This is a genomic window from Candidatus Magnetaquiglobus sp. (genome assembly GCF_058402785.1).
In genome coordinates, this window is sequence record NZ_JBZVFG010000010.1 from 18232 (window position 1) to 75902 (window position 57671).

Genomic DNA, 57671 nt, shown 5'->3' on the forward strand with positions numbered 1-57671 from the left:
AGAGAGGATTGCAGCTGGGCGAACAGAGAGGATTGCAGCTGGGCGAACAGAGAGGCGAACAGAGAGGACGCCTGAAAGGCGAGGCCAACATCCTGACCCGCCTTCTGGAACGCCGCTTCGGTTCGCTCCCAACCTGGGTGCGCGACGAGATCGATCGAGCCGATTCAAACGCCCTGGAGACCTGGAGCCTCCGATTGATGGATGCCGGCTCCCTGGAGGAGATCTTCGCGGCGTGACTCCGAAGGCTCGGTGACCGGTGCGGTCCAGTGCCTTCCAGGAAACGGGGAATCGGGTCCCCTCTCCCAAACCGGCGGGAAGCGGACCGGCCAGACTAAAAGGGATCACCCCTCGCCGTCCCGCATGGCGGTGAGCTTCTCCGCGACCGCGGTCAGCGCCTCGGCGCACAACCCCTCGAGCTTCACCAACGACTCAGCCGCCTCCTCCCAGCGGTTCTGCTCCACGCCACCCCGCAGCCGCATCCCCTGGATCGGCACCTTCCAGGCGCCGACCTCCCGCGCCGCATCCCCCAACCACTGCAACGGACGCACGATGCCGGCCCCGTTGCGCCCTCGAACCGCGCGCCGCAACTCCTCCAGGTAAGGCGGAACCTGCGCAACGAAAAAACTCCCCTTGGCCAGAAACTCCGCATCCGTCATCTCCGTGTGTCGCAACACCGCGCCGGCGTTTTTCGGCTCCGGGCGACACTTGAAGATCTTGCGCCGCTTGATCACCCGTTCGATCACCCCCAAAAGCTCGGATTCGCGATACGGCTTGGCCAGATAGCCATCCATGCCGACCTCCAGACAGCGTTTCTCCTCCTCGACGCTGGCATGGGCGGTCACCGCGATGATCGGCACCCGACCATCCATCCCCTCCTCCGCGACGCCCGGGGCACGGATCCGTCTGGCTGCCTCCAGGCCATCCATCTCCGGCAACTCCAGATCCATCAGCAACAGATCGAACTTCTCCATGCGCAGCCGTTCCAACGCCTCGGCGGCCCGATGGGCGCGACTCACCGCGTGACCGGCCTGTTCCAGGAGCAATTCGGCCACCTTGCCGCTCGCCTCCTGATCCTCGACCAGCAGGATCTCTAAGGTGATGCCGGACTTCTCCTCCCGCCCCCGGGTGTTGGTCTGTTCGGCGACGGGTTGACTCTCCCGACCGAGCGCGGTACGCACCGCCTTGAGCAGACGAAACTTCCAGACCGGCTTGCGCAGGGTCGTGACGCCTTGCAACCAGTCAAGAAAGGAGAGATCCTGCTGGTGCAACGTCGCGGGCACGAGCAGCACCACCTTGCCCCCCTCCGAGGCATAGCGATCCAACTCATCCAAATCCACCGAATCCCCCTGCAACACCCCGTGGTCGAGCACCACCAGATCGATGGCCGGATCTTCTGCGGTGCGTTCCGCCAACCGGACCCGCAGGGCACTGCTCGATTCGACCACCTCGACCGTGGCCCCGGCGGCGCGCAACAACTCGCCGACGATCGACCGTCCGGTCTCGCGTCGATCCGCCAGGATCACCCGCATGGCGGCGAGCAGCGTGCCCAGGCTTTCCGAAGGGCGCCGTTCATCGGCCTCCGCATCCTCCCCGCCGGGACGATACCGTTGCGTGACCCCGAACCGGGCGGTGAAATGAAAGACACTCCCCACGCCTGGGACGCTCTCCAGGCCGATTTCGCCATCCATCAGGGAGATCAACGGTTTGCAGATCGCCAGTCCCAGGCCGGTACCGCCATGCCGGCGGGTCGTGGATCCATCCAGCTGGGTGAACCGTTCAAAGATCACCGCCTGTTTATCCAGGGGAATCCCTTCGCCGGTATCCCGCACCGAAAAACGCAGCATCACCGCGTCGGAGCGGCGCTCCTCGAACCCGTGCGCCAGGGCGACCCTCAGCACCACCTCGCCGCACTCGGTGAACTTGATGGCGTTGCTCAACAGGTGCAGCACCACCTGGCGCAAGCGCAGAGGATCGCCGACCAGGGTTGGCGGCACGTCGTCGTCGATGGCGCAGTAGAGTTCCAGCTCCTTGCGATGGGCGCGGACGGCCAAGGTCTCGACCGCCTTCTCCAGCTGGCCGGAGAGATCGAAGGAGATCCTTTCCAGGGCGATCATGCCGGCATCGATCTTGGAGAGGTCCAGAATACCGTTGATCAACTCCAACAGCGACTCCGAGGATTGCTGGATGGTCTCCAGATGGCGACGCTGCTCCTCCGCTTCGGCACGGGTGTTGAGCAACAGATCGGTCATGCCGATGATGGCATTCATGGGAGTACGGATTTCATGGCTCATGTTGGCCAGGAATTCGCTTTTCATGCGATGCACCGATTCGGCCACGTCCAGGGTCTCGCGCAGGGAGCGCAACAGCTGTTTGCGTTCGGTGATGTCGTGCATGATCGCCGTGACGTGGCGCTGCCCCTTGAGATAGATGGCGCTCATGCCCAACTCCAGGTCGAGCAGACGACCATCGGCGCGCAATCCCAGCAATTCGACCTTCTTCCGGACCCGGAACTCCTCGTCCGAGACTCTTTCCAACCGTTGCAACGCGGCGCGATGCGGGGCGCGCAGATCCGGAGGAATGATCAGTTCCGCGATATCGTGGCCGAGGAACTGCACGCGGGTAAAGCCGAACATCGCCTCCGCCGCCGGATTGACATCCACCACGATCCCCTTGGCATCGATGGTGACGATCCCTTCCAGGGCATGTTCGAAGATCATGCGCAGGCTGGTCTCATGATCGAGCAACTCGGCGTTGGCCACCAGGAGATCCTTCTGGAAGCGCATCCGTTCCGCTTCGAGCCTCTTGCGCGCGGAGATCTCCTGGATCATCGCCACGCCCAGGTCGTTGGTGCCGATCGCAAAGCGTTGCAGATGCATGTCCACCGGGAATTTTTCGCCTGTTCGGCCACGGAGATGCAATTCGAGGCCGGTCTGCTCCGCGCGCCCTTCGCGGAGCGGTGCGAGGCGCCCGGCCAGAAATTCCTGGTCGTCATCGTCCACCAACTCGGTGATCCGCATCCCATGGAGCGTCTCGCTATCATATCCCAAAGAGTCGATGGCGCCCTGATTGGCCTGTCGGATGGTCAGATCCGGCCATGCGAACAACAGAATCGAATGGACCGAACCATCCAGCATGTGACCGAGCAACTCCTCGCGTTGTCCGGCCACGCGCAGTTTCGCTTCCAGTCGGGCCACCAGTCTCCCGAACATCCGCAGCAACAGGAGCGCGCCCAGCACCCCTGCCAGAATCCCGGCAAAGATCAACCTTTGGGTACGATGCATGGCGTCGGTGATCTCCCACGCCACCAACAGAAAGGCGATCTCCTCGCCATCGATGTTGCGCAACGGCAGGCGGGCAAGGTTGAAATGGTCGTCGTTGGGGGAGATCTCAAACCAAACGCGCTTGCCGGGGGTGAGGAACTGCGCTTCCAGCCGGAGCAGCCACTCCGCGGGGGGTGGGGAGTGGTGATGGAGAAACAGCTTTTCGGAGTAGTTCCGCCACTCCTTCAAGAAGAGTCCGGCGTTCCAATCGGCATCGGCGTTGCGCGGCGGATCCATTTTGACCATGAACAGATGCAAGGTCACCGGAAAGGCGCCGCGCACCACCTCCAGCGGCGGATCGATATCCATGCCCAGCTCCAGATAACCAATCACCCCCCCCTCATCCCGCCAGGGGGAGATCAGCCGCATGGCCAGGGTACCCATCGGACCGGCCTCGAGACCCGAGGCGGCTTGTCCGCTCTCGACCACCCGCTTGAACAGGGCGCGGTCGATGCGGTCCCCGTGGTGATCGGGTGTATGGACCCGCAGGAAGCTGATGCGATCCGGGGTATGGAAATAGAAATGGGTGATGCCGGAACCGACGCGCAACTCGGCGAAGATCGGCGCGCTCAGGCGCAGGAGATCGTCGCGATCCCGGGCCAGATAAGCGCTTTTGATCGAGTCGATCCGTTGAATGCCGAGCGTGGCGGCACGCAGGATCTCGGTCTGTCGCTCCATGGAGCTGGCGAGCGACCCTTCGATGGCCGCGATGATCTCTGCCGTGCGTTGTTCGTTCTGACTCGTCTGCTGCCAGCGGATGCCGGACACGCCGATCAGGGTCAAGACGGTCACCAGAAGCACGAGCCGGAACGACATCCGATTTTTTGGATCTCGGGTCACCCCGCCTCTCCGCGAGCCGATGGAACGAGCCACCGTTCGGCCCTCTCCAACGCCACCGGGTCGTTGAGATTGAGGAACGGATCGGGTTGGGTGTTCGGATCCGCAGGGGAGAAATCCACCTGATGGTGGGCATGGGTGGCGAACCAGTCGAGAAGACGGCGTTCATCGGCGTCGAGGGCGGCGCGTATGGCAGGCAGGGCGGTGCGTGGCCAGAGGCAGACCACCGGATGGACCCGTCCCAGGGAGGTGGCCATGACCGGTCTGGCACCGCCGATCGAAGCGGCCTCGCTCAGGCGTTGGACCAGATCAAGGGGCAGGAACGGGAGATCCACCGGCACCGAGAGCACCCAGGAGGCGTCGCTGGCCAGAAACACCGACTCGATGCCGGCCATGGGACCGGGATGATTCGGGCGGGAGTCGCCGATCACCGACAGACCCAGGGCGGCGAAACGGGCCGGATCGCCATTGGCGCTGATGCACAGGGTATCGACCTGCGGTTCCAGACGTACCAGCGTGCGTTGCAGCAACGTCTGTCCACCAAACGGCAAGAAAGCTTTCTCCTGCCCGCCCATGCGTTTGGACAGTCCGCCGGCCAGCACCACGCCCAAGATCCCTTCCATGCGAGTTCCTCCCCTTTGGACACGCGTCCGGACTTCGATAAAAGAGTGTTGAAACCAAGTAACTTGCATGCCCGACCGTGGACCTCCCTTCGGGTGTTCCACGGTAACATGGGGAACGCTTGCGCCCTGCGTGCCCCAAGGCGGGGCCATGACAAAAAACGCCACGAAGCGGATCCACCTGGCCCTTGCCTTGATATGGAATGCAATTTTCATTCCAGACTCCACGACCCAGGGAGTCCGGTCCATTCACCCCGCACCGAAGAAACAGGCGATGAAAAAACAGGCTTTGGCTCTGGAACTGGCCGCGTTGCCCGGAGCGACGGAGGTTACGCCTGTTCCACCCTGATCAACTCAACCTCGAAGATCAGCGTCGAGCCACCGGCGATCAACAGACCGGCGCCGGTGCCGCCATAGGCCTGTTCCGGCGGGATCACGAAGCGGTAGATGCTCCCTTCGGTCATCAACTGCAACCCCTCGCGCCAGCCGGAGATCACATCGAGCAGACCGGTGGTGAACGGTTGTCCACGTCCGTAAGAGCTGTCGAACTCCACGCCGTTGACCAGCGAACCGCGATAATGGACCGTGACACGGCTGGAGAAGCCCGGCCTGGCGCCACTCCCCTCGCGGAGCACCTCCCATTGCAGCCCCCCCTTGGTGGTGGTGACCCCCGGTCGTTTGCCGTTTTCGAGCCGATAGCGCTCTCCGGCCTGCATGTGATGGGCCACGCGCTTGCGCCCGAGCAGCATGTTCTTCAACATGGTTCCGATCTTACCCAGCGCATTGGCCATGATCCGTTCTCCTTGCGGCCCGTTGAGGCCGTCCTGACTGGCGGTGGAACAGCACGAAAGGTTCGACGGGCGCCGTCGCGGTCAACCCGACTGATCCTGCTTGCATTGTGTTGATAATCATAAATGACGGATCGGTCCGAGACCAGTGGGAACACGCACGATTTTGCTTGCCGACCAGAAGGGTCATGACGGAAGATACCCCACGTCCCCTTTTCCACCCCCTGACGAAACCGTCGCCCCCGTGACCAGCCACGCCATCGACATCCACGCGGTCCGCAAGCGGTTCTCGGCCACTCCGGTGCTGGATGGTCTCACCCTGGCCGTGCCGGAAGGGAAAATCTTCGCCCTGATCGGCGGCAATGGCGCGGGCAAGAGCACCCTGATCAAGGCGATCCTCGATCTGGCCCCCCCGGACGCCGGAGAGATCCGCCTTCGCGGGGTATCGAGCCGTCTGCCAGCGGCGCGCCGGAGCGTCGCCTATCTGCCGGAACGGTTCTCGCCACCCGACGCCTTGCGGGTCGGGGAGTTCTTGAGCTGGTTCATGCGGCTGCACGGCGCCCCGGACGACCCTGCCTCGACGCGCGCGACCCTGGAGGGGCTCGACCTGGACCCGGCCATTCTCGGCACGCCCATCCGCGCCCTGTCCAAGGGGATGACCCAGAAGCTGGGCCTGGCGACCATTCTGCTGAGCCACAAACCGCTCTGGATTCTCGACGAACCCTTCTCCGGGATCGATCCCAAGGCACGCGCCTTGCTTGAATCCCACTGGCGCGCCGCCCGCGTGCAAGGCGTGACCCTGTTCTTCACCACCCATCAACTGGCCGATGTCGAAAAACTGTGCGACGCCCTGGCCATTCTGCACGGCGGAACCACCCTCTTCACCGGCACGCCGCGCGCCTGTCTGGAACGGTTCGGCGGTCTCGATCTGGAAACGGCCTATTTGAACGCCCTTGACCATGCCCAAGCTTCACCCGCACCCCCTTGACGCGCTCTGGCTGACCGGACTGCCTGGCGTGGTCGCGCTGTTCGTCTTTCTGCGCGGTTGGCCGGAGTCGGAACGGATCGACTGGCTGATACGCTGGAACGGCTCTTTCCTCGCCGCCACGGCGCTGCTGCTGGCCATCGGATCGATTCTGATCGTCCGATCCCTCGTCGGTCCCATCCAGACCCGTCTACCGGGCCGGACTCCGCTGCTGCTCCCGCTGCTGTTCATCGGCGGCACCCTGGCCACCGCCACCATCGCCCCGCAGACCCATCGGATCTTCTACGACGAGACCATCTATCTGAACATCGGCCAGAATCTGGCCCTGCTCGACCGGGCGCAACTCTGCAACGCCGGCGGCACGGAGCATGGCCAGTTCCGCTGCGACCATCCGGAGTACAACAAGCAACCCAACGGCTACCCGTTTCTGACCAGCCTGCTCTTCCGGCTGGTCGGGGTGTCGGAGCGGGCCGCCTTTCATCTCAACAACACGCTCCTCGGCGGCATGGCCGCAGGTGCGCTGCTGCTGATCCTGGCCCTGGGCGGAAACTGGCGCGCCGGTCTGGCCGCCGGCCTGGTAGTGATCCTCAATCCCCAGAATCTCCACTGGTTCAACACCACCGCCGCAGAACCCGCCGCCGCCCTGTTCGTGGCGCTGGCCGCGGGCGCCGCCCTGATCACCCGCGCCAGACCAGCCCCCACCACCTGGCTCCTGGTCACCGCCGCGACCGCCCTGGCCGTCACCTTCCGACCCGAATCCCTGCTGCTCGCCCCCCTGCTCCTGATTCCCCTCGGACGCCCCATCGCCCGACAACCGCGCGCCTTCCTGCTCGCCCTTCTCCTGCTCGCGCTCCTCACCCTGCCCCACGCCCTCCATCTCGATCTGTTCCGCAACCACCCGTGGGGCAGCTCCGGACAGACGCTTGGCTTCCAGAACTTCCTGTCCAACCTGGCCGGCAACGGCCTCCACTACCTGGACAACCGACTCTTCCCCCTGCCGGTCACGCTCCTGGCCCTGACCGGCCTGTTCGCAACGCGGATCCCCGCCTGGCACCGCCTGCTGCTCCTCGTCTGGTTTCTGTTGTTCTGGGGGGTGTTCCTCTTTTTTTACGCCGGCAGCTACGGCTACGGCGCCGACATCCGCTTCTCCCTGCTCTCCGCCCTGCCGCTGGCGCTGCTGGCCGGCTTCGGGGCCGAATGGTGCCTTGAACAACTCCGTCAACGGTTCGCCATCGACCCAACCACCGCCACCACCCTGCTCGTCACCCTGCTCGTCACCGCCCATCTCCCCTTTCTGCCCCACGCCCGCGCCACCACCTTCGAGGCGAGCGCCGCCCGCGCCGACGTGACCTTCGCCCGCCAGATGGCCAACCGACTCCCGGACGACGCCTTCGTCCTCACCCACAACCCCAACCTGTTCCAGATCTGGGGCAAACAGGCCGGACAGCTCTTCCTGATCGATCACCAGCCCGATTACGTCAACCGGATCCTCTTTGCCCGACATCGGGGTGGGATCTATTTCCACGACAATTTCTGGTGCCAGGTTCCGGAACCCACCCAGAACCGCTACTGCCACCTGGTGCGCCAACGGTACGATCTGGAGCGGATCGTTGACTTCGAGGCCGAAAATCAGCACTTCGGACTGTATCGACTTTATATTAAGAAACAATGAATTACTATGAATTCCCCCCATTTCCGCCCCAATCCGGTCGGCACGTTGCATTGACAAGGACCTTAACTGCTGGTTAACCTCTTCCACACGGTGCCAGTCGTTGTTCTCTCCAACTCAATGGAACACCCATGAAAAAATCCCCGGCCATGGTGGCACCATGCGCCTCCATTCCCCGAATGGACAGCCGTGCCGCTTCGCCCCAACGCTCCACCTCGATCATCTCCCCCGATCTGGCCATTCCGGATTATCTGCAGCAAACCTACTGGTGGGCCTACATCCACCCCTCCGGGGTACGCTTCTTCGAACGGCAATGGCTGGTCAACGCCATTCTGTGGGGCAATTTTTCCCGTCTGCGCGACGCCGCCCTGGCGGAAATGGGCATCCCGATCTCCGGCGAAATCCTGCAGGTTGCCTGCGTCTACGGCAATCTCACCCCCAGGCTTGCCGACCGACTGGCCCCCGGAGCCCGACTGCACGTCATCGACATCGCCCCGGTGCAACTGAAAAATCTCCAATCCAAACTGGGACGACGCCCCAACGTCTGTCTGCACCATCAGGACTCCACCCGACTCTCCTTCGAGGATGGGCAGTTCGATCAGGTTCTGCTCTTTTTTCTGCTCCACGAACAGCCCGCCGGCATCCGCGAACAGACCATCGCCGAGGCCCTGCGGGTGGTCAAACCAGGTGGACGGGTGATTTTTGTCGATTATCATCGTCCGGCCTGGACCAATCCGTTCCGGTACATCATGATTCCCATCCTAAAGACCCTGGAACCGTTCGCCCTGGATACCTGGAACCAGGAGATCACCGCCTGGCTGCCCGAAGGTCTGACGCCCGCGTCGCTCCACAAAGAAACCTTTTTCGGCGGACTCTACCAGAAGGTCGTGATCACCCGTTGAGTCAACCGGATCGACCCATTGCATCAATCCCGAAGGGATGTTCCGCCATGTCCGACTACGCGCCCCGCCAGATCGTCCGCGTCACCATCGGTCCCGAGATCGCCGCGTACGGTTTTCCGGATGAACACCCCTTCGGCACCCATCGAATGCAGGCATTCTGGGACGAAGCCCAAATTCAGGGCTTGGATCGTCAGGTGGAGGTGGCCCACCCCTTCCCGGCCACGGTCGAGGAACTGACCCGTTTTCACACCCCGGAGTATGTCGAACGGGTGCAACGTCAGTCCGAAACCGGCGAGGGGTATCTGGATTACGGCGACACCCCAGCCTTTCCAGGGGTCTATGAAGCCTCCTCGTATGTGGTAGGTTCCGTCCTCGACGCCATGCGTCAGATCATGGCCGGCGCGTGCAGTCGGGCCTTCGTGCCGATTGCCGGACTCCACCATGCCCGCCGCGAACGGGCGGGAGGGTTCTGCGTCTTCAACGACATCGGCGTGGTGATCCACGCCCTGCGCGAGGAGTACGACATCCAGCGCATCGCCTACGTCGATATCGACGCCCATCATGGTGACGGGGTGTTCTACGCCTTCGAATCCGATCCGCATGTCCGTTTTCTGGATTTCCACGAAGATGGCCGCTACCTCTATCCCGGCACCGGCGAAGCCTCCGAGATCGGCAAGGGCGAGGCGGAAAACACCAAGCTCAACATCCCCATGCCTCCCGGCTCCGGCGATGTCCACTTCATGCAGCGCTGGACCCAGGCGCTCCGTTTCCTGGAAGAGGGGCGTCCGGAGTTCGTGATCCTCCAGTGCGGCGCGGACTCCATCGCCGGGGATCCCCTGGCCCATCTGCGTCTCTCCCCCAACCTGCACGGACAGGTCGCCTCCCGCCTGGTGCGTCTGGCCGAGGATCTCGGCCATGGCCGGGTGCTGGCGGTGGGCGGTGGCGGATACAATCCGATCAACATCGGCAAGGGCTGGTGCGCGGTGGTACGCGCCCTGGTGCACACCCCCTACGGCCACATCTTCTAGCTCAAAGATCTCGCCATGAAGGTCATCGTTCTCGGCAGCGGTACCGGTGTCCCTTCGCTGCGACGCGGCTCTCCGGCCTATTGGCTCGGCGTGGACGACCGCCAATACCTGATCGATTGCGGCAGCGGCACCCTGTTGCAACTCGAACGGATCGGCGCGAGTTTCCGCGATCTGGACGGGGTTTTCATCACCCATGTGCATGCCGACCACATCGGCGATCTGACCCCGATGGTCCACGCCATGCGCCTGCCCGGCCTGACGCGGGAGAAACCCTTCACCCTGCACGGTCCGCCGGGTTTCACCGATTTTTTCAACCGCATCATCGCGCCGGTGGCCGCGCCCCCGACCCGATTCCCGTTTCTGGTCCAGGATGCCCCCCTGGCCTGGAACATGAGCGGTCTGACCATCCTGAGCCACCCCACTCCGCACTCCGACCGTTTCGCGAGCCGCGCCTACCGTTTCGAGCATCAGGGCCGCGCCATCGTCTTTTCCGGGGATACCGATTGGGATGACGGGCTGGCGGAATTTCTGACCGGAGCCGATCTGGCGCTCCTGGAGTGCTCCACCCTGGACGACGACAAGGTGGAGGGTCATCTCACCCCCGGACTGTGCGGCAAGCTGGCGGCCATGGCCAGAGTCCGACGGCTGCTGTTGACCCATTTCTATCCCATCGACGGACCGGACTCCCTGTTTCTGGATCAGTGTCGCGCCCAGTTCTCGGGGGAGTTGGGACTGGCCGAGGATCGCCTGAGCCTGGAGATCGCCCCATGAAAGCAACCAACCGCACCCTTTCGACCCTTGTGTGGGCCGGCGCGCTGTTGTTCTGGCCGGTCGCGGCCCTCTGTGAGGATCCGGACACCTTGCGGGAGCGCTATCTCCAGGCCGCCACCAGGGGGGACACCGAGGCGCAGAACAATCTGGGCCTGATGTACTACGAGGGCCAGGGGGTGCCCAGGGATGTGCGCGAGGCGGCCCAATGGTTTCGCAAGGCCGCCGAACAGGGCAATCTGATCGCCCGCCAGAACCTGGGACTGATGTACGAACAGGGGCAGGCCCTCGCCTCGGAGCCGCGTCTGGCCGAGCAGTGGTTGCGCGATGCCGCCGAACACGGGATGGTCAAGTCCCAGCATGCGCTGGCGTTGATCTACAAAAAGGGACAGGGGGTACCCCAGGATTTCGCCGAGGCGGCCAGGTGGTATCGCAAGGCGGCGGAACAGGGGGATATCGACGCACAGAACAATCTGGGCGTGCTTTACGAGAGCGGACAGGGGGTATCCCGTTCGGTCGAGGAGGCGATGCGCTGGTATCAACGGGCCGCCGAGGCCGGCAGTGCCGTGGGCAAGAACAATCTCGGCGTGTTGCACAAAAACGGCAACGGTGTGCGGCAGGACTATCTGGAAGCGGAGAAGTGGTTCCGCCAGGCTGCGGAACAAGGGTTCGTGGCCGCCCAGTTCCATCTCGGCATGCTGTTCCGCTACGGGCACGGGGTGGGCCAGGACAGCGTGGAAGCGCACAAATGGTTGAACCTGGCCGCAGCCCAGGGGGACGAGCAGGCCACGCGGGAACGGGAGTCGCTCGCCAGAATCATGTCACCCCAGGAACTGACCCGCGCCCAGGAGTTGGCGCGGAACTGGCGGCCCAAGGGGAGTTCGGAGTTCTGAACCGCGACCCATCCAGGGATCGCTTGGACTGTTAAAAAAAAGAAAGCGTCCGGGAGAGTCTTCTCCCAGGGTTTTGTTTTGATTTTTTTCTTTATTCTTTGGAATCTTCTCTTCTTTTATCTTTGGCTTTTAGCGCGCTCTTCTCAAAGAAGCCTTTTTCGCGTTTTTTGCGAAAAAGGCGCCGCGCGCAGCCTTCGCGAGCGTCGTTTCCCAAGTTTACCGTGGAACTCCCGTAAGGGAGGTCCACGGTTGGGGGGTGAGGGGGCTCCCCCCATCATGCTAAGTTTGGAAACGACGCTCGCATCTTGCACAACAGGCCCCGCCAAACAGGACGTTTTGCAAGATAACGGACACTACGGCGTCTGCGTGATGCCGTGGATGCGGTAGCTCTTGTCCGACTGCTGTTTGAGGGTGAACTTGACCGGCTTGCCGGTTTTGAGCGTCTTGAGATCCACGTTCGGCAGCACCTGGAAGTCCATGGTCATGGCTGGCCATTTCAGGGCCTCGATCGGACCGTGATCGATGTTCACCACCCGTTTGGCGGCATCGACCTTGTTCAGGCGACCCTCGCCGCCCACCTCACCCGCCGGTTGCGCCGCCCACGCCGCGCCGAATCCCGACAGGCTCACCCCGAACAACAGGGCCATCCAGCCCCGCGCGACTCTCTTCATCGTCAATCTCCTTGCAGTGGATCGAAGTGGGAATGGTTCAGCGCCGGATGATACCCGATCCTGCTCTCTCTGGCAAACCATGCGATCACCCCATCCAGCACTCGGGATCGGCCACTCTCCAGCGCAGGAATCGATTAAAGAAAACATCAGGGGGTATAAAATCGCTTTGTCTGGCCTGAAGCGTTTGTCGTCGATTGCATGGATTGCGGATATCCTCTATGGTTCCGTGTTAAGGGATTCTTGTCCTCGATGGAGCCACATCCGCAACAGACGAGGTTCATGCAAACATGTCGCGCGCACACGGGTTGACCCGCACCATACTGGCCCTGTTTCTCCTGACCATCGCCGCGCCCGGGTGGACGGCGGTCGATCACGGCGAACATCAGGCCAATCAAAAAAACGAGGCCGGCGTCTCGCTCAACAACGGCAAGCCCTGGCCGACCGACGCGCCGTTGCGCAAGGGCATGGAGGCGATTCAGCGCGAAATGCGCGATGCCTTGCCACGCATCCACGCGGGCACCTACACGGCCAAGAACTACACCACCCTGGCCAAGAAGATGCGCGCCCATCTGAATCATATCACCCGCAACTGCAAGCTCAAGCCCGAGGCGGATCTGCAACTGCATCGGATCCTCGTGGAGGTTCTGCACGGCAGCGAGGTTCTCGAGGCCAAGCAGGGTCAATCCTCGGGAGCGGCGATCATCGTGCGCGCCCTGGATCTCTATGGTCGTCATTTCGACCATCCAGGCTGGAAACCCATGCCCCATTGACTGCCGACGCGCCGGGGAGCGCGCGCGGAATCCCATCTCCCGCGCACCCGATGCCATCCATTTTCCAGGTTCATACCGACAAATGGTATGTTTATTGCTTTAATGCTCCACATTCGTCTGAGCCGGGCCATCGATTGACGATGCGCCCCTTTCTCCACGAATGGAGCGTACCCAACATGACCATGCCCATCCAACGAATCTTGAAACCCACCCACGCCCTCCCGCTGCTGCTCGCCCTCGCCCTGGGCCTCTCCGGGTGCGTCAATCTCAGCCAGCCCAAGCGGAGCGGGGGCCAATATTACGACGTCACCTTCGAGCGCGACGAAAATCTGCCCGTGGAGACCCGCAACGCCCGGCGCGCCATGAACCGGGAGCTGGCCCTGGACAGGAATCCCCCCAAGGTGCAACAGGTGGTGGAGCGCTACGACGAATCGGTGCGCACGCGGTTGATGCGGGATTTCAAGCTGGCCGGACTCCCCTACCCCTCCTCGCGCCTGGCCCTGCTGGGTTTCAAGAAAGAGCGGCGTCTGGAACTGTGGGGCGCGGACGGGGATGGACCGATGAAGCTCATCAAACACTACCCCTTCACCGCCTTCAGCGGGGATCTGGGCCCCAAGCGACGCCAGGGGGACAAACAGATCCCGGAAGGGGTCTATCGGATCACCTTCCTGAATCCCAACAGCGCCTATCATCTGTCGATGAAACTCGACTATCCGAACGCCTTCGATCGCGCCATGGCCGATCTGGAGCGCCGCGGACAGCTCGGCGGAGATATCTTCATTCACGGGGACAGCGAATCGGTGGGCTGCATCGCCCTCGGGGACCGGGCCATCGAGGAGTTGTTCGTGCTCACCGCCTGGGCCGGCATGGAGAACGTCCAGGTGATCGTCGCCCCGTATGATCTGCGTCGCGACAAGGAGATCCGCGCCCAGGATCACATCCCCTGGACCCGCGAACTCTACGCCCGACTCCAGGACTCCCTCGCCGCCTTCCGGGAGTGATCCCGGCATGGCCTCACCACGACACGGACCGGACCCGGGGCCCCGCTCGCCCCCGACCGGATCCATGAGCCGAACCGCACCCCAGGCACCAGCGCACACCCTCCTTTGACGGCCTCACCCCGCCGGCAGACGGATCTCGAGGATGGTTTCGCCCGCGCGGGAGGTGTCCAGAAACATCGAGCCTCCCAGGGTGGTGGCGATCAGTCGGGCCGAATAGGTTCCCAGACCCACCCCCTGACGCTTGCCGGAGGTGACGAACTTCTCGAAGAAACGCTCGCGGATCTCCTCGGGCACGGCACCGGCATTGCACACCCGAACCACCGCCTCCCCGCCCTCCCGCTCCAGCCCCACCTCCAGAACCGCATCCCTGGGCGAGGCCTCCAGACCGTTCTTGATCAGATTGGCGAGCATGGAGTGGCACAACAACTCCTCGCCGGCCACCAGAAACGAATCCCCGCCCGCCAGCGCCCGCCCCTGGGAGACGATCCGCACCCCCAACCCCTTGGCGAGCATCAATCGATGCATCTCCGACAGGATCCGCCGCAGCACCTTCACCAGATCCACCGGCTGCGCCTTGAGTTCGTAACAGCCACGCTCCATCTTGTAGAGATCCAGCGACCGGTTGATCATCTCGAGCATGCGAAAACCGGCATCCTCGATCACCTGCAAGGCCGCCGCCCGCTCCCCGGTCAAACCCCAGTCGGCGATCAACGCGCCGGGCATGCCGATGATCGCGTTCAACGGGGCCTTCAGGTCGTGACGAACGATGTGATCCACATCATCCCGCAACCGGGCCGCGGTGCGCAACTCCTCGTTCTGCCGTTCGATGATCCGCCGGGCCTCGCGCAACTGAAGATGGATCCGCACCCGCGCCCGCACGATCCCGCCCTGGATCGGCTTGGTCAGATAATCGACCGCGCCCACCTCCAGGCCGCGCACTTCATCCTCGATCTCGCCGCGGGCGGTCACGAAAATCACCGGGATCTCCCGTGTCGCCGGATTGTCCTTCAAACGGGCACAGGCGGTATAGCCATCCATGTCCGGCATCATGATGTCCAGCAGGATCAGATCCGGACCGTCCTCGACAAAGCGCAACATCTCGGCGGCGTTACGCGCGAAGATCAGATCATGCTCGTGACGCAACACCTCGCGCAACAGCTTGAGATTGGTCGGCTCGTCATCCACGACCAAAATCTTGAAGCGACTCTTCTCAGTCTCCATGCTCTCCGATTCCCAAATCGTGCATCAGGCCCAGCAGGATCTCCCGAGCCCGAACGCAATCAATCTCCTCCACCTGAACGGCCACCGCGCGTGCCACCTCCTCGAAACGGCTCCCCCCCAGCCAGGCCATCAGAACAGGCATGAACCCCTCGGCCCGCAACGCGTCGCCACGATCCAACGCCGCATCGATGCGACGCAACATCTCCACCCGTCCGGCATCTGCGGGACCGGGTTCCAGCGTGGTTCCCACCTCCTCTTCCGCCCTCTGGCCCGATTCGGTCAGGGCACGACACCCGACCACCACCCTGGCCAACGTCCCCTCGACACCGGACACCAGGGCATCCAGATGGCGGGCGCCGGTACGCAACCCCCCATCGAGGGCCAGGGTCGCCTCCTCGAGTTCGGTGGCGGCCAACGAGCCCGCCGCCCCCTTCAAGGCATGGGTCAGCACCTCGGCCAACCGGTGATCGCCCCGTTCCACCGCTTGACGGATGCGCGCCCCATCCCCGGCATGCCGCCCGACGAAACCGAGCAGGGCGCGCCGGTACTTGGTCGCATCCCGCCAGATGCCCAAACCGGCCATCAGATCCACCCCGATCAACTCCGGCAGGCCGGAGGCCTTGAGCATGGTTTCGCGGTCCGAAACCGACAAATCCGCGACCAGGGTGGGGCTGGCGGGAAAAATGCGCGCCATCACCTCGAACAGCCGGGAGAAATCGATGGGCTTGGAGACGTATTCGTCCATGCCCACGGCCAGGCAGGCGTCGCGATCCTCGGCCATCGAATGGGCGGTCAGGGCGATGATCGGCAGATGTTCGGCCATTCCGGCCTCCTCCTCCCGCGCCCGGATGGCGCGGGTGGCGGTCAAACCGTCCATGCGCGGCATCTGCAGATCCATCAGGATCAGATCGAAGCGGTGACCGGCATGGGCCTCCAAGGCCTCCACGCCGTCATGGGCCACGGTGACCCGATGACCGCGCTGTTCGAGTCGGGTGATGGCCAGGATGCGGTTGGCCTCCACATCCTCGACCAGCAGCACGTTCAACGGCACCCGCATCGGCACCTTGTGGGGTCCACGACGCCGCCCCGAACGGCGCTCCCGACACCACGGCACGCCAGGAGCGCGCTCGATCGGCAACACGAAATAAAAACAGCTCCCCTCTCCGGGCGTGCTCTCCACCCAGATCCGCCCACCCATCCGATCGACGATCTCCTTGGCGATGGTGGTGCCGAGTCCGGTTCCCCCGTACTTGCGCGTCGCCGAGGGATCACCCTGGGTGAAACGGTCGAAGATGCGTGCCTGCCGCTCCTCCGGGATGCCGATGCCCGAATCCCGCACCGCGAATCGTACCCCGTCCGACACCCCATCGACCTGGATCCCGATCCGGCCCAGGTCGGTGAACTTCACGGAGTTGCCCAATAAATTCATCAATACCTGGCGCAACCGGGTGGGGTCGCCGATGTGACAGTTCGGCAGGGTCGGATCCACCTGCCAGGTCAACTCCAAGGACTTGGCCCGCGCCAGGATGGCGATGGACTCCAGCGACTCCTCGACCACCTGGCGCAGATCGAACACCACGGACTCCAGGTGCAACTGACCACTCTCCACCTTGGAGAGATCCAGAATGTTGTTGATCAGCCGCAACAGACCACGGGCCGAGGTCAAGGCCGTGCTCAGATATTTGCGCCGGGTGGGATCCTCCTCGGTTTCCAGCACCAATTCGGTCATGCCGATGATGGAGTTCATCGGGGTACGGATCTCATGGCTCATGTTGGCCAGAAAGTCGCTCTTGGCGCGATTGGCCGCCTCGGCGGCATCCCTGGCCCGTTGCAGATCGGCCATCATGCCGAGCATCGAATCCTGATGCCGTTTGAGATCGAGCTGACTGCGCACCCGCGCCAGGACCACGCTTTTGCTGAACGGCTTGACGATGTAATCCACCGCGCCCAGGGAGAAACCCCGCGCTTCGTCGGCGGCATCCATCTTGGCGGAAACGAAGATCACCGGAATGTCGCGGGTGGCGGGCTGGGACTTGAGGCGCACGCACACCTCGTAGCCATCCATCTCCGGCATCATCACATCCAGAAGGATCAACTCCGGACGCGGCTCCTGACCGGCCAACTCCAGCGCACGCCGTCCCGTGCTGGCCACCGACACCGTGTATTCGCCACGCAAGGTCTCGGCGAGCACCTTGACGTTGGTGAGCACGTCATCGACGATCAGCAGACGGGGTTTTTCCATGGATTATCGATGACCAGCGAGTTTTTCGGACACGGAAGGCCCCGGAGAGCAAGACGTCCCCCGATCCGGGAACGGCAACGCGCGGTTTCCGCGCCCGGAACGCCCCTCCGACCGTGGACACCGCCCTTCAGGCGCTCCCGGGCGAGGATCATTCGGCGATCAGGTTGTACTGGCGCATTTTTTCAAGCACCTTGTCGCGAGTCACCGGCTTGCCCAGATAGTCGGTGCAGCCGCCACGGAAAAAGGCCTGCACCACCTGCTCCTCGGTGTTCAGGGCGCTCACCATGAAGATGACCATCTCCTCGCCATCCACGGAATTCTGTTCCCGCTCCAGCTCGCGGATGCGCCGCAGCGCCTCCTGACCATCCATCTCCGGCATCATGATGTCCAGACAGACCAGATCGTAAGGATCGCCATCGAACAGGGCCATCTCGCAGGCCTCGAGGGCCTCCTTGCCGTTGACCACCAGATCGCACTGTCCGTGCGGGGAGAGGATCTTTTCCATCAACAGGCGGTTGTGCGCCTCGTCGTCGGCAATCAGGATCTTCATGTCGTCTCTCATCCGCTGGAGGTTCAATCGTCGGAGCGCGTGGAAGAGTGGGATGAACCGGTATCATACGGTTGACGCCAACCATAGCTCAAGATCTCTTGAACGGCATCGACGCGCAGCAGTTCGTGGAGCACCTTGCCCAACACCACCGGTTTCTTGCCATCCATCTCCATGCTGATCACATAGATGTCGGCGGTCCGCCCCTTGCCCTGGATGGTCTGACCGTTGATGCCCATCTTGGCCAGGAGTTCCAGCACCTCCAGCAGGGCGCCGGCGCGGTGTCGCACGGTGAAGGTGATGACCAGAGCCTCGGAGCCGGGCTGAACGGCCCACTGCCCCTTTTCCCACTGGGTGCCCTGGATCTTGATGCAGTCGGCGGAATGGACGATCCAGCGACCATCCTCGGAGAGCCGGCCCACGATCGGCATGCCGGGCACGGCCAGACAGCAGGTGGACCAAAGGATATCCTTGCCGGTCAGGGAGGTGAGCTGGAAGGTGCCGCTGGCCGAATTGCGGTTGATGCCGCGCACCGTGGCCTCCTGATTCTTCAGGGCCTGTTTGATGAGGGTGCGGGCGCGGGCGGTCTTGACGTATTCGAGCCAGGCGCGTTGCGGCTTGGCGTTCTTGGCGGTGAGGATGCGCACCACATCGCCATCGGACATGGGGTATTCCGGTGGCCGGGGGATGCCGTTGATCTTGGCGCCGATGCACCGTTCGCCGAGTTCGGTATGCACCATGTAGGCGAAATCCACCACCACCGAATCGACCGGAAACGTGAAGCGATCCCCCTTGGGGGTATAGACATCGAGCATGTCCGGCAAGACGTGGGCATGCACCTCGGACATGCGCAGATCGCTATCCCCGAGGGTGGCCAGCAGACGCATGTAGCGGGACGGATCCGGTCCGCTGCTGCCCCACTTGGCGAGCACGCCGAGACGATTGGGTTTTTCGTCGCACTTGCGCACGACGTGGATGTTGAGCGGATGGCCATCCCAGATGATGCGCGTGGTCAGGGCTTTGAAGCCGTTGACGCGGGGGGCGTTGAGATAGTCGCGCACATGACGCGGGAGTGGACCGAAAAGCGAATGCATCTTGCCCAGCACGCGCCAGGCGGTATCGTCGTCCTCGACCAGCATCCGGACCCGGAAGACCGGCCAGCCGATCAGGAGCAGGCGTCCGGTGCCGGGTTTTTCGGTGAGATAAAAGAAATCGGAGATCCGTTTCGGCTCGATCACGAACCCCTCGGCCAGACCGGTCCCCACCACCACGTCGAGGTTCTGGGCGAGCTTCTGCATGCTTGCCGCGCCGCGGGCGCGCAGATCCTCCAGAGTTTTTTCGGCGCGGCGGTACTGGACCGGCATCAGATGCGGCAGGGTCAGCTCGATCAGGGAGTCGGCCAGCTCCATGATCCCCAGACGGCGGGTCACGCCGACGTAGATCAGGGCCAGGCTGGCCTTGTTCTTGGCCTTGGTGACCCCGTGCACCTCTAAGGAGGAGGAGTTGTGGAGCACGTCGAAGGTCTTGACCAGCAGGACGCGCAGATCCTGGGAGGCGGCGATGAGAATGCGCCGGTAGGTGGCCGGGAGATCACCGCTGCCGGTCTGGAGGTTGCGAATCTTGGAGAGCGCCTCGACCAGGTTGAGAATCACCGGGTCGAAGGCGCGGATGTGTCGTTCGGCCTCCAGGGCCGGCGGGGCATCCTCGAGGGCGTCGTGCAGCAACGCGGCGCACACCCCCTGGGGATCGGTCAGTCCCCACTCCAGACAGCTCTTGGCCACCTGGATGCAATGGGTGACATACGGGGCGCGATCGAGCTTGCGCACCTGTCCCTGATGAAACCGACAGGCCATGTCCACGGCCTCGGAGACCTTGGCGGTCGCATCCATCCCGAGATGCAGTCGCGAAAGATCGAGCAGTTCCTGAATCTGATTGGCGAGATCCATGGGGCAAATGGTTCCCTGTGCGCTTGTCCAGCGTGAGTCTCCCGGATCGGGTCAGTCTACAATATTTCTTTCTCGCACCGCGGCAAAGGGAGTTTGATATATTTTTTTTAGCTTGCATATCATTGAAGCATCCGGATGGATCCGTTATGCTGTGTCCAAAGGGATACCCATCATCGGCCCGCCATTCGAGGAGAAGAACATTGTTCAGATTTATCAAATGGATCTTCCGCACATTCACGCCGTTTGTCCTGGGTATAGGATTCGGTATCGGTTTCTTCTTCCTGTTCAACCACTTTTCGCCCATGCTGCCTGACGGCAAAGCGCGCCTTGCCGCGCTCCAGAACCGTCTCCAGGCCACCCTCGCGGAAAAGCCCGTGTCCGATGGCTTGGCCAAACCGCCAGCCCAGACACCGGCGCCCGCCAAACCCTCGCCCACGCCGGCTCCGACCTCCCCGGCTCCTGCCGTCGCGGCTCCGACCTCCCCGGCTCCTGCCGTCGCGGCTCCGACCTCCCCGGCTCCTGCCGTCGCGGCTCCGACCTCCCCGGCTCCCGTGCAGACTCCCTCCCTCACCGTGGCACCGGTCGAGGAACCGAGCGGACAGGAGGTGACGGCCATGAGCCAAAAACAAGAAATCACCCCCAGCGCGGCTCCGGCGGCAACGACCCCGATTCCCGTGACGGCTCCGGCTCCCGTGGCGGCTCCGGCGGCAACGACCCCGATTCCCGTGGCGGCTCCGGCGGCAACGACCCCGATTCCCGTGGCGGCTCCGGCTCCCGTGGCGGCTCCGGCGGCAACGACCCCGATTCCCGTGGCGGCTCCGACTCCCGTGGCGGCTCCGGCGGCAACGACCCCGATTCCCGTGGCGGCACCAGCTCCCAGCGCGGTTCCAGCCCCTTCCACCCAGGCCAAATCCACCACCCCTCCAGACAATTCACCCGCCGGACAGTGGCGTCGCGCCTGTCTGGAACGACTCGCCTGGGGCAAACGCATGGTGGAGGACGGGTTGAACCAGTGTCCGAAATCGGGTTACATGCGCCAAAATTGCCTGGATTACTATCGCGGCCTGGAACGACACTATCAGGGCGTGACCTGTGACCCGAAGGCGGGCGGCATGCCGATGCCCGGCTGGTGATCCCGGCTCCGGGGGCTCGTCCCCTGCCCGTGTCCCCGCCCAGGCGTGGCGCACGGGCAACGAACAAACCAGGTGTCCGCGTTCAGGCGCGACTACAGCGCGCAGTGTCCGTCCCGGCCTGAATCCCGGCCTTGGCGCGTTCAGGCGCGTGGATCACGACATGATCAGACAAACCGCAAAGTCTCCATCCAGCCAGGAGCGCATGACACCGGCAACCGATCGGAGGCGGCTGGCATCAATCCAGCAACGCCTCGCAGATCTCCTCCTCCCCGTTGAACAACAGGTCCATCATCCCTGGGGACCAGGTGTGATTGACGATGGCGGGAGGACCGAACAGCACGATGGTGCGATCGATGACGCGCCACTGCTCTTCCCGGATCGGGAGGGAATTCCGGTTGGCCGGTTCTCCCAGTTGGAACTGCAATGTGAACAGACGAGCAAAACGGTCCATTGAGCACTCGATTCCAAGGGACCGGCATCCAGGGAGACACCCCTTTTGACGGTCTTTACAGAGTGGATGATACGACGGTGCCAGGATACGCATGCATCATGCCATGCCAAGCCGGCTGTTTGCCTCCTCACCCCGTCACCACGAACGCATGAGATTTTCGAACCCATCCGCATGCATGGCCTGTCATCCAGGCCGGTTCTCCCAGTTCTGGGGATCCTGGTCTGCTTGCTGACGACCCTGACCCAACCCGTCCTGGCCGCCTCGTTGACCATCGGTACCATCAGCAATACACCGGTCAAGGAGATTCGTCAATACACCCCGGTTGCCCAATACCTGGCAGCCCGCATCGGCTACCCCCGTCTCGACGAAGGACGGGTGATCGTGGCCCGCGACATCCGGCACATGGCGGAGATGATCAGGCTGGGCGAGGTGGACATCTACATCGACAGCCCCCTCTCCTCGCTGGGGGTGAACCGCCTGAGCGGCGCGGAGATGGTCCTGCGACGCTGGAAGCACGACATTCCGGAATACGAATCCCTGATCTTCGTGCGCCACGAGAGCAAAATCCACTCCTTGACCGATCTGGAGGGGGAGATCATCGGCTTCAAGGATCCCAACTCAACCAGCGGTTATCTGCTGCCGCGCATCGCCCTGACCGAATCCGGACTCGACCTGGTGCCCGTCTCCCGACTCAAGGCCCAGACCAAACCCGGACAGATCGGCTATCAGTTCACCAACGCCAACGAAAACACCATCGTCTGGGTGCTCTTCGGCAAGATCGCCGCCGGCGCCATTGCCTGGGATGAACTCCTCTCCCGTCCCCCTTCCGAACAGGAACGGCTGCGGGTGATCCATCAAACCCCCTCGCTGCCACGCCATGTGGTCAATTTCCGGCCCGGACTCGCTTCGGAAACCCGCGACGCCCTGATCGACGCCCTGATCGACATGGATCAGACTCCGGCGGGAGCGGCTCTTCTGAAAGCCTTCGAGAACACCACCCGCTTCGATCCCCTGCCGGCGGACACCCTGCATCAGTTGGAGCAGATCCGTCCCGCGGTCCTCTCGATCCTCGGTATCCCCTGATGTCCGGGATCCGCTTCAAACTGCTCGGATTCACCGCCCTGATCATCCTGCTGGTCTCGGCGGCCCTGACCTCCCTGTCGATCCTCGAACACCGCGACCAGATGCTCGAGCGCCATCGCATCGAGGCCCGGCAACTGTTCGCCACCCTCTCCGAATCCCTTCTCGATCCGCTCTACCGCCTCGACCTCCAGACCTTGCGTCACCATCTGTCCGCCATGCGCAAACACCGCGACGTGGCGCAAACCATGCTCCTGGACCCTTCCGGATCGATCCTGGTCGATGGCACGCCAGAGAACCGCTCCTTCGGCCTGCCCCCCAAGGATCCGTTCCTGAAAAACCTGCTGCTCTCGGATCGACTCGCGATCCACATCGATGCCGATACCCTGTGGATCGGCGGCGTGCTCGCCCTGGAGTCGAACAAACCCTTGGGATGGCTGGCTCTGGGGCTCTCCCTGGAGGAACTGCGCCAGCGACTCGCGGCCCATTTGCGCTCGCAACTCCTGGTGGCGAGCCTCTGCGTGATGATCGGCCTGCTGCTCGCCTACATACTCTCCGCCCGGTTCACCCGCCCGATCACCACCCTAACCCAGGCCGCCAACCGCATCTGCTCGGGTGACGAGAGACTCGAAATCCCCATCATCGGCCAGGATGAGCTTCTCACCCTCTCCCACGCCCTGGAGCGCATGGTGGCGCAAATCCGCGCCTCGCGGAACGAACTCAAGGATCTGAACGCCTCGCTGGACAAAAAGGTCGAAAAACGGACCGCCGAACTCGAACAGGCCAGAAAGGTGGCCATCGAGGCCAGCCAGGCCAAAAGCAACTTTCTGGCGAGCATGAGCCATGAGATCCGCACCCCGATGAATGCCATCATCGGTCTGACCGAGCTGGTTCTGGAAGGGGAGCGGCTCCCGGATACGGCGCGGATGCATCTGCGCATCGCCTTGCAGGCGGCCCGTTCGCTGTTGCGGATCATCAACGACATTCTCGACTATTCCAAAATCGAGGCCGGACGTCTGGACCTGTCGCGGGAGACGTTCCGGATTCAACCGATGCTCGACCATCTCCATGAACTGTTCCGCTCCCGCCTGTCGGAAAAAAAACTCACCTTGCGCGTGCAGATCGCCCCGGAGTGCCAGACCACGCTGCTCGGCGATCCGCTGCGGCTCGAACAGATCCTGATGAACCTGATCGGCAATGCCATCAAGTTCACCGAATCGGGCGGCATCGACCTGCAAGCCTGGGGACGGGACATCGACGCGCATCGTCTGGAACTCCATTTTTCGGTGCGTGATACGGGAATCGGCATGTCACGGGCGCAGTGCGAAAAGCTCTTCTCACCCTTCTCCCAGGCGGATGAGTCGATCACCCGCCGCTACGGTGGCACCGGACTGGGCCTGGCGATCAGCAAGAAGCTTCTGGAGTTGATGGGCGGACGGATCCAGGTGGAGAGTCAAGCCGGCTCGGGCACCACGTTCCGCTTCTCCATCGAGTGCGAACGCAGCGCCGCGAGTCGTTTCGAGCGTGCCTATCCCCCGGTGTCCGCACCCGTGATCCAACTGCCCGCCCATACCCCCTCCCAGGACCGGCCAACCTCGTCCGGGGCCATCGAGGTCGCCCGCGCCCATCTGACCGGGAACCGGATCCTGCTGGTTGAAGACAACCATGTCAACACCCTGATCGCCGTGGAGATCCTCAAGGGGGTCGGTCTGTCCGCCGATTGCGCCGCGAGCGGCGCGGAGGCGCTGTCTCTGGTGGATCCGAATCGACATGCGGCGGTGCTGATGGATCTCCAGATGCCGGACATGGATGGCTACGAGACGACGCGCCGCATGCGCGAACGTCCGGAGCTGGCGGCCTTGCCGATCATCGCCATGACCGCCCATGCCATGAGCGGGGATCGGGAGAAATCCCTGCAAGCCGGATTGAACGACCATCTGACCAAGCCCATCGATCGCCCCGCCCTGTTCGCGACCCTGATGCGCTGGATTCCGGGACGCGGCAAGCCGGCGATCGCCCTTGCGTCCCTGCCGTTGGCCGGCAGGGACGACGCCGGGCGTTGGCCCGACCTGGCCGGTTTCGACATGCCGGCGATCATGGAACGCCTGCATGGGGATCTACCCTTATTGTTGCTGCTCCTCGAAGAGTTTGAGAAGACCTTTGCCCCGATCGTGCAAACTCTCCAGGCTCACTTCCCGGCGCTGACCGACACCCCGGACGAAGGGTTGGCGCGCAGCCTGCACACCCTCAAGGGAACAGCCGGCAATCTGGGCGCCATACGTCTGCACGAGGTCGCCAAGGGGCTGGAAGCCGCCCTCAAAAACCCCATCGCCCCCCCCTCACGCCTGCATTGGCTCGAACAACTCAACGCCGCCTTCCAATCGATCGGTACCGCCATTGACCGGTTGCGCGTCGCTCAGAACCCGTCCGCCCAGCCGGTTGGGCCAGAAAAAGTCTCTTGTGAGGAACAAATTCTTACGCTTGCCTATAAACTCTTGCTCATGATCCAAAAAAACGATATTGAATCCGAGGGGGTTCTTCAGAAATTGCGAGATCTTCTCGATCCGTCTGAAACGCATCCGCTGCTGGACCAGGTTCAAGCGCACCTGGCCCATTTCGACATGGATGACGCCTTGCCGGTTTTCACCGACTGGTTACGTACCCGGAATCTTAAAATCTGATCGACCCTCATCATCTTTACTTATTGCCCCAAGCAGAGCATCATGAGAATGAATCCTCACATTCCGCGCTGGATCCGCATCACATCCCTCCTGGCGCTCCTGCTGACGTGGCTTCTCCCCGCCCGCCTCATGGCCGCGGAAAAGCTGCGGATCATCACCCCGTTTCCCAAATTCACCACCGACCCCTTCCAACAAGCCTTCGAAAAACACCATCCGGATCTCAAGATCGAGATGGTCCGCTATAAAACCGAAGCCAGCATCAAGGCGGTTCAAAAAGGGGTCGCCGAAGGCAAGGCGCCCGATCTGTTCTGGGCATCGGCCAAGGATGCCTTCGAAATCCTCTCCGACGACGACCTGCTGATCCCCTATCAATCCAGCATCCCCGGCGTGGCCAAACAGGTCGGCGGACAGTTGGTGCACGATGCCGATGCCCACTTCACCGGCTTCGCCCTCTCCAGCTACGGCATCATGTGGAACAACCATTTCACCCGCCTGCACGGAATCCCGAACCCCAAGGATTGGGAGGATCTGACCGGCCCGGCCTATTTCGGCCAGTTGGCCATGTGCACGCCGGCCCTTTCGGGCACCACCCACATGACGGTGGAATCGATTCTGCAAAACTACGGTTGGGACAACGGTTGGATGCTCCTCAAGGCAATGGCCGGCAATGTGCGCCAATTCACCAAAAACTCCATCGACGTACCGGATGCCGTGGTGGCCGGAACCGCCGGCGCGGGGATGGTGATCGACTTTTACGGTCTGACCAACGAATCCGCGGGACACGCCGTGGATTTCGTCACCCCCAAACGCCCCTCGCTGGTCCCCGCCAACATCGCCCTGGTCAAGAACGGCGCCAATCCGAAGGCCGCCAAGGCGTTCATCGACTTCCTGCTCACCCCGGAAGGGCAGAAACTGCTGCTGCTCCCGGAGATCAGCCGCCTGCCGGTCAATCCGTCGGTCTACGCCCAGGCTCCACACAACTATCCAAACCCATTCACCAACAGCGATCTCCTGAACGCCCAACCGTTCGATGTCATGCTCTCCAAGGAGCGTTACGGCCTGATCAATCACCTCTTCGATGCCATTCTGATCAAGGGATTGCCGGAGATCCAGGCCGCCACCAAGGCGATCCACCAGGCACGCCAGGCGATCGCCGAAAAATCCACCCTGACCACGCCCTGGTTCTCGATTCCCTGGAACATCCAAAGCGCCGGTCAGATCAGCCTGGCCCGTGAAAAACTCGACATGGCGCGCAAATCTCTGGGCGCGGTCCCGATCTCGCTCGAGTTGGCCAGCCAGAAGGAGCTGTTGGAACTTTTTCCGGAAAACGCGAAAAAAGTTCCCGACGCCCAAAAGCAGGCCCAGGAGAAATTACTCGGCGCATGGCTTGCTCATACGCGCACAACCGCCGGGGAGGCGGAAAAACAGGCCCGTGAATCCCTCCAGGCGCTTTCCCACCCCACTCCCTGACGCCCCCGCATCCTCATAAAGGTGCTCCATGAACTGGTTCAAAAAAGGGATCCCCTTCCACATCAACCTGCTCTCCATCTTTCTGATGGTGGTGGGCACGTTGTGCGGCGCCCTGACCTGGTACAACTACTCTGCCAACTCCGCAACCGCCATCTCGGCAGCCCAGGCCTTGCTGGAACAGGTCAATCAAAAGATCATCGAACGGTTCCAGCGCGCCTATGATCCGATCTTCTCCCTGACCGACATCGTGACCAGCATTCGACCGATCAAGGAGTTGCCCGCCCTGGACAAACTCCACCCCAGCCAGGACTATCTGCGCCAGATCCTCAGCCACAATCCCCAGGTGTTCGCGGTCTATATCGGTTACGATACCGGCGACTTCTTCTATGTGGTCAATCTGGGTCCGGAAGCCGAGTTCCGGCAATCCCTGAATGCCCCCGAAGAGACGCAATACGGCGTGATGACCGTTCTGGCCGACGATCCGGACATCCCGCGCAAACGGTGGGTGTTCCTGGACAAAAACGGCTTCAGCCTGGGCGTTCACCCCCTGGAGAAGACCGAGTTCGACCCGCGGGTACGCCCCTGGTACATCAATGCCCTGGAGACCACGGGCGCCAAGGCGTCGGAGCTGTATGTCTACAGCTCCAGCAAAAAACCGGGCGTGACCATCTCGCAACGGTTTCAAGGCGATGACGAGATCGACGGGGTGTTCGGGGTGGACATGACCGTGAGCCATTTCGCCCACTTCTTGCAACAACAAAAATTTTCAGAATCCAGCCAACTCCTCTTCTTCAACGGCAAGGGGGAGCTGACCGCCCACCCGGACGCCTCCAAGTCGATGCGCGTCGCGACGGACGAAAAAAACGGCAATCCGATCCTGGTGCTCGGACGGGTTGCCGATCTGCACGATCCGATCGTCAACGAACTGTTTTTCCGCCATCAATACGGTTTCTGGGAAAACGGCATGGTCTTCGAGGTCAACGGCGAAAAACACATCGGCCAGATCACCTCGGTGCCGGACAAATACGCCAAAGACACCAAGATCGCCATCACGGTGCCGTTAAGCGAATTCCTGGGTCCGATTTCCGAAACCGGCAAGCGCAGCCTGATCTTCGCCGCCATCGCCCTGGCCCTGGCCATGCCGATCATCCTGATCATCTCGGTACGCATCGGCAAGGCGTTGCGCGAACTGGTGGCCGAAACCGGACGGATCCGCCGGTTCCAACTGACCGGTCCGGTGGAGGTCTCCTCGGCGGTGAGCGAAATCAAAATGCTCACCCAGTCGATCGGAGCCATGAAGAGCGCCTTGAACACCTTCGGACAGTATGTGCCCAAGGCCCTGGTGCACCAGCTGATCGAATCGGGCAAGGGGGTCGGCCTGGGAGGCGATCGTCGCACCCTGACCTTGATGTTCACCGACGTCAGCGGCTTCACCTCGATGTCGGAAACCATGTCCGCCGAGGATCTGACCCACAAGATCTCCGAATATCTCAAACACCTCACCATCGCCATCTTCGACAACAACGGCACCATCGACAAATACATCGGCGACTCGATCATGGCCTTCTGGAACGCACCGGCGCGTCTGGACAATCATGCCACCCACGCCTGTCTCGCCGCCCTGGGATGCGCGCTGGCGAGTCGGGAGCTGAACAAACAGTGGCGTCAGATCGGCCAGAAGGAGATGTTCACCCGCATCGGTCTGCACACCGGCGAAGCGGTGGTGGGCAACATCGGCTCCACGGACCGCATGGATTACACCGCCATGGGCGCCACCGTGAATCAGGCGGCCCGCATCGAGGCCCTGAACACGGTCTACGGCTCGCAAATTCTCATCACCAACGCCGTCCTCACACAGATCGGACCGGAGTTCGTCACCCGCATGGTGGACAAGGTGCTCCCCAAGGGGGTCAAAGAACCGGTGGAGCTGCATGAACTGCTGGGATTGCGCGATGGACCGGAGGCGTTGCAGGTGCCCGAAGCGCGCATGCGGGAGCTGGAAATCTGGGCCCCGGTGATTGGACTCTATCAGGCGCAACGTTGGGAAGAGGTGAAAGAAATCTGCCAGCGTCTGTTGGAACATGTTCCCGAAAGCACCCTGGCCACCCTCTACATCCGCCGCTGCGAACAGTTCCAGGCCAACCCGCCCCCGCCGGAGTGGGATGGCACCCAGGTGTTCCTGCGCAAGTGATGCCGACCCGCGCACCCGCAATCGCGACGTTCCCTCCGTTCCGGGTGCCACACCCTGACCCCAACGGCAAGGCGTGACCCATGTCCCTGGTGGTCACGACCCCGGAGCCGGAATCGATCCCCGCGGCCCAGCGGTTGGCCGCACGTCTGGGCGTACCGTTTCTGGCGTGGGCCGAGACCGGGGAGCGGCTGGTTCTATCGCTCCGTCCGGAGCGGCTGGAACTGGTGGCGCGCAGTCGCGGTCGCGGGGAACCGGTGTGCGTGGATTTCTCGTCCACGATCGCCACGGTGCGGCGTCAGGAGGGGATCAAGCAGGATCTGGCCCGCGCGGTGGGGCTTAAGGGTGGGTGGCGCCCGTCGGTTCTGGATGCCACGCCAGGGTTGGGACGGGATGGTTTCGTGTTGGCGGCCCTGGGGTGTCGGGTCACCTTCGTGGAGCGCTCCCCGGTGATCCACGCCCTGCTCGCGGATGGGTTGAGACGTGCCCGGGAGCACGCACTTCCCGAGTCGGAACGCATGACGCTGATTCAGAACGACGCTGCCCGTCACTTGAACGATCACCCCGAATTCCAGCGACCGGATGTGATCTATCTGGATCCCATGCATCCGGAGCGGACCAAGGCGGCGCTGGTCAAGAAGGAGATGCGCCTGCTGCGCCAGGTGGTGGGTGAGGATGGAGACGCGGACGGGCTGGTGGACGCCGCGTTGCGGGTCGCGAGGCAACGGGTGGTGGTGAAACGCCCCCGCCTGGCGGTCCCCCTGGGCAAACGGGTGGCGGACGCGGTGATCGAGGGCAAAAGCGTGCGCTACGATCTTTATTTCACGGACGCCCACTTGAGCATGGCCAGAACCTCATTGCCCTTGCCCAGGTAACGCACCTCGTCGAAACTGAACATGTTGGCCATGGCGATCCCCCGCCCGTGGGAGTCGAACACCCGTTCCGGATCGATCTTCATGAAAGCGCGCGGATCGAACCCTTCCCCCTGATCGCGGATGAGGAAATGAATCTCGTCGGCAAGGCGGGTGAACTCGACGGTGGCGTGACGATCGGCATGCTCGGCCAGAGCCAGACGACGCGCCACCTCGGCCACCCATTCGCCGCGCTTGTGCAAGGCGCTCTTCTCATGATAACTGATGCCGAGATTGCCATGCTCGACGGCGTTGACCATCAACTCCGTCAACCCCAACACCCGCTTTTCCGGCTCCGGACAGGCCTTGGCCAACAACACCGCCAGGGCACGGGCCTCCTCCAGGGTACGAAAGCGGAATCGACCACGCTCCAGCAACCCGAAGGTGCTGACGGCGCGGTTGACCTCATCGCGCATGGCGCTGTAGGTGGCGTATTCGTTCAAGGCTGCGGCGACCACGGCCTGAATCGCCGGCGGATCGACAGGCTTGGTCAGGTAGTAGTAGGCCCCGAGCCGCAACCCCTCAACGATGTCCTCCTTGCCGCACATGGCGGTCACGAACACCACGGGAATCGGCTTGGTGCGCGAATCGGCCTTGAGTCTGCGACACACCTCGTGGCCATCCATCTCCGGCATCATGATGTCGAGCAGAATCAGATCCGGATCGTGCCTGATGGCCATCTCCAGGGCCATCACCCCGTTCGTGGCGAAACGTACCCCATAATCGCGGCGCAGGATCTCATCCAACACCTCGATGTTGATCGGTTCGTCATCCACCACCAGGATGACCGGTCGCTCACGATTCATGCTCATGGGTATCACCCGTTGTCAAAGCCAGACCGAAGTGCCTCGCCAGGGTCGCCAGGGGCGTCCGCGCGGCATCGAAATCCAGTTGATTCACCGATTTTTCCAAACTCCGCAACGCATCCTGAAAACGCGTGCCCGGCAGGATCGCCCGCAATTCGGGCAACCGGCGCTTGGCGGCCAGATCATGCTCGACGAGGTGGTTCCACAGACTCTCGAGCAGCGGTCTGACCCGTTCCGTATCCGGGAGAGACACCGCGTCCGGTTCGTCGGTCGCGAGCGCCTCGCGTTCCCTGTCGAGAAGAGAAACCGATTCCAGCACGGTTTGCAAGTGCTGATCGAAACGGTCCAGCAATCCGTCGATCTCCGCATGGTTTTCCCGCGCGATCGCCAGGCGCAACGCGTTGGTCACGGCCAGCAGATCATGCGCCGAAAGATTGCCCGCCATGCCGCCCAGGGCGTGCAGGAGGGTCCGGGCCCGTGGATGCGCCCCTTGCTCCAGGGCGGCGCGCAGCTCGCGACCGGCCTGGGCGTGACGGGCTCCGAACTCGCTCAGCAGCCGGACGAACAGGGGGCGATTGCCGGCCACCCGTGCCAATCCCTCCTCGACATCGATCCCCGGCAGCAGGATCGGCAGGGTGATCTCCGGCGCGGGCCGATCGATCACCTCCGGCTCCGCGGAAACGGCGGTGCCAGCCTGACCCGGTTTGATCCAATGGACCAGACAGCTTTTGAGTGCGACCATTTCGATCGGCTTGACCAGGTGGTCATCCATGCCCGCTTCCAGGCTCTTCTCCCGATCCCCGGACATGGCGTTGGCGGTCATGGCGATCACCGGCAAGGCACGTCCGGACGGCAGACGCCGAATGGCACGGGTGGCCTGATAACCATCCATCAACGGCATCTGCACATCCATGAAGACCATCGCGAAGGGAGGATGCATGGCCTCGACCGCCTCGATGGCGGCCTGACCATCCCCGACCATGGTCACCACCAGTCCGAGGTGTTCCAGGATCTCCCTGGCCACCTGCTGGTTGATGTCGTTGTCCTCGACCACCAGGACCCGCGCGCCGCGAAGGTCTTGCAACGCCTCCTCGAGACGCGCCGCATCCTCCGGAGCCGTTGCCGCGCCGTCCAAGGCGCGCTCCGGAGAGCGCTCGTCCTGACGCCAGAAAGCGGCGGTGAACGCGAAGGTGCTCCCCTGGTCCGGCGCGCTCTCCACCCAGATCCGGCCCCCCATCATCCGCACCAGCTGACCGCAGATCGCCAACCCCAGACCGGTCCCCCCGAAGCGGCGCGTGGTCGAGGGGTCGGCCTGGCTGAAGGCCTGAAACAGCCCCTCCTGCTGCTTGGGGGTGAGGCCGATGCCGGTATCCGAGACCTCGAAACAGTGGACCACGAACTTCTCGGAGAGGTAATGCGGCGTGATGCGGATGGTGATCTCGCCCGATTCGGTGAACTTCACGGCATTGCCGATCAGATTGGTGAGCACCTGCCCGAGCCGCAAGGGATCGCCCCGCAGGGCGCACGGCAGTTCCGCCGGCACGCGCACATGCACGGCCAACCCCTTTTCGCGGACCCGATGTTCGAGCAGATCGATGACGTTGTGGACGATCTCCATCAACTGGAAGGGGACCGATTCGATGGTCAATTTACCCGCCTCGATCTTGGAAAAGTCGAGGATGTCGTCGATGATGTTCAGAAGCGATTGCGAGGAGAAGCGGATCTTGCGCAGATAGTCGCGCTGCTGATCGGAGAGCGTGGTCCGTTCCAGCAGATGACCCAGGCCGAGAATCGCATGGAGCGGGGTACGGATTTCGTGGCTCATGTTGGCCAGGAAGGCACTTTTGGCGCGAGTTCCCTCTTCGGCGTGCCGCTTGGCCTCGGCCAACTGTTCATCCTGTTCGGCGCGCACGATGATCCCGGCCAGGGTGCTGGTGACCGCCTTGAGAAAATTGCCCTCCTCGGTGGTTGGCGCATGGTTGTGGGCCACGTAGAGGTTCAACACCCCGAGCAGCCGTTCCCCGGTCAGAATCGGCAGACAGTAGTGACCATGCTCTTCGATGCCGTGGAAACGGATCTCGTGACGCTCTTCCAGATGGCTCGAAAAGACCATCTGCCTGGAGAGGGCCGCCCGTCCACACAGACACTTCCCCAACGGAACCCGCGCGCACAAGGTCAACAGCGGGTCGGAAAGCTGGTGATGGACGGCCAGCACCAGTTCGTTGGTGGCCTCGTCCAACAAGAAGATCGAACCGCGCGGTTGAATGCCGAACCAGGGGGTGGCGGTGATCAGGAACATCGCCTCTTCCAGATGTTCGGTCAGGGAGAGCGGCTCCAGGGCATCGATCAACAACCGGTTGGTGACCGAACGGATTTGACCGAGCAGTTCCAACTCCTTGTTCTGTTTGGTCAGCTTGGCCGATTTCTGCAACAGCTGGCTCAGCAGCTCGCTTTTCTCCCGGGCGGTCTCCTCGGCGTTCTTCTTTTCCAGCAACAGCGCCTGGCGACCGTATTCCAGCAGCATCTCCTGGCGGACGCGATAGCGTCCGAACCAGACCACTCCCCAGATCCCCAAGGCCCAGACCACCCCATGGCCGAACGTCTGCGTCAGACGGGTGGTCTGGAGCCGATCGATCTGGAAGGTCGCGGGAATCGTCAGGGAGACGGCTCCCAAAAGCCCGGAGGGGGCCACGCCCTGGGTTTCGTGACACCCCTGGCAGGAGGGATCGGCGACCAGAGGCCGCAGGTAGCGGAACAGGGTGGCATGGGGAATCAGATCGAACCGCTCCTCCTCGCTCCGGGTGATATCGCGCAGGGCGGTCTGCTCCCAGTCATCCGGAGCATTGGCCGCGCGCATCGGTTTGAGGGCCACGAAGTGGTAATGAACCGGCTGCCCGGAACTGGGCAAGGTTTCGATCTGACGCAACAGTTTGGTCGGATGGATCAGAACCAGCCGCGCCCCATCCTTGGCCTGCAACTCCCGGTTGACCGGACTCAGGTAAGGGTCCGGGGTCAACTCCCCCGCGTCGCCCGGCTTGAGATAGACCCCGCCCTGTCGGGAGAGCCACAGGTGGGTATTGATCCGCTCGTCGGCGAACATCCGGGCGGAGCGCAGCAGATCCTCCCGCATTCGGGTTTCGGCGTCGCGGACACTCCACAGGAGGGAGCCGGCCAAAAGCAGGGTCCATGTGAGGGGGGCCAGCAGGGAGAGGAATTGGTCGCGCATGGTTGCCAGATTACCGTGGAACACCCATCGGGGAGGGCCACGGTCGGGGGGTGAAGGGGGGCTCCCCCATCATGCCGGTTACATGGCGCCGGCTGCAAGAATGACGGTGGTCCCGTGAAACGCCCGAAGGGAAGGTCCACGATCGGGGGTGAGGAGGATCCCCCCGTCAGGCAAGTCGGCCACGCCCCCAGCGACGGTCTGGGCTGTCCGGCGATGTCGGGATCCGATCACGATCAAAACATCTCGCGCGTATAGCCGCGACCCGCCTCCCAGGGCGAGACACCGCTGCCGGCAAAGACCGCGCCGGCCAGAAAACCATGCGGCAGCATCGCCCCTCGGGTGGCCCGTCGCCCGCGCCACAGGGTGACATCCAGGAACAGCTTCTGTTTCTTGCCGGTATCCAGGGTCACCCCATCCTCGGGTCGGAAGGTGACCGCATCCATCAGCACCTCGTCGGAGAGCAGAAACTGAATCCGCACCCCCTGACCGCGCGACAGCACCGGGAACTCCTCCAGATCGCACACCAGCAGCTTGCGCCCCCGCGAGATCGACGCCACCAGACTCCCCTTGACCGGATGGAGATGGATCAGGGCATCGTTGGGTTTCAACACCAGCCACTGCTTGCCATCGCGCCGGCTGGCGATCAGGTCCGCGCCCGGCACCCGGAACCCCTGGGCACGCCGGGTCACCACGAAATACTCCTTGTCCGGATCCACCGCCATCATCCAGACGATGGCATCCCCGCCCTCGATGTTGAACAGGACGGTCAAGGGATCGCCGAACCCCTTGCCGGTCGGCAAGCGGTCGGCCAGGATCGAATAGGCCTTGCCCGAGGCGGTGATGAAGGTGATCTGATCGTTGGCATGGGCATGGATGGCCGCAAAGAGGGTATCCTCGCCCTTGAAACGCAACTTGTCGGCCACGATCTCCTCATGACCGCGCACCGTGCGCACCCAGCCCAATCGCGACAGGATCACCGTCACCGCCTCACGCGGGGCGAGGTCCTCGGGTTTCAACACCACCTCCGGGGGCGGCGCGCCAGCCAACTCGGTACGGCGCGGATCGGAAAACTCCAACCGGGTGCGCAGCAACTCCTTTTCGATCTCCCGCCACATCAGCCGGTCATCGGCGAGCATGGCGGTCAACTCCCTGGCGCGCGACTCCTTCTCGGTCACCTCCTTGCGGATCTCCATCTCCTCGAGCCGGCGCAACGACCGCAAGCGGAGATTCAACACCGCCTCGGCCTGCTCCCGATCGAGCATGAACCGGCTCATCAACACCGGAGCCGGTTCGTCGTGCTCCTTGATGATCGCGATCACCTCGTCGATGTTCAGGTGGACGATCAGATAGGCGGCCAACAGGTGCAACCGCTCGCCGATACGGGCCAACTCATAGCGGGCGCGCCGTCCGAGCACCGTGAAGCGGTGATCGAGCCACGCCTTGAGCAGTCCGACCAGATCGAGCACATGGGGACGCCCCTGGTCGATGACGTTGAAGTTGATGGTGACGCGGGTTTCCAGATCGGTGTTCTTGTAGAGATAGGCGAGCACCATCTCCGGGTCGATGCGGTTGGAGCGCGGCTCCAGCACGATGCGCACCTTTTCGTCCGACTCGTCGCGCACGTCTTCGAGAAACATGCACTTGTGATCCACGATCAGTTCGGCGATCCGCTCGATGAGCTGGGATTTCTTGATCTGGTAGGGGATCTCGGTGACCACCAGCCGCCACATGCCGCGCGGCAGATCCTCCTTGACGATGCGGGCCCGCAGCCTGAGCGAGCCGCGCCCGCTCTCGTAGACCGCCAGCCGTTCGGAGGCGTCGGCGATCAGCACCCCTCCGGTAGGGAAATCCGGACCCGGCAAAATGGGAAGCAGATCCGCGACACGGCTTTCCGGTTTCTGGATGAGGTGCAGGCAGGCGTCGATGATCTCGCCGACGTTGTGGGGCGGGATGGAGGTGGACATGCCCACGGCGATGCCGGTGGAGCCGTTGGCCAACAGGTTCGGAAACCGGGCCGGCAACACGGTGGGCTCTTCCAGGGAGCCGTCGTAGGTGGCGGTGAAATCCACCACGTCGAAGTTGAGATCTTCGAGCATGGCGCGGGCAGCCAGCGTGAGGCGCGCCTCGGTATAACGCATGGCCGCCGCGCCATCGCCGTCGATGTTGCCGAAGTTCCCCTGGCCATCCACCAGGGGGTAGCGCGCCGCGAACTCCTGGGCCAGCCGGACCATGGCGTCGTAGGCGGCCTGATCGCCGTGGGGATGGAACTTGCCGATCACGTCACCGACCACGCGGGCCGATTTCTTGAAGGCCGACCCCGGATCGAGGTTCAAGGCGCGCATGGCGAACAGGATGCGTCTGTGAACCGGTTTCAGGCCGTCGCGCACATCGGGCAGCGAACGGCTGATGATGGTCGAGAGGGCATAGGCCAGATAGCGGCTCTCAAGCTCCTGACGCAGCGGTGCGTCGATGATGACGCCGGATTCAGGGTTCAACCATCCCCTCCATCGGATTCATAGCCACCCTCATCACCACCCGAGGCGCGACCCGCCGGCTTGGCAGAGCGTCCCCCACCCTTGCCGCCGCCCGCCTTGGGCGTGGCCGCGCCGAAGGCCATGGCGCCCCCTTCACCACCGCCGCGTTTCGGCGCCAGACCGAAATGGGCGCGCAGCCGGTCCTCGAGGGAGAACAGCATCTCACGGTTGTCGCGCAGATACTGCTTGACGTTCTCCCGACCCTGACCGATCCGATCGCCATCCAGGGAAAACCATGCCCCGGATTTTTCGATGATCTTCTCGTCCACGGCCATGTCGAGCACCTCCCCTTCCAGGGAGATCCCCTCGCCGTAGTTGATGTCGAACTCCACGGTGCGGAACGGCGGGGCGTGTTTGTTCTTGACCACCTTCACCTTGCAGCGCGCGCCGACCACCTGCTCCTTGTCCTTGAGAGCGGCCACGCGGCGGATGTCGAGACGCACCGAAGCGTAGAACTTCAAGGCGTTGCCGCCGGTGGTGGTTTCCGGGTTGCCGAACATCACGCCGATCTTCTGACGGATCTGGTTGATGAACAGCACCACGGACTGGGAACGGTTGATCGAACCGGTGAGTTTGCGCAACGCCTGGGACATCAGGCGGGCCTGCAACCCCATGTGGGAGTCGCCCATCTCGCCTTCGAGTTCGGCCTTGGGGGTGAGTGCGGCCACCGAGTCCACCACCACCAGCTCCACCGCGCCGGAACGGACCAGCATGTCCACGATCTCCAGCGCCTGTTCGCCGGTATCCGGCTGGCTGATGAGCAACTGGTCGATGTCCACCCCGAGCCTGCGCGCATAGGCCGGGTCGAGAGCGTGCTCGGCATCCACGAAAGCGGCCACGCCTCCGGCGCGCTGCACCTCGGCGGCCACATGCAACGCCAGGGTGGTCTTGCCCGAGGCCTCGGGACCGAACACCTCCACCACGCGCCCGCGCGGCAGCCCGCCGATGCCCAGGGCCAGATCCACGCTCAGCGAGCCGGTGGAGAAGACCGGAACATCCGCGGCGGCGGCGGCGCTCATGCGCATGATGGATCCCTTGCCGTACTGCCGCTCGATCTGCGAGATGGCCGCTTCCAGCGCCTTGGTGCGATCCGTGTCCAGTGCCATGGTCCTTATCGTGCTCCTTTGATGGGTGATGAATCAATCTTTGGTCCGGATGGATTCCGGAATTCACACGTATTCGTTAAACCAGTTCATTCTCGTCAAGCGGCATGATCCCGTTTGATGGGGTTCAAACCCCACACAACCTCATTTCACCACCGGTTTGTCATCCTCGGGGGCCGGGGCTCCGTGCCGACCACGCTGGTAGATGGTGATACCAACCCGCTCGATATGCTCCAACAACGGCGGATGACGGATGGCCTCCTTGGCCTTGACATCGAAGAGATACGGGATGGGCAGTTCATCCAGGGCCAAGGCGACCTTCTCGGCGAAAAGATGATCCTCGAACGTGCCGACCAGACAAAGATCCACATCCGATCCGGGACGATACGTGCCCTTGGCACGCGAGCCGAACAGCACCACCTCGCGGATCGGATCAAAACTCCGGAAAACCGCGCACATCCAGGCCAGATCCTCTTCCCGCAACCCGGTATCCATCACGCCTCCTCAAGATTGTCTTGAAAAAAGCTCAGCAGTTGCTCAAAAGCATCGTGAAAACGGGTTTCAACCCGTTCCAAAGCAGTCTGGAGCCTTTGACGATCATACCGATGCGACAACTGGTTACGCTGATCCAGCATCTCCATCCAGATGTACATATAGGGCTCCTGAATCACCCCACGAGCAATCGCCGTTTTGATCACCCGGCGTGGAAAACCCAGGTCACTCGACTCGCCTTGAGCTTCCATGAAATCCTTCATGGTCTTCCATGCCAACTCGAAGGCCAACTCGAACCGTTGCGCCGCCCCCTCCTTCTCCATTTGGGAGAGATTGGCCACACCACGCTCCCGGACTTCACGTAACAGAATGAGCGCCCGTTCAAAATTATCGAATCTTTGTTTCCAGCGAATGTCGTCCATCGTCACGTTCCCCAAACCACCACCCACTGTCCGGTGGCGTCAAAAATTCGATACCGCAAGTTGCCCGACTGACGGGAATGCGCGTATAATGAAACCTTGAACCACGGGTGACAGCCCCCTGAACCGGGTCGCGCCGCCCCTGATCCGGACTCCATCCTGATTGAAGAGGCACCATGTCCAAAAAAGTCGATATTGCTGAACTGCTGGCCTTTTCCGTGCGCAACCGGGCCTCGGACCTGCACATCTCCGCCGGCATGCCGCCGTTGATCCGCGTGGATGGCGAGATCCGGCGCATCGACGTGCCACCCCTGGCCACCGATGAGGTCAAGGGCATGGTCTATGATATCATGAACGACAAGCAGCGGAAAACCTACGAAGAGGAGTACGAATGCGATTTCTCGTTCGCGGTGCCGAATCTGGCCCGTTTCCGCGTCAACGCCTTCAATCAGCATCGCGGTCCGGCGGCGGTGTTCCGCACCATCCCTTCCGAGATCCTCTCATTGGAGCAGCTCGGCGCCCCGGAGATCTTCAAGGAGTTCGCCGCCACCCCGCGCGGTCTGGTGCTGGTGACGGGGCCTACCGGCTCGGGAAAATCCACCACCCTGGCCGCCATGATCGACCACAAGAACAAAAACGAATATGGTCACATCCTCACCATGGAGGATCCGATCGAATTCGTCCACGAGTCAAAAAAATGTCTCATCAACCAGCGCGAGGTGCATCGCGACACGCGCAGCTTCTCGGCGGCGCTCCGTTCGGCCCTGCGCGAGGATCCGGACGTGATCCTGGTGGGGGAAATGCGCGATCTGGAGACCATTCGCCTGGCGCTCACCGCCGCCGAAACCGGACATCTGGTCTTCGGAACCCTGCATACCACCTCGGCGGCCAAGACCATCGACCGGGTGGTGGATGTGTTCCCCGCCGCCGAAAAGGAGATGATTCGCACCATGCTCTCCGAATCGATCCGCGCCATCGTCTCCCAAAACCTGTTGAAAAAGAAGGGAGGAGGCCGGGTGGCCGCCCACGAGATCCTCGTCGCCACCCCGGCGATCCGCAACCTGATCCGCGAAAACAAGATCGCGCAGATGTACTCGTCCATCCAGACCGGACGCGGCATGGGCATGCAAACTTTGGAACAATGCTTGCAAGAACTCCTGAACAAGGGACTCATCACCAAAGAGGCCGCCCGTGAAAAGGCCAACATCAAGGACGGGTTCAAATAAGCATTCTGCCCTGCGAGGAATTCGACTCATGAAGAAAATCCACTCCGGTCTCGCCACTCTGCTGCTCGCCGCCCTGATGGGTGGGTGCGCCCCCGGGTTCCAAGGTCAACCATCCGGCGGTTCGACCATCGTTCAGAGCGAAGTGGATCTCATCCGCATGAGTCACGCCCTGACCGACGCCCTGGTGGCGGAACTGCGCAAGAATCACCCCTCGTTCCACCAGCGCAAGCCGATCCTGGTGACCAGCTTCGTCAGTCGCGGCCAGCTCGACAGCACCTCGGAACTGGGCAACCTGATCGCCGATCACGTCGCCTCGCGCCTGACCCAGCAGGGCTTCACCGTGGTCGAGCCCAAGCTTCGCAAGAGCCTGGCCATCCGTCAGGATCAGGGTGAGTTCATCCTCTCCCGCGACATCGAAAAGATCAGCCACGACAACAAGGCCTACGCGGTGGTCACCGGCACCTACACCGAAACCCGCGACACCCTGGATTTCACCTCGCGCATGATCGCCTTGAACAGCCGTCAGGTGCTCGCCTCGGTGGATGCCAAGGTGCCGGTCAACGGCTCGACCCGTGATCTGTTGATCAACACCAATGGCGGCACCAACATGCCGGTGGTCACGCGATGAAACGCCCGTTCCCAAACCTGCACGATGGAGAGAGAACCCCCTCATTCCCCGAGCGTGGATCCCCCTTCCGGAGTTCCCTGGCACGATGCGCCACGCCTGCCCTGGCGATCGTCATGCTCGTCGCGGGCGGCTGCGCCACCAACCCAGGCCAGGAGGGGTATCCGCTGGTGTCGGTGCCGCTCACCTCCACCCCGGAGGTGGAACCGGGCGAAGTGGCCCAACAGGCCGCCGAGGTGATGCTGCAAACCGTGGGCGAACGGCTCCATGCCCGCGAAGTGATCCTCCCCGCCTCGTTCGTGGAGGAGAACAACATGGAAAAAAGCTCGCCCCTCGGACGAATGCTCGCCAAGCAGATGGCCACCCGCTTCACCCAGGCCGGCCATTCGGTGGTGGAGCTGACCCTGCGCGGCGACATCCTCTTGAAGAAGGGAGCCGGACAGTTCGTGCTCTCCCAGGAGGCCAAGGAGATCAAGAAAACCCACAAGGTCTCGGCGGTGCTGGCCGGAAGCTACGTGACCGCCAAAAACCGGGTCTATGTCAACGCCCAGTTGGTGCGCACCTCGGATGGCGTGGTGATGGCCTCGAGCGACTACAGCATACCGCTCACCCCGAACATCAAGGCGCTGCTGAAATAGCCCCACCAGAACGGCGACCGGTGTCGTTGAATAATATCCTGGTTTATGTTGAAACGCATCCCGGTTCATTGAAAACATGAACCGGGATTTTGCGTTTTTCACCACCCAACCCCCGTCAGGACCGCCATCATGGAACGTGACCAGGCCATCAAGTTCATGCTCGACGCCTTGAGAACCATGCTCAAGCGCGGCGGATCGGATCTGTTCATCAGCGCCGGATTCCCCCCCGCGGCCAAGCTCGACGGCAAGATGACCCCCTTGAACCGCACCCCCCTGGAGGCCGCCCAGAGTCTGATTCTGGTCCGGGCGATCATGAACGATCGCCAGGTCAAGGAGTTCGAAACCTCCAAGGAGTGCAACTTCGCCATCAATCCCCCCGGTGTGGGACGGTTCCGCGTCAACGCCTTCATGCAGCAGGGACAGGCCGGCATGGTGCTGCGCACCATCACCACCACGATCCCGGATTTCGATCAACTGGGGCTGCCGCCGGTGTTGAAGGAGGTGGTGATGAGCAAGACCGGTCTGGTGCTGGTGGTGGGCGGAACCGGATCGGGCAAGTCCACCACGCTGGCCGCCATGCTCGGCATCCGCAACCGCGACAGCCACGACCACATCATCACCATCGAGGATCCGATCGAGTATGTTCATCCGCATGTGAACTGTCTGATCACCCAGCGCGAGGTGGGAGTCGATACCTTGAGCTGGCATGCGGCCTTGAAAAACACCCTGCGTCAGGCGCCGAGCGTGATCCTGATCGGCGAGATCCGCGACCAGGAGACCATGGAACACGCCATCAACTTCGCCGAGACCGGTCACCTGGCCCTCTCGACCCTGCATGCCAACAGCGCCAACCAGGCCCTGGACCGGATCATCAATCTTTTTCCGTCCGAAAAACGTCAGCAACTTCTGATGGATCTCTCCTTGAACCTGCGTGCGATCGTATCGCAGCGGTTGATCAAGCGGCAGGGTGGCGGACGGATAGCGGCGATCGAGATCCTGTTGAAGTCACCGCTGGTGTCGGATCTGATCTTTCGCGGCGAGGTGGCCGGCATCAAGGAGGCGATGGCCAAGTCCAACGAACTGGGGATGAAAACCTTTGACCAGGCGTTGTTCGATCTGCACGAAGCCGGTTTGATCGGTTACGAGGATGCGTTGCGCAACGCCGATTCGGCCAACGAGTTGCGTCTGCGGATCAAACTCGAAGGCAGGGATGCCAAGAATCAGGATCTCTCTGCCGGGCTGGACCATTTGAGCCTGACCCGCAAGGATGAGAATTGACCAAGGGGCATGCCCCTCCCCTCCACAGGTTACAAAAAAATGATCCCGACCATTCATCATAACCCCATAAAAGGACTTGATCCGCACCCGCTCTCTGTGTCAATTTAACAAGATTAATCCCTTCGGAATGACGCTCGGCACCCCAACCACCCGTTTCAGGGAGAGCACTCCGATCATGGCACGCATTCTGGTGGTGGATGACGATGGTCAAACCATCGAGCAGATCGCCCGACTGGTGGCCAATGCCGGCCACACGGTCGATTTTCTGCTGGAATCCCCTTACCTCATCGCCAAACTGGAAACCTCACCGCCCAATCTCCTGCTCCTGGATGTGAACATGCCGGAGATCGACGGCATCACCCTGCTCAAAAAAATCCACGCCGCGCCGCACCTCAAGGAGATCCCGGTCATCATGATCACCGGGGAGACCGACGAGTCCCTGATTCAGGAGTGTTTTCAACTCGGGGCTGTCGATTTCGTCAACAAGCCGATCCGTCCCCTGGAACTGGCATCCCGCATCCGCATCGCCCTGGAAACCCGTGCCCACATCCATGCCATCCAAGCACAAAAAAGCGCCCTGCAACGAGGCAAATCGCTCACCGACGCCATTCTGAACAGCATGCAGGAGGCCATCTGCGTCATCGAGCGCGAAACCCATCTGATCCGCGAGGCCAACCGGGTCTTTCTGGAACAACTTAACCTCCCCCGCCATCGGGTGGTCGGCGAGCGCTGCCACGAACTGCTCCACGACAAACTGTACGCCTGTCAGGGGTGCGAAGGCCCGGAGAGCAGTCAATGCATCCTGCGCGTCACTACCGAGAGCGGGGAGTCGCACACCATCTGCCTCTCCAGCCGCGACGCCGAAGGCCAACCGCGCCACACCCAACTCTTCACCCTGCCGATCCTGGATGCCACCGCGCGCACCGAGCGGATCGTCTGTCTGGAACGAGACATCACCCAGAGCCGGGAAACCGAGAACCGGCTTATGCATCTGGCCTTTCACGACCCCCTCACCCACCTGCCCAACCGCCAACTGTTCCACGACCGTCTGCATCAGGCCCTGGCCCAGGGACGCCGGCACGGACAGATGGTGGCGGTGATGCTCTTTGACCTGGATCACTTCAAGAACATCAACGATACGTTGGGACACGCCGCCGGGGATCAGCTGTTGCAGGAGGTGGCCACGCGATTGCGCGCCTGCGTGCGCGAAAGCGACACCCTGGCCCGACTCGGCGGTGATGAGTTCTCTGCCGTGTTGACCAACGTCACCGACGGCAGCCAGGTGCGCAAGGTCGCCAAGAAGATGTTGAAATCCCTGGGGCGGAAGTTCACGTTGCTCGGCAACAAGATCAACGTCACCTCCTCGATCGGGGTGAGCCTCTATCCACGCGACGGAGACGAGATGGACGATCTGATCGACAAGGCCGACAAGGCGCTCTATCAGGCCAAGAATGCCGGACGCGACACCGTGCGCTTCTTCTCGCCCTGGGTCATGGAGGAGGAACCATGATCCGACAGGCGCATCTGGTATGGTTGTGGCTGACCGTGGGATGGTGGATTCTTCCCGCCCTCCCTGTCCAGGCCACCCTGGTCTCCGAAATGGAACCGCCTCGGGTCACCAGTGCCGCCGAGGCCGAACAGGCGGTCTTGAAGGCCCTGGACCGGGCCTTCTGCGCGCCGGATCAGACCTTCCCCCAGCCGCCATCCTGGGTCGTCCAGCCGATCCGTCCGGATCGCTGGGGTCAAGGGGGCGATCTGGTGATCATGCTCGATCAGCAGATCCATCAACTGCTGCTCCCAACCATCACCCAGTATGCCCACGCCAACCAACTCGACATCCGCGTGCGCGAGGGAACCTGTGGCACCTCGGCGGGGTTGATCAGTCGCAAGGCGGTGGATATCGCCGGCTTTTGCTGTCCGCCCGGCAAGAGCGACCGGCTGCCGGGGCTCACCTTCCACACTCTGGGGGTCGCCAGCATCGCCATTCTGCTCCATCCGGACAATCCGATCGGCGATCTGACCGTCCCACAGGTCAAGGAGATCTTCCAGGGGCAACCCCGCCAGTGGGCACAGATCAGCGACCGCAGCGGACAGATCGGTCCGGCCTGGGACATTCAGCCCATCGGAAGGCTGCACTGCAAGCTTCGGCCCGGTCACTGGCGGGCGCTGCTCCCGGACCCGGACGATTTCAGCCCGCGCATGGAAGAGGTGGTGACCATCGCGGACATGCTCCAGCGCATTCTGGCGCAACGTGGCGCCATCGGCTACGAGACGCTCTGGCATGTGGATCGGTTCCGACGAAACGGACGCGCCAAACCGGTCGCCCTCGACGGCATCGCCCCCAACGACGTGGCCGCCCTCACCGAAGGGCGCTATCCGCTCTATCACGTCTTCAACGTCACCATCTGGGAGGGTGAAGGGGTGGTCAATCCGCGCGCGCGGGAGCTGGTTCGGCATCTCGACCAGGCGATCGAGGCCATGGATCCGAGCCTGACCATGATCCCGGCCTCGACGTTGCGACAAGCGGGTTGGATCTTTCGCGGGGAGGAGTTGATCGGCGAGCCGGAGCGGCCCTGACAGGACAATCGGAGAACCGGCATACGAATCGCGACGCGAGCAAAAAAAGATGCCGGTTCACTCATAAGCGCGGATACGAAATGGGCCGGAACGAAATCGACCAGGATCAGGAGGATGGACGGAAGCGGGGAACGGCCAGGATCCGGCGTATCCGCCGCCAGACCGGCATCGAGGCGATATCCCGCCAGGCGCCGCAATGAGGAATCCCTCCGCAAGACCGGCATCGAGGCGATATCCCGCCAGGTGCCGCAATCCGGCGGATCCTCCGCCAGACTGGAATCAGGGGGATCCCCTGTCCGGTGACGGTTTGTCCGGGGAGGATTCATCCAGGGCGAAGGGGTCCACATGCTCCATCGGACGCTTGCCGCTCCGACCGCGCGGACCGGGTTGACCTTCCGGTTCCTCCGGTGGCTGTGTTCCGAAATCGCCGCGCAGGTTGATGCGCTTGAAGAGGTGGTCGATCAACTGTTCATGTTGTTCCGGGGTCATGCGAGAACCTCAAGTCACGCTCCAATATAACCAATCCACATCAGGTATATTAAAGCACAAAATGAGCTTGCTGTCAACCAAGGCAGGATAACCCGCTCGTCACGACCCCTTCCCCTTGCCCCAGACATCCGGGGCCACGCCATCGAGCAGACCGTGACAGTGGGTGCATTTGGACTGCACGTCATCCAGTGCCTTGATCACCGCATCGGCGCCAGACTTCTGTTCCACATGCTGAATCGAGGCCTGATAGAGGTGTTTCATGGATTTCTGGCACTGATCGGCCATTTTGTTGAAATCATCCTCGGTGAGTTTCGGCCCCTCTCCCCCCTTTTGCAGGGTGGTGGAGGTGCTGACGTGCCACTCCATGGGACCGAGCAGGCCGAAGGTGTTCTGCAACCCGGTGGCGTGCCGGGCCAGGTTGCGACTGTAGCGAAAATCGTGGGTGGCCAATTGCCGAATGGCCTCGGAGTGCAGACGGATCATGCTGATGACCGAATCCACATAGTGCTCCTTCTCCCCCGCCTGGGCGACGGGGAGGCTCCAGGCCAGCAGCGCCGCCGTACCCAGGACTGCGGCCAACCCGATCTTCGCGCCGCGACGCCTGCGGCGTCCCACGCGGTGATTCACCAAACCGACTCGACTGTTCATGACACCCTCACGACAATGGTCAAGCAATCCTTGACGAACGACTTCCCTTGGCTCTGCCATGCGCGCTACTTTTCCGGTTCCGAAGGTTCCGTCGGCTCCTCATGGGCAATACCCATGTGACAATCGATGCAGGTTTTGGTTCCGTCCTTCATCATCTTCTCATGCTTGTTGGCGGCGGAACGCTGCTGATCGGCAAACTGCATGGCCTCATAGGTATGGCATTGCCGGCACTCCCTGGAGTCGCGACCACGCATGGTCTCGATGACCTGTTGGGCCAGACGGTAGCGCGCCTTCTCGAAAGAGGCCTTGTCCGGATAGGTGCCGACCACATGATGGTAAAGATGACGTCCTCCGACGATGGCCTTGTCGAGGAACTTGTCGATGTAGTCGGTCAACCCCTTGCCATGGGGCACATGACAGCTCGAACAGACCACCCGGACACCGGAGGGGTTCTTGTAGTGGATGCTCTTCTGATACTCCTCGTATACCCCGTCCATCTCGTGACACGAGGTGCACATCGCCAGGCTGTTGGTGTAGCCATCCATGATGGTGAAGTGGAACCCCAGGAATCCGATCACGCCGACGGCGATACCGCCCGCGAAGATGATCCAAAAACGCAACTTGCCGACACCCTGCGTGCCGTTCCCCTTCCCCTGGCCGGACTCCATGGCAGATCTCCCAAAAGCGTAAAAGTCGGGCGTTTCCGATTTTCACCGGGTCGCACAAGATTTATATGTAAAAATGTTCGTTGTTCCGAGCACTGCTTGTCAAGTGATTTTTCCAGCTTTTCTTGACCCTCCTCAATCCTCGGCTTGACTTGTCTTCCAACGATGATAAAGGGCATGGATCATGCCATCGGCCAGACCGATCTGCGGAACCAGAATGCGCTCGATGCCGGCCCATCCGGTCACCTTGAGAAAGATTTCGCTGGCCGGCACGATGACATCGGCGCGATCCGGTTTGAGGCCCAACTCGATCTCGCGCCGATCCTGATCCAGACGCGACAGATCGCGATGCAGCTCGAGCAGCTTGTGACGCGAGAGGGGATGGTCGGCCTTTTGGCGCGTCATCTTGAACAGCGCGTTGATGTTGCCGCCGCTGCCCAGGGCGCGCAGGTCGTCCAGACCATGGCACTGCGCACGCACCCAGTTCTCCATCTCGCGCCAGGTGTTCCGGTTCACCATCCCCTCTTTCAAACGCACGGTGCCGATGTTGAAGGAGCGGCTGGCGCGGGTCTGGTTGTTCTCCAACAGCACCAGTTCGGTGCTGCCGCCTCCCACGTCGATGCACAGATAATGGCCCGCGTCAAAACGGCCATCGATGCGATTCAAGGCGATCAGTTCCGCCTCGCGGGCCCCGTCGATGATCTCCAGGCGGATCCCCGCCTCGTCGCGAATCCGTGCCACGATCTCCGCTCCGTTCTCCACCGAACGGAGCGCCGAGGTGGCACAGGCCATGTAATCCATCGGTTCGACCGCGCGCATGATGTGGTGATAGGCGGTCATGGCATGCACGAGCCGATCGGCGAGCCCTGGGGAGATGCGTCCCAGCTGGAAGGCATCCTGTCCGAGCCGCACCGGAATCCGGTAGAGATCGGCCTTGTGGACCACCGGAAGCGGCGCGCCCACGTCGTACACATTGGAGAGAAGCAGACGCACGGCGTTGGAGCCGATATCGATGGCGGCGAATTTCATGATGTTCGGATACCCAGGCCCAGGCAAATGAACGAAACTTTGGATACAGCTTGTTTCGTAAGTAAAAATCACGACTCGCGCAACACCCGCCAAGCCAGACCGATGTGTTCGGGATGGTGGGCGTTGGAACCGGGCGAGATCAACACCGCGTGTCGCCGGCAGATCTCCAGATAGGGGCCCATGGGTTCGTGATAGGCAGGATTCAATTCGATCGCCTTGCCGAACGCCTTGGCGCGCACCACCACCCGCTCGAACAACTCCAGGGGAAACGGGGTGACATACTTTTCGCACACCCCGCCCGGATGGGCGATGGCATCGACCAGCGGGTGTTCGGCCAGGGTCATGAGTCCCTGGAACTCCAACTCGATGGCCAGGGCCGGATCGATGCCGGAGAGGTTCCAGCCATGTCCCGGATAGGCATGCACCGCGCCCAGGATGAACTCCGCCTCGGCCAGCATCCGCTCGTCGGCCAGAAGCGTCCCGGCGAAATCCACCAGCGGCACCTCGAGTCCGAGAATCACCTCCATGTCACCCGCGACCGCGCCACGCAGCGACCGCACGGTATCGGCATAACGCGCGAACCAATCCGTTCCATGCACGAGTTCCGGCTCGGTGTGTTCGGTGAAGATCAACCGTTCGATCCCCCGCGCCCGGGCCGTGGCGATCCCCTCGGCCACGGAGGAGGCACCATCGGAGAAATCCGAATGCAAGTGATACTCCCAGCGCGGCAAAAGTTCCATGGAATCTTGCGCCGGATGGAACCAATCAGCCCGGCAACGCCTTGACGACACCTCGTCCATTTTTCAATCACTCTCCCAAGCAATCCAACCCGCCATTTGCGGGACCACCCGCGACCATTTCGATCTTATCCCCATCCATCGCCAAGCTCAATTGCCTAATGAGCAGGCAAATGGTTGACCATGCATCGATAGTTAGCTAGTCTCATTTCGATATAATCATCACGCTTCACAAAATCCGACCGTTCACAAAACAATGTGAACAGATAATCACATGCAACGTTATCCAGAGGGGGACCGCTCGCATGTCCATTCTCCGCGGCATCCATTTGCGCACCAAGATCCTGATCATGCTCTTTTTACCCATGCTGGGCATGGCCGGTTTCGGTTTGACCACGGTACTCGAAAAACAGGAACTCGCCCGGCGCATGGATGCCATGAACCTGCTTTCGGGACTCGGCGTGCGCGCCAGTGCCGTGGTGCATGAATCCCAGAAAGAGCGCGGCATGAGCGCCGGTTTCCTGGGGAGTCAGGGAAAAAAATTCGCCGACCAACTCCCCAAACAGCAACAGGATACCGACGCCCGGATCAAGCATCTCCAGGAGTATCTGCGCGGATTCGACCCCCGTGAATTCGGCGGGGAACTCCAAGCCTCGATCCGGAACGCCCAGGCCAAACTTGAAAAACTCTCCGAAATCCGCAAACAGGTGCTGGCCCTGTCGATCCAGACCCCGGAGGCGATCGGCTTTTATACCCAAACCATCACCGATCTGCTCGGCATCACCGCCACCCTGCCCAAGCTCTCCGCCAATGCCGACATGGCCGCCATGACCGGGGGGTATCTCCACTTCCTGCTCGCCAAGGAGAAAAGCGGCCAGGAACGGGCCATCCTCACCAACACCTTTGCCAAGAACGCCTTTGCCGAGGGGATCTATGTCCGGTTCATCGCCCTGATGACCGAACAGACCGCTTATCTGGGGGTGTTCAACGCCCTGGCTCCGGCATCGCAAAAGGAGTTCTTGAAGAACAAGATGAACGCTCCGGCAGTCGCCGAGGTGGAAAAAATGCGCGGGATCGCCCTGGCCAAACCCACGGGAGGGGAGTTCGGCATCGATCCGAACGTCTGGTTCTCGACCATCACCGACAAGATCAACCTGATGAAGGAGGTCGAGGACCATCTGGCCGAGGATCTGAACCGCCAGGCCGCCACCCTGGCCCGCGAGGCCCATGGTCTGCTCTGGTCCTATCTGGTGATCTCGCTGATGGTGCTGGGGATGAGTCTGATCCTGGGGTATCTGATCGGTCGCGAAATCATGAAACAACTCGGCGGCGAACCCGACGAGGTGGCCGGAATGGTGGAACGCATCGCCACCGGCGAGTTGAACGTCGCCTTCGACGACCGTCCCAAGAACGGGATCTACGCGGCCATGGAGAGAATGGTGACCAATCTGCGCGCCACCGTGACCTCCCTGCAAGAGGTCGGGGTAAACCTGGTGCAACAGAGCGGCACGGTGAGCGCCGGCGCCCAGACCGTCTCCGAGGGAGCCACCGAACAGGCCGCCGCCATCGAGGAAACCTCGGCAGCCATGGAACAAATGACCGCCAACATCCATCAAAACACCGACAATGCCCACTTGACCGAAAAAATGGCCCAGAAAGCCTCCCACGAAGCGATCGAGAGCGGCGCGGCGGTCAACGAGGCGGTGAGCGCCATGCGCCAGATCGCCGAACGCATCAACATCATCGAGGAGATCGCCCGACGCACCAACCTCCTGGCCTTGAACGCCGCCATCGAGGCGGCCCGCGCCGGCGAACACGGCAAGGGGTTCGCGGTGGTGGCCGCGGAGGTGCGCAAGCTGGCCGAACGGAGTCAGGTGGCCGCCGGCGAGATCACCCAACTCTCCGCCACCAGCGCGCGGGTCTCGGAACAGGCCGGACATCTGCTCGCCACCCTCGTCCCCGACATCCGCAAGACCTCGGAACTGGTTCAGGGGATCACCGCCGGTTCCGTGGAGCAGGCCCAGGGGGCGGCCCAGGTCAACGAAGCGATCCAGCAACTCCATCAGGTGCTCCAGCAGAACGCCGGAACCGCCGAGGAGATGTCCGCCTCGGCGGAAGATCTGGCCTCGCAAGCCGCGACCTTGCAAACCGCTCTGCAATTCTTCAAGCTGTAACTTGCATGATGGGGGCACTCCCCCGCATGATGACTGAAAAACTGCCAATCACCACCATCCTCTTGAAAAATATGGGGAGTCATCCTCCATGGAAGCCCACGAAACCCACGAAATGGTCCACCACGCCGCGCACGGTGGTGGACACGGCGATCACGGACATGCCGAGGACGCCGCCAAACGCAACCGCCGCATCGCCATTCTCATCAGCCTCATCGCCTGTTTGCTGGCCATCATCGAGATCGGCGGCAACAGCTCCCAGCACAACGCCCTGGCCGCCCATATCGAAGCTTCGAATTTGTGGGCCTTCTACCAGGCCAAAACCATCCGCATGACCCAGACCAAATCCTCGGCGGAAATGCTCGAGGCGATGCTGCCCAGGGGCGTCCCCTCGGACCAGGCCGCGGCCTGGACCAAAAGAATCGACGACTTCCGCGCCGCCGCCAAACGCTACGACAGCGAACCGGAGACCAGGGAGGGCCGCAAGGAGTTGATGCAGCGCGCCAAGGAGTCCGAAGCCAAACACGACAAGGCGTTGCACGCCTACCATCTCTACGAGTACGCCGCCGCCTGCATGCAGATCGGCATCGTGCTCGCCTCGGCGGGCGCGGCCACCGGGGTGGTGGTGCTGGCCTACCTGGCGGGGGGACTGGCCGGGGTCGGCGTGGCAATCGCCAGCATGGCCTGGCTCGCGGCTCATTAACGCAACTTGACTGAGTGATCGTCCATGACCGCACCCTCCCGGAATGTCCGGCGACGCTTCATCCCGTTCATCGTTCTGGTCGCCCTCGGCCTGGCATCCCCGGCACACGCCGACGAATGCCGCATCGGCTTCGACGTCGGATCCTCCGGAATCCGCATGGGCCCGGCCAGGCATCCGGAAAAAGCCAAGGTCGCCATCGACTATCTCGGCGATGTCTGGCCGGATCACGAAATCAACACCACCGTGGAAGCCACCATCCAGGCGTTTCGGGAACTGCCCGGCAAGGGCGGCGCTCCGGAAGGGTGTCAGCCGGTGGCCGGGGGCTATTCGGCCTGGCGATTCGCCCTGCAAAAGGGGGATCCGGCCCAGCTGGTCGAAACGCTCCACCAGATCCACGCGCAAACCGGAGTCCCCCTGTTCGTCATCCCGCAGGATGTCGAGGGAACCTACGGTCATCTGGCCGCGCGTCAGAGTCTCGGAGAGAAGCTGACCACCCCCTTCATCCTCGATCTGGGAGGCGGAAGCCTGCAGATCGCCGGCGAACAGTCCGGATGGGGCGCGGATCTGGGACAGAAGGCATGGCGCAAGCTCTATTGCGAACAGGTAAAAAAAAACAAGGATCCCGCCTGTTCCCCCAATCCGGTGGGAGAAAAGGCTGTCGAGGAGACCTTGCGCCTGTTGCAGCCGCGCTTCGAGGAGGCGGCCAAGGCGGTGGGCACGGAACTCAACATCACCGCGATCAGCGCGCCGGTGGTCAAGACCATCCACCCGGTGTTGAAATACCTGGCCGACGACCGCCAGGCGATCCCTTCCGGTGGCGTGGATGAACGGGGCTTCGATCGCGCCACCCTGCTCGACGCCATCGGACTGTTGCAGGAGATGGACGATACCGGCCTGAACCGGCTGTTCAACGACCCTCTGACCCACCCCGGACAGCCGGTCTGCGATATCCGTTATCTCTCCACCCTGGTCACCGACATGCTGCTCATCCATGCGATCATGGAAAATCTGGAGATTCAACGCATGGAGGTCGGCTTTGCCTCGATCACCAACGTGCCGGGACTGATCGCCGATCCGCGCGCCGAGGCATGGCGGAAGCACTACCCCTGTTACCTGGAAAAACTGCTCACACTCGGCGTCGATGCCTACAAGGCCGATCCGGCCAACTGCCCGGTCGCGCCTGCGCAATGACGCGCATCCCCCACTTCCCGTACCAAGGATTGTCACCATGGCCGATACCGACGACCTGAAAGATACCCACGACTACCACCTGGAAATCCCCCAAACCGCCGAACCGTTCCCGCTCAAGGGGTGCGACAATCTCGACTGGGGAATGAAAAATCGCCTGTCGAACATCTTTTCGCCCGCCACCGGACGCACGGTGATGCTGGCCGTGGATCACGGCTACTTCATGGGCCCCACCACCGGCCTGGAACGGATCGATGTCACCATCCGGCCTTTGCTCAAATACGCCGACACCCTGATGTGTACCCGCGGGGTGCTGCGCACCCTGACGCCGGCCACCTTCACCCGCGGAATCTCGCTGCGCGCCAGCGGTGGGCCAAGCATCTTAAAGGAGCTTTCCGACGAACGGATCGCGGTGGACATCGAGGATGCGCTGCGTCTGAACGTGTCGGCCATGGCGGTGCAGGTATTCATCGGCGGAGAGCACGAAACCCAGTCGATCCACAACATGACCCGTCTGGTGGATCAAGGGTTGCGCTACGGACTGCCGGTTCTCGGCGTGACCGCCGTGGGCAAGGAGCTGACCCGCGACGCCAAATACATGCGTCTGGCCACGCGCATCTGCGCCGAGCTGGGGGCCACCTTCGTCAAGACCTATTTCGTCTCCAAAGGGTTCGAGACGGTCACCGCCGCCTGCCCGGTGCCGATCGTGATCGCCGGCGGCAAGAAGCTTCCCGAGGCCGAGGCCCTGACCATGGCCTATCAGGCCATCGATCAGGGCGCCGCCGGGGTGGACATGGGACGCAACATCTTCCAGTCCGACGCACCGGCGGCCATGATCCAGGCGGTAGGCAAGGTGGTGCACGAGCGGTTCACCCCGCGCGAGGCCCATGATTTCTATCTGGCCTTGAAGAATCAGGCATGATCAACCGCTGGTCGGATCACGACGCCGCCGAATTTCTCGAGCGGCTCTCCTCCCGTTGGGGAGAACCCCTGGCCCTGCGCACCTACACCAGCCGCCTGCTCGGAGCGGACAAGGGGTTGGTGCTGCACGGCGGCGGCAACACCTCGGTCAAGGCCAGGCGACGCACGCTGCTGGGCACCGAGGTCATGGCCCTGTTCGTCAAGGGGTCGGGCTGGGATCTGGATGCCATCGAACCCGAGGGGTTCACCGCCCTCGACTGGCAGCCGCTGCGCGCCCTCGACGCCCTGCCCCATCTCGACGATACGGTCATGGTCAACGAACTGATGATCCGCCGGTTCGACGCCGAGGCCCCCACCCCTTCCATCGAAACGCTGCTGCACGCCTTTCTGCCGCACGCCTACATCGATCACACCCACGCGGACGCCATCCTCACGTTAACCAACCAGCCGGATGGCGAAGCGCACATCCGCGCCGCCCTCGGGGATGGGGTGGCGATCCTCCCCTATGTCCATCCCGGCTTCGAGCTGGCCAAGGCGGTCTCCATCCTCCATGCCGCCCATCCGGGTTGCAAGGGGATGGTGTTGATGAAGCACGGTCTGGTGACCTGGGGAGCGAGCGCCCGCGAGTCGTATGACGCCACCATCGATCTGGTCAGCCGTGCCGAAGCCTACATCGCCCGAATCGGCAAACCGGTCTCCCGCTCCTTGCGGCGGGTCACCGCGGTGAATGCCGCCCGTGAGCGCTATCTGGATCTGGCCCCGCGGCTGCGCGGCGCGCTGGCCCTGCCGACCGGCAACCCGGATCACCCCCATGCCCGTTGCGTGCTGGTTCCGGTGATCACCCGCGAGACCCTGAATCTGGTGGATGCGGAGAACGGCCCGGAACTGGCCATCACTCCGCCCCTCACCTCCGACCATCTGATCCGCACCCGGAACCTCCCCTTGTGGATCGACGATGCCGCCTCGATACCCACGGCCATCGCCGAGTTCCAGCATCACTATCGGGAGCGGTTTCAGCGTTTGTCCAGCGCCTCCCAGCCGCCGAAGATCTTTGATCCCACCCCGCGAATCCTCTTCATGCCCGGCATCGGGGCCATCTGCGTGGGACGCACCGCCCAGGAGGCCGCGATCACCCGCGACATCCTCTGGCAGACCTTGCAGGTCAAGGAGCAGATCGCCGCCATGGGCGGAACCTATCAGGGACTCGAGGATCCGGAGCTGTTCGCCATGGAATATTTTCCGCTCCAGATCAAAAAACTCGCCCGTCTGCGCGAAAAACCCCTGGCGCGTCACGTCGCGCTGGTCACCGGGGCCGCCGGAGCGATCGGCGCGGGAATCTGTCGCGGGTTGTTGGAACAGGGGTGCCATGTGGCGGGCGCGGACCTGGCCGGCGAGGCGCTCGATTCGCTGGCCACGGAGTTGAGCGTCTGGGCACCGGGTCGTTTTCTGCCGGTGGTGATGGATGTCACCTCCCCGGAAGCGGTCGGTGCCGGTTTCGCGGCCCTGGTGGAGCAGTGGGGCGGCGTGGATCTGGTGATCCCGAATGCCGGGTTGGCGCATGTGGCGGCGTTGGACGAATTGCAGCCGGCGATGTTCCAGAGGTTGCAGAGGGTCAATGTGGAGGGGACGTTGCTGGTATTGGCCGAGGCGGCGCGCATTTTCAAGAAACAGGCGACCGGCGGCGACATCGTGATGATCTCGACCAAGAACGTCTTCGCCCCCGGAGCCCGCTTCGGGGCCTACAGCGCCACCAAGGCGGCGGCCCATCAACTGGCGCGCATCGCCTCGCTGGAGATGGCCGAATACGGGGTTCGGGTCAACATGGTGGCCCCGGACGGGGTATTTTCCGACGGTGCCCGGCCTTCGGGCTTGTGGGCCGAGGTGGGACCGGACCGCATGAAAGCGCGCGGGTTGGACGCGGACGGGTTGCAGGAGTACTACCGCAACCGCAATCTGCTCAAGGCGCGCATCACGGCGGCGCATGTGTCCGAGGCGGTGTTGTTTTTCGCCACGCGACGCACCCCAACCACCGGGGCGACCTTGCCGGTGGATGGCGGGTTGCCGGACGCGACGCCAAGGTAGAAGCAACCGAACAGCGGCCCAAAAAAACTGTTGCAGGGGACGAGGGACTGAAGATTCCCGGCGGAGGCCGGAGGCAGAGCCTCGGGGACTTTTTTCTTGCCCTTGGATCCCACCAGGGGGACAATCCCCCGGACCCTTGATAATGGAACCATGGATCCTGTGATGGGCGCTATTCAAAACTATTATTATATCAACAAAAAAATAAACACCAATCAGACAGTATGTTGCACAGAACGATGCGAAATACAGGTTATTGACTCCTCGGATTTTACATAACTCCACCCAACTCCACTTCCAGAAGCTCCCCGCGATAGGCCTGAAACCGTTCATCCAGCCACTGGGACAGTTCCACCGCCCAATCGAGATTCTCCGGCTGCTTGTCGATCTCCCCCAGCACCCGCTGGGTCACATGCAACGCCGCACTCATGAATCCATCTTCCGCGAACGTGTCGGTGATCACCTTGAAGAAGTTCAGATCGTTGACATAGCGCTCGCGCCGCTCACGGTTGATCCCCGGCAACTCACCGAACAACCGCTCCAACGTGGCTCCGAACGGCTCGTTGCAGGCCGGATGGGTGGCCAACACCGCCTGACGCCAGACAAAGGCCAACAACACGGCATGATAACGGGCCAAACGCTGCCTTTTGAGCCACTGCAACGGCTTCAACCCCAACACGGCGTAAAACGCCTCGTCCGGACCCAATGCGATCTCGCGCAGCGGAATGGCACTCAATTCCGCGATCGAACGACGCTTGCGACGGGTCAGATTGCCCGTCCATTCCGCTTCCAGAGCCGCCGGTGACCAGGTGGCCATGGTCATCACCCTCCGTACAACCAGAAACAGATGAAAACCGCCGCGACGATGCCGGCCAGATCACCGATCAGGGCAGCAGCCAGGGTGTGGCGTACCCGTCGGATCCGGATGGCGCCGTAATAGACCGCCAGAATGTAAAAAGTGGTCTCCGAGGAGCCTTGCAGGGTGCTGGTCAACAGGCCGATGTAACCATCCGGGCCGATGGCCGGGTTTTGCAGCAGAGAGGCCAGATACCCCTGGGCGCCGGATCCGGACAAGGGACGCAGGATCGCCATGGTCAAGGCTTCGGCGGGCAGACCGAATCGGGCGGTCCAGGGACCGATCAGCTCGGTGAAGGCGCCCAGGGCGCCGCTGGACCGGAGCATGCCCACCGCCACCAGGATGGCGACCAGATAGGGGATGATGCGCACCCCGATCTCGAACCCCTCCCGCGCCCCCTCCACGAACACCTCGTAGACCCGCACGCCACGCACGAACCCAAAACTCAACATGCCGGTCATGAGCGCCGGGAGCACCCAGGGGGAGATTGAACGACCGTAGAGAATGGTCACCGGGATCAAGGCGATCAGGATCACCAGGGCCAGGGTGGAGACCCAGACCGGATATCCCTGCCCAGGGTTGGTCTGAACATCCGCCGTTCCAGCCCCCACATTGGCGCGGTTCACCTCGGCACCCACCCCGGCCAGCTGTTCAACCGGTGAAAACGATTGCAGGAACTTGGCGGCCAGAATGGCGACCGAGGTGGAGAAGAAGGTGGCGAACAGGGTGGTGGAGAGAATCGCCGCCGGCTCGCTCGAGCCCACCGAGGCGCGCAACGCGATCACGCTGGTGGGAACCAGGGTGACGCTCGAGGTGTTGATGGCCAAAAACAGGGCCATGGCGTTGGTGGCCACCCCTGGAGAGGGGTTGAGCCGGTCCAGCTCCTTCATGGCGCGGATGCCGAAGGGGGTGGCGGCGTTGCCCAGCCCCAGGGCGTTGGCGGAGAGGTTGAGGATCATCGCCCCCATGGCCGGATGATCCGCCGGCACATCGGGGAACAGCCGCACCATCAACGGACGGATCAACCGGGCAAGCATGGTCAGCAGCCCGCCCTCCTCGGCCACCTTCATCAGCCCCAGAAAAAGGGCCATCACCCCGACCATGCCGATGGAGAGGGTGACCGAACCGTTGGCCGCCTC

The 57671-nt window shown here is 62.5% G+C and carries 48 protein-coding genes (1 of these 48 running past the window's edge); 26 read left to right on the top strand and 22 right to left on the bottom strand.

Going from position 1 to position 57671, the window contains the following annotated elements; genetic code table 11:
- On the top strand, window positions 1–236 hold a 236-nt coding region (locus ACV4UY_RS05350), incomplete at its 5' end, for a DUF4351 domain-containing protein (protein ID WP_491606615.1).
- 105 nt (window positions 237–341) lie between these two features.
- On the opposite strand, the gene ACV4UY_RS05355 is transcribed toward ACV4UY_RS05350, so the two are convergent.
- The 3 genes from ACV4UY_RS05355 to ACV4UY_RS05365 all read right to left on the bottom strand — a co-directional run bounded on the left by ACV4UY_RS05355 (window position 342) and on the right by ACV4UY_RS05365 (window position 5568).
- Entirely contained in the window at window positions 342–4136 is a 3795-nt protein-coding gene (locus tag ACV4UY_RS05355) for a PAS domain S-box protein (protein WP_491606616.1), read from the bottom strand.
- Between the two features lie 20 nt (window positions 4137–4156).
- Entirely contained in the window at window positions 4157–4780 is a 624-nt protein-coding gene (mobA, locus tag ACV4UY_RS05360) for a molybdenum cofactor guanylyltransferase MobA (RefSeq protein WP_491606617.1), read from the bottom strand.
- A gap of 326 nt (window positions 4781–5106) precedes the next feature.
- Window positions 5107–5568 carry an FKBP-type peptidyl-prolyl cis-trans isomerase gene (locus ACV4UY_RS05365; RefSeq protein WP_491606618.1) on the bottom strand — a complete coding sequence of 154 codons (462 nt, stop codon included), beginning with the start codon at window positions 5566–5568 and terminating at the stop codon, window positions 5107–5109.
- Between the two features lie 241 nt (window positions 5569–5809).
- Between ACV4UY_RS05365 and ACV4UY_RS05370 the strand changes: the two genes are divergently transcribed.
- The 6 genes from ACV4UY_RS05370 to ACV4UY_RS05395 all read left to right on the top strand — a co-directional run bounded on the left by ACV4UY_RS05370 (window position 5810) and on the right by ACV4UY_RS05395 (window position 11810).
- On the top strand, window positions 5810–6553 hold the full coding sequence (locus tag ACV4UY_RS05370; protein WP_491606619.1) for an ABC transporter ATP-binding protein: 744 nt from the start codon (window positions 5810–5812) through the stop codon (window positions 6551–6553).
- The gene (locus tag ACV4UY_RS05375; RefSeq protein ID WP_491606620.1) at window positions 6525–8222 is read left to right on the top strand and encodes a hypothetical protein; all 1698 of its coding nucleotides are present in this window, start codon (window positions 6525–6527) and stop codon (window positions 8220–8222) included. Before ACV4UY_RS05370 ends, ACV4UY_RS05375 begins: the two co-directional genes overlap by 29 nt.
- Window positions 8223–8350: 128 nt before the next feature.
- Window positions 8351–9121 (top strand): rhodoquinone biosynthesis methyltransferase RquA, encoded by a 771-nt coding sequence (gene rquA / locus ACV4UY_RS05380; RefSeq protein ID WP_491606621.1) that lies wholly within the window; start codon window positions 8351–8353, stop codon window positions 9119–9121.
- A 47-nt stretch (window positions 9122–9168) separates the two neighbouring features.
- Window positions 9169–10149 (top strand): acetoin utilization protein AcuC, encoded by a 981-nt coding sequence (locus tag ACV4UY_RS05385; RefSeq protein ID WP_491606622.1) that lies wholly within the window; start codon window positions 9169–9171, stop codon window positions 10147–10149.
- A gap of 15 nt (window positions 10150–10164) precedes the next feature.
- Entirely contained in the window at window positions 10165–10920 is a 756-nt protein-coding gene (locus ACV4UY_RS05390; RefSeq protein WP_491606623.1) for an MBL fold metallo-hydrolase, read from the top strand.
- Complete coding sequence (locus ACV4UY_RS05395) at window positions 10917–11810, top strand: SEL1-like repeat protein (RefSeq protein ID WP_491606624.1); 894 nt, start codon at window positions 10917–10919, stop codon at window positions 11808–11810. Before ACV4UY_RS05390 ends, ACV4UY_RS05395 begins: the two co-directional genes overlap by 4 nt.
- A gap of 353 nt (window positions 11811–12163) precedes the next feature.
- Here the strand turns inward: ACV4UY_RS05395 and ACV4UY_RS05400 are convergent, their stop codons facing one another.
- A complete protein-coding gene (locus ACV4UY_RS05400; protein ID WP_491606625.1) occupies window positions 12164–12481 on the bottom strand; it encodes a copper-binding protein in 318 nt (105 codons plus the stop codon).
- Between the two features lie 287 nt (window positions 12482–12768).
- Here ACV4UY_RS05400 and ACV4UY_RS05405 point away from each other — a divergent pair, with 287 nt between their 5' ends.
- Both ACV4UY_RS05405 and ACV4UY_RS05410 read left to right on the top strand, forming a co-directional pair.
- Window positions 12769–13251 carry a hypothetical protein gene (locus ACV4UY_RS05405; RefSeq protein ID WP_491606626.1) on the top strand — a complete coding sequence of 161 codons (483 nt, stop codon included), beginning with the start codon at window positions 12769–12771 and terminating at the stop codon, window positions 13249–13251.
- A 176-nt stretch (window positions 13252–13427) separates the two neighbouring features.
- On the top strand, window positions 13428–14252 hold the full coding sequence (locus tag ACV4UY_RS05410) for a L,D-transpeptidase family protein (RefSeq protein WP_491606627.1): 825 nt from the start codon (window positions 13428–13430) through the stop codon (window positions 14250–14252).
- A 114-nt stretch (window positions 14253–14366) separates the two neighbouring features.
- Here ACV4UY_RS05410 and ACV4UY_RS05415 read toward each other — a convergent pair whose 3' ends face one another.
- The 4 genes from ACV4UY_RS05415 to ACV4UY_RS05430 form a co-directional block, all read right to left on the bottom strand.
- Window positions 14367–15473, bottom strand: a complete 1107-nt coding sequence (locus ACV4UY_RS05415) for a hybrid sensor histidine kinase/response regulator (RefSeq protein WP_491606628.1) — start codon at window positions 15471–15473, stop codon at window positions 14367–14369.
- A complete protein-coding gene (locus ACV4UY_RS05420) occupies window positions 15463–17715 on the bottom strand; it encodes a response regulator (RefSeq protein ID WP_491606629.1) in 2253 nt (750 codons plus the stop codon). The genes ACV4UY_RS05415 and ACV4UY_RS05420 overlap by 11 nt, the downstream gene beginning before the upstream one ends.
- Before the next feature lie 148 nt (window positions 17716–17863).
- Window positions 17864–18265, bottom strand: coding sequence for a response regulator (locus tag ACV4UY_RS05425; protein WP_491606630.1), 402 nt, complete (start codon window positions 18263–18265; stop codon window positions 17864–17866).
- A gap of 23 nt (window positions 18266–18288) precedes the next feature.
- Window positions 18289–20208: an HD domain-containing protein gene (locus ACV4UY_RS05430; protein WP_491606631.1), complete on the bottom strand. Its 1920-nt coding sequence runs from the start codon at window positions 20206–20208 to the stop codon at window positions 18289–18291.
- Window positions 20209–20582: 374 nt separating this feature from the next.
- On the opposite strand from ACV4UY_RS05430, the gene ACV4UY_RS05435 reads away from it, so the two are divergent.
- Window positions 20583–21341 carry a hypothetical protein gene (locus ACV4UY_RS05435; RefSeq protein ID WP_491606632.1) on the top strand — a complete coding sequence of 253 codons (759 nt, stop codon included), beginning with the start codon at window positions 20583–20585 and terminating at the stop codon, window positions 21339–21341.
- 235 nt (window positions 21342–21576) lie between these two features.
- Here the strand turns inward: ACV4UY_RS05435 and ACV4UY_RS05440 are convergent, their stop codons facing one another.
- Window positions 21577–21792, bottom strand: a complete 216-nt coding sequence (locus tag ACV4UY_RS05440; protein ID WP_420905313.1) for a hypothetical protein — start codon at window positions 21790–21792, stop codon at window positions 21577–21579.
- 225 nt (window positions 21793–22017) lie between these two features.
- Here ACV4UY_RS05440 and ACV4UY_RS05445 point away from each other — a divergent pair, with 225 nt between their 5' ends.
- The 5 genes from ACV4UY_RS05445 to ACV4UY_RS05465 all read left to right on the top strand — a co-directional run bounded on the left by ACV4UY_RS05445 (window position 22018) and on the right by ACV4UY_RS05465 (window position 30086).
- A complete protein-coding gene (locus ACV4UY_RS05445) occupies window positions 22018–22875 on the top strand; it encodes a phosphate/phosphite/phosphonate ABC transporter substrate-binding protein (protein ID WP_491606633.1) in 858 nt (285 codons plus the stop codon).
- Window positions 22875–25553 carry an ATP-binding protein gene (locus tag ACV4UY_RS05450; protein WP_491606634.1) on the top strand — a complete coding sequence of 893 codons (2679 nt, stop codon included), beginning with the start codon at window positions 22875–22877 and terminating at the stop codon, window positions 25551–25553. The genes ACV4UY_RS05445 and ACV4UY_RS05450 overlap by 1 nt, the downstream gene beginning before the upstream one ends.
- Window positions 25554–25595: 42 nt before the next feature.
- Window positions 25596–27023, top strand: a complete 1428-nt coding sequence (locus tag ACV4UY_RS05455; RefSeq protein ID WP_491606635.1) for an ABC transporter substrate-binding protein — start codon at window positions 25596–25598, stop codon at window positions 27021–27023.
- Window positions 27024–27051: 28 nt separating this feature from the next.
- Window positions 27052–29214, top strand: coding sequence for an adenylate/guanylate cyclase domain-containing protein (locus ACV4UY_RS05460; protein ID WP_491606636.1), 2163 nt, complete (start codon window positions 27052–27054; stop codon window positions 29212–29214).
- Window positions 29215–29294: 80 nt separating this feature from the next.
- Complete coding sequence (locus ACV4UY_RS05465; protein WP_491606637.1) at window positions 29295–30086, top strand: class I SAM-dependent methyltransferase; 792 nt, start codon at window positions 29295–29297, stop codon at window positions 30084–30086.
- Here ACV4UY_RS05465 and ACV4UY_RS05470 read toward each other — a convergent pair.
- From ACV4UY_RS05470 to ACV4UY_RS05495, 6 genes are all read right to left on the bottom strand, one after another.
- A complete protein-coding gene (locus ACV4UY_RS05470) occupies window positions 30029–30934 on the bottom strand; it encodes a response regulator (RefSeq protein ID WP_491606638.1) in 906 nt (301 codons plus the stop codon). The genes ACV4UY_RS05465 and ACV4UY_RS05470 overlap by 58 nt on opposite strands.
- Entirely contained in the window at window positions 30918–34154 is a 3237-nt protein-coding gene (locus ACV4UY_RS05475; RefSeq protein ID WP_491606639.1) for an ATP-binding protein, read from the bottom strand. The genes ACV4UY_RS05470 and ACV4UY_RS05475 overlap by 17 nt, the downstream gene beginning before the upstream one ends.
- A gap of 233 nt (window positions 34155–34387) precedes the next feature.
- Window positions 34388–36649, bottom strand: coding sequence for a DNA topoisomerase IV subunit A (parC, locus tag ACV4UY_RS05480; RefSeq protein WP_491606640.1), 2262 nt, complete (start codon window positions 36647–36649; stop codon window positions 34388–34390).
- On the bottom strand, window positions 36646–37794 hold the full coding sequence (recA, locus tag ACV4UY_RS05485; protein ID WP_491606641.1) for a recombinase RecA: 1149 nt from the start codon (window positions 37792–37794) through the stop codon (window positions 36646–36648). Before recA ends, parC begins: the two co-directional genes overlap by 4 nt.
- A 141-nt stretch (window positions 37795–37935) precedes the next feature.
- Entirely contained in the window at window positions 37936–38286 is a 351-nt protein-coding gene (locus ACV4UY_RS05490) for a nucleotidyltransferase family protein (RefSeq protein WP_491606642.1), read from the bottom strand.
- Entirely contained in the window at window positions 38286–38705 is a 420-nt protein-coding gene (locus tag ACV4UY_RS05495; protein WP_491606643.1) for an HI0074 family nucleotidyltransferase substrate-binding subunit, read from the bottom strand. The genes ACV4UY_RS05490 and ACV4UY_RS05495 overlap by 1 nt, the downstream gene beginning before the upstream one ends.
- A 173-nt stretch (window positions 38706–38878) precedes the next feature.
- On the opposite strand from ACV4UY_RS05495, the gene ACV4UY_RS05500 reads away from it, so the two are divergent.
- The 6 genes from ACV4UY_RS05500 to ACV4UY_RS05525 all read left to right on the top strand — a co-directional run bounded on the left by ACV4UY_RS05500 (window position 38879) and on the right by ACV4UY_RS05525 (window position 45046).
- A complete protein-coding gene (locus ACV4UY_RS05500; protein ID WP_420905323.1) occupies window positions 38879–39928 on the top strand; it encodes a type IV pilus twitching motility protein PilT in 1050 nt (349 codons plus the stop codon).
- A gap of 28 nt (window positions 39929–39956) precedes the next feature.
- Entirely contained in the window at window positions 39957–40556 is a 600-nt protein-coding gene (locus ACV4UY_RS05505; protein ID WP_491606644.1) for a FlgO family outer membrane protein, read from the top strand.
- Window positions 40553–41191 carry a FlgO family outer membrane protein gene (locus ACV4UY_RS05510; RefSeq protein WP_491606645.1) on the top strand — a complete coding sequence of 213 codons (639 nt, stop codon included), beginning with the start codon at window positions 40553–40555 and terminating at the stop codon, window positions 41189–41191. Before ACV4UY_RS05505 ends, ACV4UY_RS05510 begins: the two co-directional genes overlap by 4 nt.
- Before the next feature lie 129 nt (window positions 41192–41320).
- Window positions 41321–42469, top strand: a complete 1149-nt coding sequence (locus ACV4UY_RS05515) for a PilT/PilU family type 4a pilus ATPase (protein WP_491606646.1) — start codon at window positions 41321–41323, stop codon at window positions 42467–42469.
- Window positions 42470–42644: 175 nt separating this feature from the next.
- Window positions 42645–43979 (top strand): two-component system response regulator, encoded by a 1335-nt coding sequence (locus tag ACV4UY_RS05520; RefSeq protein WP_491606647.1) that lies wholly within the window; start codon window positions 42645–42647, stop codon window positions 43977–43979.
- Window positions 43976–45046, top strand: coding sequence for a type 2 periplasmic-binding domain-containing protein (locus ACV4UY_RS05525; protein WP_491606648.1), 1071 nt, complete (start codon window positions 43976–43978; stop codon window positions 45044–45046). Before ACV4UY_RS05520 ends, ACV4UY_RS05525 begins: the two co-directional genes overlap by 4 nt.
- 279 nt (window positions 45047–45325) lie before the next feature.
- Here the strand turns inward: ACV4UY_RS05525 and ACV4UY_RS05530 are convergent, their stop codons facing one another.
- The 5 genes from ACV4UY_RS05530 to ACV4UY_RS05550 all read right to left on the bottom strand — a co-directional run bounded on the left by ACV4UY_RS05530 (window position 45326) and on the right by ACV4UY_RS05550 (window position 48617).
- Complete coding sequence (locus ACV4UY_RS05530) at window positions 45326–45535, bottom strand: hypothetical protein (protein ID WP_491606649.1); 210 nt, start codon at window positions 45533–45535, stop codon at window positions 45326–45328.
- Window positions 45536–45634: 99 nt separating this feature from the next.
- Window positions 45635–46183: a hypothetical protein gene (locus ACV4UY_RS05535; protein ID WP_491606650.1), complete on the bottom strand. Its 549-nt coding sequence runs from the start codon at window positions 46181–46183 to the stop codon at window positions 45635–45637.
- Between the two features lie 65 nt (window positions 46184–46248).
- Complete coding sequence (locus tag ACV4UY_RS05540) at window positions 46249–46851, bottom strand: NapC/NirT family cytochrome c (protein WP_491606651.1); 603 nt, start codon at window positions 46849–46851, stop codon at window positions 46249–46251.
- A gap of 132 nt (window positions 46852–46983) precedes the next feature.
- Window positions 46984–47877 (bottom strand): Ppx/GppA phosphatase family protein, encoded by an 894-nt coding sequence (locus ACV4UY_RS05545; protein WP_491606652.1) that lies wholly within the window; start codon window positions 47875–47877, stop codon window positions 46984–46986.
- A 68-nt stretch (window positions 47878–47945) separates the two neighbouring features.
- Window positions 47946–48617, bottom strand: a complete 672-nt coding sequence (locus tag ACV4UY_RS05550; RefSeq protein ID WP_491606653.1) for a PHP domain-containing protein — start codon at window positions 48615–48617, stop codon at window positions 47946–47948.
- Window positions 48618–48919: 302 nt separating this feature from the next.
- Here ACV4UY_RS05550 and ACV4UY_RS05555 point away from each other — a divergent pair, with 302 nt between their 5' ends.
- The 5 genes from ACV4UY_RS05555 (at window position 48920) to ACV4UY_RS05575 (ending at window position 55679) form a co-directional block, all read left to right on the top strand.
- Window positions 48920–50788, top strand: coding sequence for a methyl-accepting chemotaxis protein (locus tag ACV4UY_RS05555; protein ID WP_491606654.1), 1869 nt, complete (start codon window positions 48920–48922; stop codon window positions 50786–50788).
- Window positions 50789–50876: 88 nt separating this feature from the next.
- Window positions 50877–51488 (top strand): DUF4337 domain-containing protein, encoded by a 612-nt coding sequence (locus ACV4UY_RS05560; RefSeq protein ID WP_420905335.1) that lies wholly within the window; start codon window positions 50877–50879, stop codon window positions 51486–51488.
- 24 nt (window positions 51489–51512) lie between these two features.
- Window positions 51513–52679 carry a hypothetical protein gene (locus ACV4UY_RS05565; protein WP_491606655.1) on the top strand — a complete coding sequence of 389 codons (1167 nt, stop codon included), beginning with the start codon at window positions 51513–51515 and terminating at the stop codon, window positions 52677–52679.
- A 37-nt stretch (window positions 52680–52716) separates the two neighbouring features.
- A complete protein-coding gene (gene lsrF, locus ACV4UY_RS05570) occupies window positions 52717–53598 on the top strand; it encodes a 3-hydroxy-5-phosphonooxypentane-2,4-dione thiolase (RefSeq protein WP_491606656.1) in 882 nt (293 codons plus the stop codon).
- Window positions 53595–55679 (top strand): bifunctional aldolase/short-chain dehydrogenase, encoded by a 2085-nt coding sequence (locus ACV4UY_RS05575; protein ID WP_491606657.1) that lies wholly within the window; start codon window positions 53595–53597, stop codon window positions 55677–55679. The genes lsrF and ACV4UY_RS05575 overlap by 4 nt, the downstream gene beginning before the upstream one ends.
- A gap of 268 nt (window positions 55680–55947) precedes the next feature.
- On the opposite strand, the gene ACV4UY_RS05580 is transcribed toward ACV4UY_RS05575, so the two are convergent.
- Together ACV4UY_RS05580 and ACV4UY_RS05585 are read right to left on the bottom strand one after the other, a co-directional pair.
- Window positions 55948–56493: a hypothetical protein gene (locus tag ACV4UY_RS05580; protein ID WP_491606658.1), complete on the bottom strand. Its 546-nt coding sequence runs from the start codon at window positions 56491–56493 to the stop codon at window positions 55948–55950.
- A gap of 5 nt (window positions 56494–56498) precedes the next feature.
- Window positions 56499–57671: the 3' portion of a nucleoside recognition domain-containing protein gene (locus tag ACV4UY_RS05585; RefSeq protein WP_491606659.1), read on the bottom strand. It continues 123 nt past the right edge of the window; 1173 of the gene's 1296 nt are visible here — the last part of the coding sequence; its start codon lies off the right edge, out of view; the stop codon is at window positions 56499–56501.

Bases quoted from the DNA above. Each gene is read 5' to 3' on its own strand.
- ACV4UY_RS05385 (WP_491606622.1), top strand. From the start codon at position 9,169: ATGTCCGACTACGCGCCCCGCCAGATCGTCCGCGTCACCATCGGTCCC.
- ACV4UY_RS05560 (WP_420905335.1), top strand. From the start codon at position 50,877: ATGGAAGCCCACGAAACCCACGAAATGGTCCACCACGCCGCGCACGGT.
- ACV4UY_RS05520 (WP_491606647.1), top strand. From the start codon at position 42,645: ATGGCACGCATTCTGGTGGTGGATGACGATGGTCAAACCATCGAGCAG.
- ACV4UY_RS05555 (WP_491606654.1), top strand. From the start codon at position 48,920: ATGTCCATTCTCCGCGGCATCCATTTGCGCACCAAGATCCTGATCATG.
- ACV4UY_RS05465 (WP_491606637.1), top strand. From the start codon at position 29,295: ATGTCCCTGGTGGTCACGACCCCGGAGCCGGAATCGATCCCCGCGGCC.
- mobA (WP_491606617.1), bottom strand. From the start codon at position 4,780: ATGGAAGGGATCTTGGGCGTGGTGCTGGCCGGCGGACTGTCCAAACGC.
- ACV4UY_RS05405 (WP_491606626.1), top strand. From the start codon at position 12,769: ATGTCGCGCGCACACGGGTTGACCCGCACCATACTGGCCCTGTTTCTC.
- ACV4UY_RS05550 (WP_491606653.1), bottom strand. From the start codon at position 48,617: ATGGAACTTTTGCCGCGCTGGGAGTATCACTTGCATTCGGATTTCTCC.
- ACV4UY_RS05535 (WP_491606650.1), bottom strand. From the start codon at position 46,183: ATGAACAGTCGAGTCGGTTTGGTGAATCACCGCGTGGGACGCCGCAGG.
- ACV4UY_RS05455 (WP_491606635.1), top strand. From the start codon at position 25,596: ATGAGAATGAATCCTCACATTCCGCGCTGGATCCGCATCACATCCCTC.
- ACV4UY_RS05420 (WP_491606629.1), bottom strand. From the start codon at position 17,715: ATGGAAAAACCCCGTCTGCTGATCGTCGATGACGTGCTCACCAACGTC.
- ACV4UY_RS05365 (WP_491606618.1), bottom strand. From the start codon at position 5,568: ATGGCCAATGCGCTGGGTAAGATCGGAACCATGTTGAAGAACATGCTG.
- ACV4UY_RS05395 (WP_491606624.1), top strand. From the start codon at position 10,917: ATGAAAGCAACCAACCGCACCCTTTCGACCCTTGTGTGGGCCGGCGCG.
- ACV4UY_RS05580 (WP_491606658.1), bottom strand. From the start codon at position 56,493: ATGGCCACCTGGTCACCGGCGGCTCTGGAAGCGGAATGGACGGGCAAT.
- ACV4UY_RS05415 (WP_491606628.1), bottom strand. From the start codon at position 15,473: ATGGAGACTGAGAAGAGTCGCTTCAAGATTTTGGTCGTGGATGACGAG.
- ACV4UY_RS05490 (WP_491606642.1), bottom strand. From the start codon at position 38,286: ATGGATACCGGGTTGCGGGAAGAGGATCTGGCCTGGATGTGCGCGGTT.
- ACV4UY_RS05530 (WP_491606649.1), bottom strand. From the start codon at position 45,535: ATGACCCCGGAACAACATGAACAGTTGATCGACCACCTCTTCAAGCGC.
- ACV4UY_RS05410 (WP_491606627.1), top strand. From the start codon at position 13,428: ATGACCATGCCCATCCAACGAATCTTGAAACCCACCCACGCCCTCCCG.
- ACV4UY_RS05440 (WP_420905313.1), bottom strand. From the start codon at position 21,792: ATGGACCGTTTTGCTCGTCTGTTCACATTGCAGTTCCAACTGGGAGAA.
- ACV4UY_RS05400 (WP_491606625.1), bottom strand. From the start codon at position 12,481: ATGAAGAGAGTCGCGCGGGGCTGGATGGCCCTGTTGTTCGGGGTGAGC.
- ACV4UY_RS05510 (WP_491606645.1), top strand. From the start codon at position 40,553: ATGAAACGCCCGTTCCCAAACCTGCACGATGGAGAGAGAACCCCCTCA.
- ACV4UY_RS05390 (WP_491606623.1), top strand. From the start codon at position 10,165: ATGAAGGTCATCGTTCTCGGCAGCGGTACCGGTGTCCCTTCGCTGCGA.
- ACV4UY_RS05545 (WP_491606652.1), bottom strand. From the start codon at position 47,877: ATGAAATTCGCCGCCATCGATATCGGCTCCAACGCCGTGCGTCTGCTT.
- ACV4UY_RS05355 (WP_491606616.1), bottom strand. From the start codon at position 4,136: ATGTCGTTCCGGCTCGTGCTTCTGGTGACCGTCTTGACCCTGATCGGC.
- ACV4UY_RS05565 (WP_491606655.1), top strand. From the start codon at position 51,513: ATGACCGCACCCTCCCGGAATGTCCGGCGACGCTTCATCCCGTTCATC.
- ACV4UY_RS05425 (WP_491606630.1), bottom strand. From the start codon at position 18,265: ATGAAGATCCTGATTGCCGACGACGAGGCGCACAACCGCCTGTTGATG.
- lsrF (WP_491606656.1), top strand. From the start codon at position 52,717: ATGGCCGATACCGACGACCTGAAAGATACCCACGACTACCACCTGGAA.
- ACV4UY_RS05495 (WP_491606643.1), bottom strand. From the start codon at position 38,705: ATGGACGACATTCGCTGGAAACAAAGATTCGATAATTTTGAACGGGCG.
- ACV4UY_RS05540 (WP_491606651.1), bottom strand. From the start codon at position 46,851: ATGGAGTCCGGCCAGGGGAAGGGGAACGGCACGCAGGGTGTCGGCAAG.
- ACV4UY_RS05525 (WP_491606648.1), top strand. From the start codon at position 43,976: ATGATCCGACAGGCGCATCTGGTATGGTTGTGGCTGACCGTGGGATGG.
- ACV4UY_RS05505 (WP_491606644.1), top strand. From the start codon at position 39,957: ATGAAGAAAATCCACTCCGGTCTCGCCACTCTGCTGCTCGCCGCCCTG.
- recA (WP_491606641.1), bottom strand. From the start codon at position 37,794: ATGGCACTGGACACGGATCGCACCAAGGCGCTGGAAGCGGCCATCTCG.
- ACV4UY_RS05470 (WP_491606638.1), bottom strand. From the start codon at position 30,934: ATGAGCATGAATCGTGAGCGACCGGTCATCCTGGTGGTGGATGACGAA.
- ACV4UY_RS05515 (WP_491606646.1), top strand. From the start codon at position 41,321: ATGGAACGTGACCAGGCCATCAAGTTCATGCTCGACGCCTTGAGAACC.
- ACV4UY_RS05375 (WP_491606620.1), top strand. From the start codon at position 6,525: ATGCCCAAGCTTCACCCGCACCCCCTTGACGCGCTCTGGCTGACCGGA.
- ACV4UY_RS05500 (WP_420905323.1), top strand. From the start codon at position 38,879: ATGTCCAAAAAAGTCGATATTGCTGAACTGCTGGCCTTTTCCGTGCGC.
- ACV4UY_RS05475 (WP_491606639.1), bottom strand. From the start codon at position 34,154: ATGCGCGACCAATTCCTCTCCCTGCTGGCCCCCCTCACATGGACCCTG.
- ACV4UY_RS05460 (WP_491606636.1), top strand. From the start codon at position 27,052: ATGAACTGGTTCAAAAAAGGGATCCCCTTCCACATCAACCTGCTCTCC.
- ACV4UY_RS05575 (WP_491606657.1), top strand. From the start codon at position 53,595: ATGATCAACCGCTGGTCGGATCACGACGCCGCCGAATTTCTCGAGCGG.
- ACV4UY_RS05430 (WP_491606631.1), bottom strand. From the start codon at position 20,208: ATGGATCTCGCCAATCAGATTCAGGAACTGCTCGATCTTTCGCGACTG.
- rquA (WP_491606621.1), top strand. From the start codon at position 8,351: ATGAAAAAATCCCCGGCCATGGTGGCACCATGCGCCTCCATTCCCCGA.
- ACV4UY_RS05450 (WP_491606634.1), top strand. From the start codon at position 22,875: ATGTCCGGGATCCGCTTCAAACTGCTCGGATTCACCGCCCTGATCATC.